The organism is Millisia brevis NBRC 105863 (genome assembly GCF_001552615.1).
Taxonomy (GTDB): Bacteria; Actinomycetota; Actinomycetes; order Mycobacteriales; family Mycobacteriaceae; genus Millisia; species Millisia brevis.
Genome location: NZ_BCRN01000024.1, coordinates 1 through 57,671 on the forward strand (window position 1 = coordinate 1; position 57,671 = coordinate 57,671).

Genomic DNA, 57,671 nt, shown 5'->3' on the forward strand with positions numbered 1-57,671 from the left:
CTGAATCGTCGACTGCTGCCCGCCTTCGACCGGCAGTACGCCCGGGTGATGGCGCGGGCGCTGCCGATCGACCGGTTCAGCGGGCGCGGCGAGGCCTGGCTGACGTAGCCGCGGCCGGCGGGGCGCCGTCGCGGTCCGGGTCGAGCGGGCGCGCCGCCCATCCGAACCGTTCCGGTACCGGCCGCAGTCGATCGAGGGTCGCGGGCGAGCCGACCAGCAGCAGTGCGCCGGCGCCGAGGCCGGGGCGGCTCAGGGCGGCCCGGAAGGCTTCCTCGGGTTGGTCGTGGATCTCGGCCGATCCGGTGGCCGCGGTCGGGTCGAGCGGGTAGCTGTCGTGCACGCGGTAGAGCCGCCCGGCGCGCCCTTCGCGCCATCCGAGGACCGCGACGAAGTGGCCGGCCCGCCAGCCGGCGGTGCGGTAACCGGCGGTCTCGCCCGTCGCGAGATACCGCTCCCCCGCGCCGGATTCGGCGGGCAACAGGTACTGCTCGGTGGCGACATTGGCCAGCACCACCACCGTCCGGTCGACGGCGGACACCGCCTCGAACAGCCCGCGCAGGCCGTCGTCGTCCCAGCGGCGGGCGGGGTCGGTGATCTCGAGGACGGCTGCCGCGCCCCCGGTCAGCCGCACGACCGCGCGGGCGACCCCGGCGCGATCGGTTCCGGCGCGGTTCTCGTCGTCGGTGGCGGGCAGCTCGACGCGGTAGTCGCGTCGACCGGCGATGCCCGGTGGCAGGGAGTCGCCGGTCCACAGCAGGGTGCCGGCCGCCAACGCCGCCTCGTCCTGGTCCCGGACCCGGGCGCCGAAGACGCGGGCGGCCGCGAGGGCCCAGAACGGCCCGCACAGATCGTCCTTCTGCGGCAGTTCCGGCGCCGCGGCGGCGGCGAGCAGCGCGGCGCCGGGGAACTCGGTCGATCGTGGCGTCATCGGATCAGTACAGCCACCGGTGTGCGTCGACCCGTTCGATATCGCTCTTGCCGTCCGCCCACGCCGCATCCGACCGGCGGACGGCGGTGAACGCGCCGAGCGCATCGGTGGTGAAGACCCCGGACACCACAGCGTCGGCGGCGAGCGCGTCGGTCGCCTCCGGAACGCTCTGCGGCAGCAATGCGACCCCGGCGGCGGCCCGCTCCCGCGCGCTCCAGGTCCCCGGGTCCGCGGCGATCGGCGCGGGCGGTACGAGCAATCGGCCGATGCCGTCGAGCCCGGACCCGATCACCGCGGCGGTCAACAGATACGGATTCGCCGACGCGTCGGCCGTTTTCACCTCGACGTTCCAGTACCCGTCGCCGAGCAATCGTCCGCCCCGGGCCACTCGGACCGTCGCCTCGCGGTTCTCGATGCCCCAGAAGGCGTACGCGCCGGCGAAGTATCCGGGGCGCAGCCGCAGCCGCGAGGGGACGCTCGGCGCCCCGACCGCGCTGATCGCCGGGAGGTGGTCGAGTATCCCCGCCAGATAGCCGGCGCCGACCGCGCCGACACCTTCCACATCGGGGGCGCCCCCGGCGTCGAAGGCGGCGTCGCCGACGGGAGCCAGCAGGTTGCGGTCGTCCCGCCAGGGCGAGGTGTGCAGGTGCCACCCGTTGCCCACGCCGGCCGGGTCGACCAGGGGCGCGAAGCTGAGCCGATAGCCGAGCCGGGCCGCGGCGGCATGCAGGGTTTGCCGGGCCAACAATTGGTCGTCGGCGGCGGACAGCGGGTCGGTCGCCGCGAGGCTGAGCTCGATCTGACCGGGCCCGTATTCCGCGTGCAATTGGTTGATCCGCAGACCATTTCCGTCGAAATCCCGGAGTATCGCGGCGACCAGGTCGTCGAGGCCGACGAGGGAGTGCGGACTGTAGGTGGGCCCGGGGTGGGCGATCGCGCCGTCGCGGTACACCACCGCTTCGAGCTCCCAGCCCACCCGGAAGGTGACGCCCTGCTCAGCGGCGAGCGCCACCTGCCGCTCGAGCGCGTATCGCTGGTCGTAGGCCGACCGCTCACCGTCCGCGGTGAACTGAACCGCCGGCGCCCACGCCAGCCCCGGCTGTCCGGTCAGCGGGCGCAACCGCTCGACGATCGGCAGCAACCGCAGGTCACCGGACGCCGTCGCGAGCCCGGGGTAGGTATGGGTGATCGCGTCGTGGCTGTCGAAGACCGCGAACAGCACCGTGACACCGACACCGCGCCGGGCGACGTCCGGCAGCGCCGCGACCGGGACCAGGCGGCCGCGAGGAATGCCGTTGTTGTCGGCCCAGGTCAGCCAGATGCCACGGATGCCGTCGTCGATCAGCTGCGCCGTCACCTCCTCGGTGGCGGTCTCGTCGTTGTCGAACCCGGGCATCCTGTCCTCCTCATCGCGCACCGAACGCGTACAAAAACCGTCGACCGGTCACCAACGGCCGGTCGACACGGTCTCCTCGACGCCAAATACTCCCCATCACAAGTACATAACTGCTGCTCATCACGGGAAGATAACTACGCGGTCGGGTTTTATCTTGATCGTCCGATTTGTTGCTGGCAGTTTCACTGTCGTTCGAACGAATGACAGTTCGCATCGATCGAACCAGCGGATTCGCGGCGCTGACAGGGGGTTGAACGCAGGCGATCGGCGCCGAGTTTCCCGGCGCATCGTCCTTTCGGTATGCCGACCGGCGATCGTCGCCGCCTCGGTACTCACGACCGAATACCGCGTCCTCGTGCCCACCGGCCGATTCGGCATGCCCGACATTCGGCGACCGAAACGTGCGCGACGGGCGACCACCCATCGGGAGTTAGGAATCGTATGGCCAAGCACAGGAAGCCCGCACCGATCTCCGGCGCACTGCGCCGATACGCCGCGGTCGGCGCATTGACCGCCGTCGCCGGCACCGCGGCACCGGCGCTCGCGAACGCCTTTCCGATCGTAACCGGTTCCGCCGCAGCAGGATCGGCCGCGGCCATCACCGGGTCCGCCGCCACCGGATCCGCCGCCACCGGTTCGGCGTCCAGCGGTTCGGCCGCCACCGGGTCGGCCGCCACCGGGTCGGCCGCGCTGATAGGCGCGACCGGGTCCGCGGCCAACGCTCCACTGATCCGGCCGCTCATCGCCCACGCCCACTATGTGATCCACCAGTGGGGCATCGCCGGCAATCCGCTGCAGACCGGTTCGGCGGGAACGGGTTCGAGCTCGCTCGGATCGTCGCAGTTCGGATCCTCCGGATAGTCCGGAGCCGCGGTCGCCCGCTTCCGCATCGCGGCGGAGCGGGCGGCCGGCGGGCGTCAGTACGCCGGGTAACGCTCGAGCGCCCACTGCTCGGCATCGCCGCCGTGTTCGAGATCCCAACCGACACAGCCGGACAGGTCGTCGGCGATCTCGCTGATGACCTCCCGCAGTTCGAGGGGGTCGAGCCAGCGTCGCGGGATGCCGGCGGTGCCCAATGCCGCGCCCAGCAGATTGCCGGTGATCGCGCCGGTCGAATCGGAATCGCCGCTGTGATTGACCGCCGTCGTGACCCCGTGTGCGAAATCCCGGGCGGTCAGCGCGCAGTAGAGCGAGATCGCCAACGCCTCCTCGGCGACCCAACCGGCGCCCAGGCGCGCGATCGCCTCGGGAGCGGCCACCGCGGACTCGGCCAGTCGCACGGCAGCGGTAACCGCCTCGAACGTTTCCCGGTGGCCGTCCTTGGTCCGCAGGATGTCGACCGCGGCGGAGATCGCGTCCGGCAGCGCCGCCCCGGCCACCGTCTCGAAGATGACCACCGCCAGGACGCCGGCCGGGAGCGAACCGCTCGGATGGCCGTGCGTCAGGGCCGCGAGGGCGGCGGCGAGATCGAAGACCTCCACCGCGTCGACGCCCACCCGTCACCCCAGCAGGGCCACCGGTGCGACCCGCATGACGCCGCCGCAGCCCTTGCTGCTGTTGTCGGCGGGGCGACCGAACTCGGTGACCTCGCGCAATGCCGACAGGCAGGTCGTTCCCGGGGCCCGACGGCTGTGCAATTCCCGGTGGTCGATCAGCCAACCGGTCGGCGGGACATCGCCGTGGCGCACGTGCTCCCCCTGCGTGAGCAGCCAGCGACCGTAGGCGTGTCCGACGACGGTCGGGTAGAAGACCGACCCGCGGACCTGGAGGCGAACCCAGCCGCGGATCAGTCCCTCCGCGGTGAAGAGGGTCATCTGCGTGTCGTCGGTGATCGTGCCGAGACCGCCGTAGGCCGCCGCGTAGTCGGCGATACCCTCGGGGCCGAAGCGGCGCAAAATATCCGTGCGGGAATCGAATTCGACCGGCGCACCCAGCGCGTCCCCGATGGCTCCCCCGAGCAGGCAACCCCGGAATCGTTCCGCTGTTCCCGTGAGCGGCGCCGGACCGGGATCAGTTGTGGTCACCCTCCGAAATGTACGCCGGATCACACGCCGCGGTCGAGGATCGTCACGGGGAACGAACCGATTTGTTCGTCCCCACCATCCACCCGCCGCCGCGCCGCCGCTAGGCCCCCGCCGCGATCCGGGGCGGCCGTGCTGCCGCCCGTTCGTCCCCTTCCCACCCGGCACCGCCCTGTTCGATACCGGCGACGAGGGAGCGGGCTATCTCGCCGGCGCGCACGGCCGTATTGGACAGCAGCGAGGCCGAGATCCCGTGGCTGTGTTCGGTGCCACCCTGCAGATAGATCGCGCCGGGCAGGTCCCCGCACAGCTCGAGCCGGTAGTCGCGCCCCACCCGGGGCCCGGACGGGTCGCGCACGATCCGGTCGGCGAGCCCGCCGAGGGCGTCGCCCACCTCCATCTGGGCGAACCCGGTGGCGCAGACCACCGCATCACAGCGCAGGTTCTCGACCCGTCCGCTGGTGTCGTGTCGCACCCGCAGGTCCACCCCGTCGCCGCGCTCGACGATGTCCAGTGCTCGGGAGGCGCCCCGCACGAAGAGCCGTCGCCGGCCGGACACCCGTTCGGCGTATTCGCGCGCGTACAACTCCTCGATCAGGGGCAGATCGACCGCGGAGTAGTTGGTCGCGCGGTGGTAGCTCATCAACCGGGCGCGCACCTCGGGGCCGGCGCCGTGGAAGTCGTCGACCGCCGCCGGGTCGAAGATGCGATTGGCGTACGGGCTGTCATCCGAGGGTGAGTAGCCGTACTTGCCGAAGATCGCGTGCACCTCGGCGTCCGGGTAGGTGGTGTGCAGATATTCGACGACCTCGGCCGCGCTCTGGCCGGCGCCGATCACCGCCCACCTCCCTCGGGTCGGCTCGGGCAGCTCCCGCAGCCGGCTCAGCAGTTGATGGTTGTGGAAGACACGGCGGGACGGCTGCACATCGTTCGGCAGCCGCGCCTGCAACCCGTTGGCCACCACCAGATTTCTCGTCCGCAGTACCCCGGCGTCGCGGCCCTCGACGGTCACGACAAAGTGATCGTCGACGACGTCGACGTCGACCACCGAGGTGCCGTAGCTGACGTCGGCGTCCACCCGCGCGGCCGCCCACTCGAGGTAGTCGTGGAATTCGTGGCGCGTCGGAAAGAACGTCTGGTGGTTGATGAACTCGTTGAGACGCCCCCGTTCGGTCAGGTAGTTGACGAAGGAGTACTCGCTGCGGGCATTGCGCTGCGTGGCCAGATCCTTGAGGAACGAGACCTGCATGGTGGTGCGCGGCAGCAGCATGCCCCGATGCCAGCCGAAGGTCTCCTGACGTTCGACGAAGCGGGCCCGCACCGATCGGCCCGCCTCCGATTCGGACAGGGCGATCGCCAGGGCCAGATTGGAGGGCCCGTAGCCGATGCCGACGATGTCGTGAATCTCGTCCGGTTGCCGGCCTCGACGGCGCGCGGGGTGGGGCGGGATGCGGTCGACGGTCATGGGTTCCCCCTGGTGATGGTTGGTCCGTTCGGCCGGGCCGAGCCGATCGGGGAAGACGGGTCCGCATCGACCGGTTCGCCTGCGCGCTCGTAGCGGTCGAGGTATTCGTCGACGGCGGCGCCCACACGGTCGACCACCTCGGGGCCGCATATGCCCCAGTGGTCGGCGTCGACGGTGCGCACGGTGATCTCGCCGCGGATGTGCCGCTGCCACGCGGTCACCACCGGTTCGGGGCTCGGCCGATCGCGACCGGCGGTCACCAGCAGCAGGTCGCCGTCGAAGACACCGGGAACCCGGGCGCTCGCGAGGTGGTGGGCATGTGTCGAGGCGTCGAACAGGCGCGAGATCGTGGCCCGATCGACCGGATCCGCCACGTCGGCGAGCAGGGCGAGCGGGTCGACGCCGCCCGACCCGGGTGCCTCGGCGTCGGGAATCAGGTGGACGGGCAGGCCGAGCGCCGCGGCGAGATCGGCCGGACGCGATCCGACGGCGACGGGCCGCTCCGGGTCCGGGATCGTGGTGTCCAACACCACCAGGACCACCGGCAGGTCCCGTTCGCGCAGCAGACACGCCACCTCGTGCGCGATCAACCCGCCGAGCGACCAGCCGAGCAGCAGATAGGGACCCTCGGGTTGGACATCACGGATCTCGCGGGCGTACCGCTGCGCCGCGGCGGTCAGGGTCGGATAGTCGGCGATCGGCCGGGGCTCGTCGGGCAGCGCCCCGGGGATCTGCACACCGAAGATCGGGCGATCTCCGCGCAGCCGTTCGGCCAGACCTCGGTATCCCCAGGACAATCCGATCGCCGGGTGGATGCAGAACAGGGGTGCTCGCCCGCCGCCGGTGCGCAGCGGCAGGATCGGCCGCAGGGCCGCGCCGTCGAACCCGTCGGCGGCATGCGCATCCGGATGTCGCGCCGACTCGGCGGCCTCGGCCAGCGCCTGGATCGTGCGCCGCTCGAAGATATCCCGCGTGCCGATACCCAGCCCGGCGGCCCGCAGCCGCGCGCTCGCGTCGATCGCGGCGATGCTGTCGCCGCCGAGGGCGAAAAACGAGTCGTCGATGCCGATCCCGGACTGGTCGAGGACATCCTCGAGGATCGCGATCACCGCGGCCTCCGTCGGCGTGCGAGCGGGCCGGTAGGGCGCGCGGGACACCGGTTGGGGTTCGGGCAGTCGACGGACGTCGAGCTTGCCGTTGGGGGTCCGCGGAAACTCCTCGACGATCACGAATGCCGTCGGCACCAGCGGATGCGGCAGGGTCCGCTCGCAGTGTTCGCGGACCGCTTCGATGCCCGGTCCCTCGCCCTCGACGGTCAGGTAGGCGATCAGCCGGTCCCCCAACGGCGTCGACCGCAGTGTCACCGCGACCTGCCGCACCCCGGGTACCGCGGCGACGGTCGCCTCGATCTCCCCGAGTTCGACCCGTCGGCCCCGGATCTTGACCTGATCGTCCGACCGGCCGTGATAACGCAGCCGCGGCGGCGACTCCGATCCCGGCATCCAGGACACCCGATCACCGGTGCGGTACATGCGCTTTCCCGGCTCCAGGGGGTGGGCGACGAATCGCCCGGCGGTCAGGTCGGGCCGGTGGTGGTATCCGCGGGCGAGGCCCGCGCCACCGAGATAGAGCTCGCCGACCGCGCCCGGTATCACCGGGCGCAACCGCGAGTCGAGGACCATCAGGTCGAAGCCGTGGACCGCAGATCCGATGGTGACCGGCTCCCCCGCCCTCAGCGCCGCGACGGTGGCGATGTCGGTCCCCTCGGTGGGGCCGTAGCCGTTGCGCATCGTTCGTCCGATGCCCCAGCGCCGCACCAGATCCGGTCCGACCGCCTCGCCGCCGACCCCCAGGACCCGCAGATCCGGGACGGCGGCCGGGTCCAGCCGGGCGAGGACCGTCGGGGTCAGCAGGGCGTGGGTGACTCCGCCGTCGACGATCAACCGCGTCAGCTCGGCGGGGTTCGGGTCGGCCGGTGTGATCACCAGGGTGGCCGAGACGCACAGCGCCATCACCTGTTCACCGATCGCCATATCGAAGCTCGGCGAGGTGTTGTGCAGGACGCGGGACTGCCCGTCGAGCAGGTAGTTGATCCGGCGTTCGGCGGCGAGCGCGACCAGCCCGGCGTGGGTGACGACAACCCCCTTGGGCAGGCCGGTGGATCCGGACGTGTAGATGACGTAGGCGGCCCGGTCGGGGGTCACCACCGGCCGGGCCGACGGAGGCGCCGGTGTCGGGGACACCGGCGTCGAGGTGTGGGGGGAATCGGCGGTCGGCAGGTGGTCGACCACGATCCAGTGCACATCGTCCGGCAGTCGATCGCGCAGGGCCGCAACGGTGATGCCGACCGCGGCGCCGCTGTCGCGCAGGATGTGCGCGATCCGCTCGGCGGGGTAGGTCGGGTCGATCGGGACGAAGGCCGCGCCCGCCCGGGTGACCGCCCAATTCGAGATCACCGACGCCGGCGATCGTTCCAGCGCGATCGCCACGAGATCGTCGGGTCCGGCCCCGGCGGCGCGCACCCGGTCGGCCAGTCCTCCGGCGAGCCGGTCCGCCTCCGCATAGGTCGGGCCGACCAGATCGCCTGCGGCGGTGCGGACCACCATCGCGGGCCGGTTCGGCGCGCGCCGAACCGCCTCGGCGATCAATGCGTCGAAACCGATCGGCGCGGGCGGGCGCGGCCCACGGGCGGGAACCAGGCGGTCGTGATCGCGCGGACGGAGCGGATCGATCGCGCGAACGGCGGCCGCGGCGGGAGCCGACGCGATCGCGCGCAGCAGTCGCAGCAGCCGATCGAGGTGATCGGCGAGGTCGGCGCGGTCGTGGATCTCCCGGTTGCCGTGCAGCGTCAGGGTGCGTCGACCCATGCCCTCGGGATGGACGGTGACCGCCAGATCGGCGATCGGCCCCGTCGACAGGACGTCGAAACCGCCGGTCAGGTCGCCGAAGACCAACTCCGACGAGGTGTTGATGATGTTGATCGTCGGCCCATAGAGTCCGCCGAGATCGGCCGGGCCGCCGGATCGCCGATCCGCTCGCAGATCGGCATTCGGATAGCGCTGATGCCGAAGGGCTCCGACCAGCTCCGTGCCCGCGTCCCGAACGAGGTCGGCGACCGTGGTGCCCGCGTCGATCCGGAACCGAATCGGGACAACATTGGACAGCATGCCCGCGCCGCGGCGCAGGGCCGCGGTCGTCCGGGTGGTGACCGGCAGACTCAGCACCACGTCGTCCGCGTCCCCGAGACGCGACACGTACGCGGCGACCGCGGCGACGATGATCGCGGAATCGATCGTCCCGAGTCGCTCGGCCGCCCCGTCGAGGATCCCGCCGACATCCGGCGGAATCACCACGTCCACGCGATGCGGGATCGCGTCCGGCGCAACATATCCCGAGCCGCCGGTACCTATCGGCTCCGGCAGGTCGGCCGCCCGTTCGCGCCAGTGGTCACGATCGGTGCGGTAGCGGGTGGAGTCGCGGTAGTCCCGGTCGGCGGCGACGATCGCCGCGAGCGGGGTCCGGGCCGGCGGGGCCGGGGGCTCGACGCCCGCGCGCAACGCCGAATAGACCGTCGCCACGCGATTGACGATGCCAATGGCGCCGAAACCGTCGATCACGATGTGATGAATGCACAGATACCACCGCCAGCTCCGATCGCCGACCCGCAGCGCAGCACTGCGAATCAAGCGGCCACCCAGGACGTCGAATCCGGCCGAATAATCGGCGATCATCCATTCCCTGGCGGCCGTTTCCGGGTCGGGCTCATCGCGCAGATCGACCACCGGGAAGGGGTCGTCCGCCCGCGGATCGAGGCACTGCATCGGCCGACCCTCGATTTCCTCGACGCGCACCATGAAGTCCGTCTCGATAAGGACCTCTCGGCAGACCTTTTCGAGTAGTGCCACGTCGAGGTCGCCGTCGAGCTCGGCGGCGATCGCTATCACGATCGGGAGATCGGGGAGCAACTCGTGCGCGTCCCAGATCCCCCGTTGCGCGGACGTCAATGGCAACCATTGGCCGACGGTGTCGATCACGATGCCCCCTTTCCTGCGTTCCGGCAGCGGATCGACTCCGCCGACGCGAACCCTTTCGCCTCATATGGTGTGCGCCCATCATGAAGGCGTCATGAAATAGGGATGAGGATAGCCTCACCAACCGATTGTGTAGGGTTTCGAGGAGCTTTGTCGGCTAGATTCCGAAATCGGGAGCAGCCCCCCCGACACGAGGAGTGAATATGCGAGTCACGACGTTCGGCTATCAAACCTGGGGTCATCGCACCCTACAAGCGCTCATCGAGTCGCGTCACGAGGTCGTCCTGGCCGTCACTCACCCGCCGAGCGCTCATGCCTACGAGCAGATTTGGTCGGATTCGGTCGAGGATCTGGCCCGCGAGAACGGCATTCCGGTGCACCTGGCCAAGCGGCCCGACCAGGATCTGATCGATCGGGTCAAGCGGGCGGAACCGGACATCATCGTCGCCAACAACTGGCGGACCTGGTTGCCGCGGGAGTTGTTCGATCTGCCGCCGCACGGGACGCTGAACCTGCACGACTCGCTGCTGCCGAAGTACACCGGGTTCTCCCCGGTGATCTGGTCGTTGATCAGCGGCGATTCGCAGACCGGTCTGACCGCGCATCGGATGGACGACGGTCTGGACACCGGGGACATCGTGCTGCAGCGCTCGGTGCCGATCCGGCCGACCTCGACGGCGACCGAATTGGTGCGCGAGACGATCGATCTGATCCCCGAGGTGGTGATCGAGGCGCTCGATCGGATCGAGGCGGGCACGGCCACCTGGACTCCGCAGCGCCTCGAGGACCGCACCTTCTTCCACAAGCGATCCGAGATCGATTCGCAGATCGACTGGCGATGGCCGGCCGAACAGATCGAACGCCTCGTGCGGGCCCAGTCCGATCCGTATCCGAACGCCTACACCCACTTTCGCGGGCAGCGCCTGCGCATCACCCGCGCCTCGGTGTCACGGTGCGTGTACGGCGGGACGCCCGGTCGGGTCTTCATCCACGAGGGTGACGGGATGGTCATCGTCGCCGGTGCGGACGCCCATCTGGGCCGCAGTCGCGGCCTGGTGATCGAGCGTCTGCGCACCGACGACGGTGTCGAGCACGACGGGCGGGAGTTCTTCCCGCACGGCGGTGGCTACCTGAGCTGAGCGGACTCCCCGAGCACCACTGCCAACTCGGCCAGGGACGCCTCGTACAAGCCGGCGATCGCGGCGACGACCACGGGTTCCGCCTGCAGGGTGGCGTTCCACACCACGATCGAACCCGCACCGTCGGGCCGCGGTCCGACCGTGAGCGTCGAGGTATAGGAGTCCATCGGGATGGGACCGTCGAGGTAGGTATAGGCGTACGAGCGTCCCGGATCGTCGTGGTGGTCGATGCGTTCGGTGGCCCGGCCGCCGTCTGCGAAGGTGGCGGTGCGCACGTCGCCGGCGACCGAGCAGTCGGCGATGGCCGGCACCCACCGGTGGACCGCGCCGACGTCACCGGCCACGGCCCAGGTCCGCTCGACCGGGGCGGGCACGACCGCCGTCCGGGACACCTGCGCCGGGGTGGTCTCGCCCGCCGGGCGCAGGATCATCTCGGCCAGGGCGTCCAGTTCGGACTCCGCGACACCGCAGGCCAGCAGGTACGCGCGCGAACCTCCGTGCAGGTGGTCGAGCCATCCGAGGAATCGCAGCAGGACGGCCGGGTCCGCCCGGTAGGCCTGCTCGGGATAGACGTCGACGGCGTCGCCGTAACTGGCCATCGCCCGCAGCCGTCCCATCATGGCGGCGACGTCCTCGGATTGGCGCGCGTAGTTCGCGCAGATATCGCTGCGCAGCACACCGACGGCGTCGAGCAGCACCGCGTAGGCCACGCCGGTGCGATCCTTGCCGACCGTGCAGTGGATCAGCGCGGGCAGCGCGTCGGGCGCCGAGAGGGCGGCGACCAATCGTGCGAAGCCGTCCCGGTCGGACAGGTAGTTGAGGTAGGTGCCCACCAGCGGGTCCGGACCGGGCATCGGCGCCACCGCCGAGTCCGGCTCGAGGGTGCGCCGAATCGCGAACGGCACGTTGACGATCGCGACATCGCTGTCGGTGAAGCCGCCGCTGCCCTCGTTGCGAACCTCCTGTCCGAGCCGCAGATCGACGATCGTGCGCAGGCCCGACTCGGCGACGAACCGGCCCGCCTCCGCGCGGTCGACGAACTGTGGTGTGGCGCTGCGATACAGCGTCCCGTCGGCGACCACCCGTCCGTCGGTGGTGCGCAGACCGGCGACCGCACGGAATCCGAGCAGCCCCTCCGGTCCCCGGATCGCCCGGCGTGCGTTCATCGTTGTCCCTTTCCCGTCGAGAGCGCCCGGCATCGACGCCGGGCTCGTGCGGATATCTCGTCAGACCGACAGAACCGTGACCACACAGGCGTTCCCGTCCATCCCGGCGGCGCCGCCGCCCATCGTTTCGACCAGTCCCACCCCGTGCCGGCGCACCTGCCGCGGCCCGGCGTCGCCGCGCAGTTGCCAGACGATCTCGGCCAGTTGCGCGGTGCCGGTGGCGCCCAGCGGATGTCCCCGCGACAGCAGGCCGCCGCTGGGGTTGACCGGCTGATCGCCGTCGCGCGCGGTGTGTCCGGAGACCGCGAGGTCGCCGCCCGCTCCGACCTCGGCCATGCCGAGAGCCTCCAGGGTGGTGATCTCGCCAATGGTGAAGGCGTCGTGCACCTCGAGCACGTCGATGTCCTCGATGCGGCGGCCCGCGTCGGCCAGGGCCCGCTCCCCCGCCCGGCGCACGCAGGAGAAGCCCCACACCTCGTCGTGCCGCTGATCCCAGGGGCGCCCGGAGACGGTGGTCGACGACTCCACCAGCACATCGCGATCCGTGCGTCGCCCGGCCCCGATCACCAGGGCCCCGGCCCCGTCGGTGGTGGGGCAGCATTGCAGCAGCGTCAGCGGGTCGGCGATCGGCCGGGACGCGAGGACGTCCTCGATGGTCGGGGGCGCCGCGCGCAGATGCGCGCGCGGGTTGTCCAGGCCGTTGGTCTTGTTCTTGACCGCGACCGCGGCCAGCTGCCGGTCGGTCAGGCCGTGCACGTCGAGGTACCGCGCGGCGGTCAGGGCGTAGAGGCCGGGCAGGGGCAGCCCGGTTGCCCCCTCGGGGTCGGTGGCCTCCGGCACGATCGCGCCGGTGAAGAGGGTCGAGAGTTGATCGACGCCGATGACGAGCACCCGGTCGAAGCGGCCGGAGCGCACCGCGGTCACCGCCTCGTGGTAGGCGCTGGTCCCACTGGCGCAGGCGTTTTCGATCGTCCACATCGGGATGGCGCCGATGCCGAGCCCCCGCTGGATACGGGTGGCGACGCCGGGCGGCCCGAAGACCGAGCCGACGATGATCGCGTCGATCTCGTTGGGTGCGATGTCGGCGTCGCGGATAGCCTCGGCGACCGCCGACCAGGCGAGCGTCTCGACCCGGCGGTCGGCGAAGACGCCGAAGTCGGAGGTACCCACGCCCCATACCGCTGCCTCACGCGTCATTGCCGTCCCCCGTTCCGTCGGCCGACTCGAGGCCGATCTGCACCAGATCTCCGTCGGCGTTCGCGGTGAACGCGACCTTCTCGCCCGGCGCCGGCGGCGGCGCGCAGTGCACGTGCACCAGCACGCGGGGCCCGTCGGTGACGTCGACGTATGCCAGCGCGAACGGCGCCGACCAGCGGCCGACCGGGATGCGCACCGTGGTCACCGCCCACACCGTTCCGACCGGCTCGAAGCCGGCGGTCTCGATCGGGCCGTGGCAGGCCGGGCACCAGGGCACGTCCGCGCGGGCGAGCGCGTGGCCGCAGGCGCTGCAACGCGCCCCGAGCAGGACACCGTCGACGATCGCGGGCCGCGAGTCGGCGACCGCGAGGCCGCCGGCCGCCCGTCCGGCGCGGCGCTTGTTCGGCCGCGTGGCGGTCTCCGAGCGGCCCCCGCTCACCGACAATTCCGAGCGGCCCCCGCTCATCGACGATTCCGAGCGGCCCCCGCTCATCAGTGGTCCCCGTGCAGGGTCAGTTCGAATCCGCCGGATTCGACGTGCAGGTATGCGCCGACCGAGGTGGAGATCAGGGTGCGGATATTGGCCAGTTCCCGGCTGGTCAGCCCGTAGTCGACCGTCCGCTGCGGGGTGGCCCGCATCGCGTCGACGTCGCTCTCGGGGACCAGCAGTCGCAGGATCAGTTCGTCGTCGGATATCCCGGTGCCGAATTTGCGGCGCAGCTCCGACAGTTCCGGCTGCGGCGGCTCCCAATCGGTGTAGGTCTTCGCCTTCGGGCCGGCCATGATGTCGTCGAGCACGTTCTGGTCGAGCGGCGCGACCGGCGCCCCGTAGAAACCGTTGACGTAGAGCAGCACCTCGTCCGGGACGACCGAATAGCGCCGCCCGGTGACCACATTGAGAACCGCCTGGGTGCCGACCAATTGGGAGAAGGGGGTGGCCATCACCGGGTAGCCCAGTTCCATGCGGATCCGGGCCATCTCGTCGAGGACCTCCTCGAAGCGGTCCTCCATCCCCCGGTCGCGCAGCTGCGCCTTGAACGTTCCCGCCATGCCGCCGGGCAGTTGGTGGCGGTATTGGTAGAGCGAGAATTCCGCGGCCTGGCCGATCGGGAGGTCCTCGATACCGGCCACCGTGCGCAGGTGTTGTTCCACGGCGGGCAGTCGTTCGTCGTCGATCTGCACGTCGAAGCCGGCGTAGCGCAGGTTGGCCACGGTGTTCTCGGTGGACGGCAGGGAGACCCCGGCGGCGAGCGGCCGGCTGGCGGTGTGCACCCGGTCGGCCCCGGCGAGGACCGCCTCGAGGTAGTTGACCGGGGAGAGCGCGTTGTTGGAGTGGAAGTGGGCCTCGACCGGCAGATCGCCCGCCTCGGCCTTGATGGCGGTGATCAGGCTGCGGACCCGTTCCGGGGTCAGCAGACCGGCGGCGTCCTCGAGTTCGATGCCGTCGGCGCCGAGGGCGACCAGCTCGCGGGTCTTCTGCGCGTAGTACGCGTCGGTGTGGAAGGGGCTGTCCGCGTAGAGGATGCACGGCAGGGCCTGCGCGCCGAAGGATTGGGCGACCTTGATCAGCCGGCCGATCTTGTCGGTATTGAACAGCCCGTCGTAGATCCAGAAGCTGCCGATCCCGTGGGCACAGAGCCGTTCGACCCACAGGTCCATCACGCTGTCGGCGGTCAGCCCGAAGGTGACGATGCCGTTGCTGCGGGTACCGGCGCGCACGGTGGTGCGGGGCATCGCCTTCGACAGCGAGATCAGCTGGTCCCAGGGGTCCTGCTTGCAGTGCCGGACGAGGACTTCGAAGATCGAGCTGCCGACCAGGTCGATCGTGTGGAAGCCGGTGCGATCGAGTTCGCCGGCGATCGGCAGACCGATCGATTTGGTCATGCGCATGCCCCACCAACTCTGGGGGCCGTCGCGCAAGGTCTGGTCGATGATCTCGATGGTCCGTCGGCCGCCGACGGAGGTGTCGGCGGAATCGAGGTACCTGGTCATATCGTCTCCTCGGATGTGGTGCGGTAGGCCTCGGCACCCACGCGGTCGATCCATCTGGTGGTCATCCGGCCGTCCCGGAATGTCCTCTCCTGCAACAGGAATCGGGTGAAGCCGACCGTGGTGGCCACCCCGGTGACGCCCAGTTCGCGCAGGGCGGCCAGCAGCCGGTCGATCGCGAGTTCGCGGGTGGGGGCGTGCGCGATGACCTTGGCGATCATCGAGTCGTAGAAGGGGCTGATCACCGTGCCGCTGCGGCAGTGCGAATCGACCCGAATCCCGATACCGGACGGCGGTTGCCAGGAGGTCACGGTGCCGGGGGCGGGCGCGAAGTCGCGTTCGGGCGACTCGGCCATCACCCGCGCCTCGATCGCGTGCCCCGTCAGCAGCACGTCCTGTTGGCGGAAGGACAGCGGCAGGCCGGCGGCGACGCGGATCTGTTCGGCGACCAGGTCAATCCCCGAGACCATTTCGCTGACCGGGTGTTCGACCTGGATGCGGGCGTTGAACTCCAGGAAGGCGAAGTCGTCGGTGGCGGCGTCGTGGACGAATTCCACGGTGCCGGCGCTGTCGAGGTCGATCGCGGTCGCGTAGCGCACGGCCGCGTCGTGGATTCGGTTGCGGGTCGCCTCGCTCAGGCCGGGCGCCGGCGACTCCTCGACCACCTTCTGGTGGCGGCGTTGGGCGCTGCAGTCGCGCTCCCCCACGTGCACCACGGAGCCGAAACGGTCGCCGATCACCTGCACCTCGATATGGCGGGCGCGGTCGATGAAGCGCTCCAGGTAGATCCGTCCGTCCCCGAAGGCCGCGGTGGCCTCGGCGATCGCGGTGGGCAGTCGGCGTCGCAACTCGTCGGCATCGCGGACCACCGACATACCGCGCCCGCCGCCACCGGCGACCGCCTTGATCACCACCGGGTAGCCGATCCGGTCGGCGGCGGCGGCCGCCGCGTCGGCGCTGTCGGTGATGTTCGAGCCGGTCAGCACGGGAACCCCGGCCGCTCGGGCGATCTCGCGGGCGCGGGCCTTGTCGCCGGTGCCGCCGACGATCGTCGGGTGCGGCCCGATGAAGGTCAACCCCTCCTCGACGCAGCGGGCGGCGAAGACCGGGTTCTCGGAGAGGAAACCGTAGCCGGGATGGATACCGTCGCAGCCGGTTCCGAGCGCCGCGGCCAGGACGGCGTCCTGGTTGAGGTAGCTGCTCGACGCGGGGGCCGGGCCGATGCAGACCGCTCGATCGGCGGCCTGCACGGCCATCGTGTCGCGGTCGGCTTCGGAGAAGGCGACCACCGATTCGATGCCCAGGGCGCGGCAGGCCCGCACGACGCGTACCGCGATCTCGCCGCGGTTGGCGATCAGGACGCGGCGCAGGATCGCCGCCACCGGCCGGGTATCGGCGACCGCGGGCGCGCTACTCATCGGGTGTTGGGGGTTCGGGCCGGATGAGGAACAGCGGCTGACCGAATTCGACCATCTCCGCGTTGCCGACGCGTACGGCGACCACCTCGCCCGCGATCTCGGTGACGACGGGACTCATCAGCTTCATCACCTCGACGATGCCGAGCTGGTCGCCCTGCGCGACCCGGGAGCCGACCTCCACGAAGGGCGGGGATCCGGGCGACGGCGCGATCCAGAAGGCGCCGACCGTCGGAGCGGTCACCGCCACCAATCCGGTTTCGTCGATCGGGGTTTCGCGCGACGGTGGTGGAGCGATGCGCGGCGCGGACACCGCAGGCGGTGCGGGCGGGATCGAAGCGGGGGTGGTCCCGCTCGTCGCGACCACCGGCGCGGGCGCGGCCGGAGCAGCGGCTGCCGGCGCGGGGGCTGCCGATGCCGGCAGCGGCGGTGCACCGGTCTTGCCGGCGGACACGGTGATGTCGCCGACCTTCAGGTGCAGACCCGTCCAGCCGGAGGCCTCGAAGAGGCGCAGGATCTCGGCGATATCCTCCGACCGCACCCGCGCGGCGGGCGTGGTATCGGCGGGCGAGTTCATGATCGGTCCTTCCCGTACGCGATCGCGGTGAGCAGCAGGGGCAGCGGATGAGCCGAGACGAACTGCCCCACACCGGCGCGCAGCGCGGCCTGCGCCCCGTCGGCGGTGTCGAGCCAGGCGCCCGAGGCGGCGACGGTGCCGGGCGGGATGGTCGGGGTCGCGGTATCGGACTGCGCCAGAGCGGCATCGGTATCGAAGATCGGGCCGTCGATCTCGGCGGCGTCGGCCACCACCCGGATCGGTGCGATCTCCCGCGCCCAGCCCACCAGGGCGGCGAGGTCGGGATCGTCGGCGACCGAGACCGATCGGCTCGCGATCTCGCCGGCGTAGACGCGGCCGGTGGTCGCGTCGACGGTCACCCTGCGCCCGACCAGCGCGGCGACCGTGCCGGATCCGCACCCGACGATGCAGGGGGTGTCGAGGGCGCGGCTGACCACCGCGGCGTGCGAGGTCGACCCGCCGTTCTCGGTGACCACCGCGGCCGCGGCGATCATCCCGTGCACGTCCTCGGGACTGGTCGACTCGCGCACCAGGATCGCTCCGGGGGTGCGCTGCGCCTCGTCCGCGTCCGCGACGGCGATCCCCACCGCGTATCCGGGGCCGGCCGACACCCCGGTCGCGATCGGGGTCGCTCCGGCCGCCGCGTCGGCGTCGATCACCGGGCGCAGCAGGGTGCGGATCTGCTCGGCGGTCACCCGCTCGCAGGCGGTCGCCGGATCGATCGCGTTCTCGGCGACCAGGGTGGTCGCGATGCCGACGGCGGCCCGCGCGGTCCGCTTGGCCGGGCGCGATTGCAGCAGGTAGAGGGCCCCGTGCTGGACGGTGAACTCGATGTCCTGGGCATCGGCCCCCTCCCGATCGAGCAGTTCGGCCGCCGCCATCAGCTCGGCGTGCACCTGCGGGCGCCGTTCGGACAGCCACGTCAACGGCTCCGGGGTGACCCGGCCGGAGACGACGTCCTCGCCCTGGCCGCGCGGCAGATACTCCCCGTACGGTTCGTGCGCGCCGGTCAGCGGATTGCGGGTGAACAGCACCCCGGTGCCGGAGTCGTCGTCGAGGTTGCCGAAGACCATCGCCTGCACGGTGACGGCGGTGCCGATGTCGTCCGGGATGCCGTAGTGCTTGCGGTAGGCGATGGCCCGGCGGGAGCGGCTCGAATCGAAGACGGCGGCCACCGCGGCCCGCAGCGCCTCCATCGGATCGTCCGGCACGACGCCGCCGGTATCCGCGGCGATCGCCGCCAGCACCGCCGCGGTGTCGGGGAGATCCTCGAGGTCGTCGAGGCTGCCGCAGACCAGCTTGCCGTAGAGCGCGCCGAACCGGCGGCGCACGTCGGCGGCGAACCCCGCCGATCCGGATTCCTCGGCCAGCGCCGCTTCGGTCTGCTCGGTGATGCCGAGGTTGAGGATGGTGTCCATCATGCCGGGCATCGAGACCGCCGCCCCCGAACGCACCGACACCAGAAGCGGTTTCGGCCCGCGCCCGAAGGTGCGGTCGGTGCGCTGCTCGAGGTAGGCGATCCCCTCGGCGATCCGATCGAACAGCCCGTCCGGCAGTTCCCTTCCGCGCTCGAAGTATTCGGCGCAGGATCGGGTGGTCACCACGATCGCCGGCGGCACCCGCAGACCCAGCCGGGTCATCCGCCACAGGCTCCACGCCTTGCCGCCCACCAGGTCGCGGGCCGGTTCCGTGTCGAGGTCGGTGATCCGCAGGACGTCCGACTCGACCACGCCGGCGCTCATTCCTGCCGCTCCTGGCCCATCATGCGCAGCAGATGTTCGTGCATCTGGTACCAGACGGTGTGGTAGCTGTCGATGCGCACATTGCTGACGTATTCGTGTTCGCCGCGATCGACGCGGCCGAGCGCCTCGTCGAGCCGGGCAAGGAATCGCTTGGTCAGCGCGTCGGCCCCGGCGAAGGGCTCCAGTACGACGCCGGCCCGTTCGTGCAGGCGGGCGAGCCGGTCGATGACGTCGGCGTCGTATCCGGGATCGGAGTGGTCGTTGGGATGTGCGACACCGTCGACGGTGATCGTCTGCCAGGCGGTCATCAGCGACAGAATCTGCTTGTTGATCCCGCGTTCGAAGTCCGCGAGGGCGGCGACCAGCGCGGCATCGGCACGGTGTTCGGCGAAGGCGTCGGGGTAGATCCCGTCGAGGTACTCCCGCCCCGCCGGCATGATCAGGTACGCGCCGCGGGCGGCGACCGCCCGACCGTCCGCGGTCGCGGCGGCCAGGTGCGCATCGACCACCGCGGCGTCCAGATCGAGGATCTCGACGAGGTGATCGGCGCCGGCGGGCTGGCGGAGCGTCAGGCCGTGCAGCACGGCATCTGCGGTGTCAAGCATGTTCGGCTACCTCCGTGGCAGTGGTATCGATCGATTCGGTGGTATCGATCGATTCGGTGTTCATCGACTCGCGGACCGTGCGCCGCAACGACTTTCCGACCGAGCTCTTGGGAAGTTCGGGCCAGAAGTCGATCCGGCGGGGCCGCTTGAATCCGGCCAATCGGTGGGCGCAGTGGTCGATCAGTTCGTCGCCGTCAACCGGTTCGCGGACCACGACCGCGGCGCAGACCCGCTGTCCCCAGGTCGGATCGTCGACTCCGACCACCGCGGCCTCCCGCACGGCGGGATGGGTCAGCAGCACGTCCTCGACCTCGCGGGGGTAGACGTTGAAGCCGCCGCTGATGATCACGTCGTGCCGACGGTCGAGCAGGTACAGATAGCCGTCGTCGTCGAATTGGCCGATGTCGCCGGTATGCAGCCAACCGTCCGGCTCGACCGTCTCGGCCGTCGCGTCGGGGCGACCCCAATAGCCGCTCATCGTGTGCGGTCCGCGGGTGTGCACCTCGCCGGGCGAGCCGGGCGGCTGCGAAGTGCCGTCCTTGTCGCGGACGTCGACCTCGACGAAGGTGTACGGCTTGCCTGCGGAGGTCAGCCGGCCCGGGGTGTGCTCGGCCGGTTGCAGGCAGGTGATCGCCAGCGGCGCCTCCGCCTGCCCGTAGAGCTGGGCGAACACCGGACCGAAGGTGTCGATCGCGCGCTGCAGGAGAGTCGGGGCGATCGGCGCTCCGCCGTAACACAATCGGGTCAACCGCAGTCGGTCCCGATCGATCACCGCATCCTCGAGGATCAGCGAGATCATCGTCGGCACCATGAAGGTAGCGGTCGCACCGTGGGCGACGGCCGCGTCGACGAAAGCCTGCGGCTCGAACTTCGGCAGGACGACATTGACCGCGCCCTTGACCAGATGCGGCAGGAAGAACGCGCCGCTGCCATGCGTGATCGGCGCCGCGTGCAGCATCACCGAGTCCGGGCCGATGTCGGGGAGCAGGTCGACCAGGAAGTTGGCCACCTCGGCCAATTCGCTGCGGGTGGTCAGGATGACCGCCTTCGGCTTCCCGGTGGTGCCGCCGGTATACGCCAGCCGCAGGGGCGCTTCCGGATCGCGCACCACCCGGCACGGGTGATCCGGCGCGTCGGCGATCATCGTGTCGAGCTCCGCGGTGTCGATCACCATCTCGGTCGGCGCCGGGCGCCGTCCGTCGGTGATCAATGCGCGGGCCCCGCAGTCGGCGACCTTGTAGGCCAGTTCGACATCGGTTTCGCGGGAGTTGAGCGGAACCCGGACCAGCCCGGCCTTCGCCAATGCGTAGTAGGTGACCACGCCGTCGATGCCGTTGGGCACCAGGACCGCCACGCGGTCGCCGGGGGCGAGGCCGCGCGCGATCAGGGCATGCCCGAGTCGGTCGGTCAGCCGGTCGAATTGGGCGAAGCCGACCGTCCGCGGCCCGTCGATCAGCGCGGGCCGGTCGCCGAAGGTGCGGGCCGCCCGGGCGATCAGGTCGCCGATCTGCAGACTCATCGGGCTTCCCCGGCGCCACCGGGCCGGCCGAGCCGGTACAGGTCGGCGGCGCGCGGCGAGGAGTGGTTCCACTTGACCCATTCCTCGTCGAGGTAACGGAAGGCCGGGTCGTGCACCGCCGGGGTGAAACCGCGGACCCGCTCGTTGTAGTCGTCGATGCCGATCCGCCCGGCGCTGGTGGTCCACAGCCCGGTCTTCGCCTCGAGGCTCGACCACCCGGAGAGCCGGTCACCGACGGTCGGGGCGTAGTCGTCGCCGGCCAGGATCGAGTACGGGACCGCACTGATCATGTTCTGGTTCAACCCCGAGTAGCGGGCCATCGAGTACGGATTGGACTTCTGCTGCGGCAGGCCGAGCAGGCCGACCAACTCGGCGAGCTGGTCGCGGGCGTACTCGTCGTTCATCAGGACCTTGAAGCGCTGGGCGCGCGCGTCGAGTTCGAGCCAGTCCGACTGCCGATAGGTGCCGGCGAGATGCGCGAAGTCCTTGGCCACCGACGAATAGACCAGCGCGCCGGCATCGATCATCTGCTCCCGGCTCCACGTCGCCATGCGCTTCCACAGGTCCGCGGTCGCCTCGGCGAGGATGTCGCGGTAGTGCTCCATCGTCTCGGCGAGCACCTCGGCGTTGTCCATTCCCACCGGGATATAGCCCTCGGTCAACGGATCCGAGGTGTACATGCCGACCGCCGCGATCGCCGCCGCGTCGTAGCCGGGCTCCGCCTCGAACGAGGCCCAGTCGTCGACCAACCGGAAGTTGGTGTCCGCGAACACGATCGGGATCGTCAGATTGTTGTGCGGGAGGGAGACCGCGATACCGTCCAACCAGGGGTAGTCCCCCTCGGACAGATCGAAGAAGTCCCGGACCAGCAGTTGACGGTTGTCGCCCCAGTTGTACGGGCCGCTGTTGTGAATGCCGATGCGGCACTCGCAGTGCGCCAGGAAGGCGTACTGCGACAGCTGCGCCAACAGCTTGACGGTGGCGGTGTGCAGCCGGTCGCCCGCCGAGACGCCGTGCAGCTGATCGGAGAAGCCGTCCAGGGTGCGTTCCGGAAGGAACTGGGAGCGGTCCCCGAATTCCTTGTTGGTCAGGTGGCCGTCGTTGCGGTGATAGGACAGGTTGAACCGGCGGGTGAAGTCGAGCACGTCGTGGACGTCCTCGGCGGCGTCCTCGGGCCGAATCAGCCCCCAGCCCAGCAGCATCTCGCGGCCCAGCAGGTAGAACGTCGGCATCCCCCAGGCGGCGTTGACCGTGTTGACCTTGAAGCGCGCCTCGCGCACCCGGTCGCCCAATTCCTCGGCGGGAACGGCGGCGTCGATCTCGCGCAGCAGCGTCGGCAGCCGGTAGAAGCTGTTCAGGTACGACAGCAGCATGTACGGATTCATCGGGAAGAGCTTGGATTCCTGGACGGTGCGGGTGATGCACAGCCAGTAGGTGGTGTCGCTGAGATTGCGCAGGAAGCTGTTCGACTCGAGCAGGTCTCGGTAGCTCAGTTCACGGGTCATGACGAATCCTCTAGTTCTGCAGTTTCCAGATGCGGGCATGGCCGGTATCGCCGGTCTCGTAGGCGTCGGCGGCCGGTGGGGCGGCGGTGGTCTCCAACTCGACGCGATCGCCGTCCTCGAGGCCCTCGATGCGGCAATTCATCAGCGTCGGTACGCCGTACTCGCGGGCGAGGATGCCCAGGTGGGAGCGGACGGTGCCGCCCAGGCAGATCACCCCGTGGAAGCCTTCGAGGATCGGTGCGGTCAGGGTGCCGCCCGAATCGTCGATCACCGCGATCGTGTCCTCCGGGACACCGCCGATCAGCAGTTCGAGGACCTGCTCGGTTCGGGAGATCCGCAGGACGGACCCGACGGTGTTGGCATCGGTCGGCAGCACGTTGTCGCCTCGCCCGGCCACCGACTCGTCGGTGTCGCCCGGTACGAACTTGCGGACGTCGACATCGGGGCGGCGGTACTTGTCGGGTTCGGAGTCGAGCGAGGCGGTCGCGGAGAACTCGAAGCGGTACCCGCTGTCGAGCACCTCCCGTTCGAGCGCCTCCGCGTCGGCGGTGTCGAACAGCTCGGTCGACCGCTCGAAGACATCGCTCGACCACGTGAACCCGGGCTCCGCCGCCCGCCGCCCGACCAGTTCGCGAATGGCGGCGTTGTATCGGCTCGGCAGAGGAAGAACCTCCGGTACCCCCCATTTCGGGGCGATGCTCGACGGGTCTGCCATGACTGCACTCCTTTGTGTCCGTTTGCCCGGGCTCCCGCCCGGCGACTCCGGCCAGACGCCATCGCCCCAGTTCAGAGGGGAGCTCTGGCGCATGTTCCAGCTGGCATGTAAAGCTAGAAGGACCAGAACGTGTGATGTAGTCCACATTGGTGGACACTTTGTGATTGCAGGCTCGAGGAGCGTGACCATGGCCGAGTCCGGCAACCGTGTCCATTCGATCGACGTTCCCGCCGACGATTACCGCCGAGCGTTCGACATCATTTCCGACTGCCACGACGCCCCGACCGTCGACGCATTTCGCGAAGCGCTGGCCGAGGCGCTCGTCCGCCGACTCGGGGTCGAGAACCTCTCCGTCTTCAGCGGCTCGACGTTCAATCTCGTCTTCGAGGACTCCGCACCGCTGACCCGCGGCGCCACCGCCCGGATGCTGCCCGAGTACCAGGACCGGTGGGCAGCGCACGACATCTTCGGCACCCCGGTCGCCGTGCGCCATCTGATGCACAGTTCGGTCGCCACGCTCGACGAACTCACCGCCGGCGGTCGACTACCCGCGGCGGCAAACGCCTATGTGCGCCACTTCCTCGACAGTCGTTGGCGGATGGCCTCGGCCGCCGCGCTGCGCCTGCCGCTGGTGGGTGGCCGCACCGCCCTGGTGGGGATGTTCGGCCGAACACCGGAGGAATTGAGTCCGCGCACCATCACCGTCCTGCGACTCGTCGGTCAGCAGTTGGCGCCGCTGACCAAACGCCTGCCGCTCGATCCGCAGGTCCGCACCGTCGCCCGATTGACCGACCGCCAACGCGACGTCCTGCGGCTGGTCGCCGACGGCCGCAGCAATGCGCAGATCGCCGAGGTGCTCTGTATCGCCGAGGATTCGGTGAAGAAGTACGTCACGCGGATCCTGCATCAGACCGGTTGTCATTCGCGCCTGGAGTTGGCGTTGATCGCTCGCGACGCCGCGCTGTAGTCCATCCCCTGTCCCCCTAGGGGGACTGCCGAACGTTGTGATCCAGTTCATATTCTGCGTGCCATCTGCTGTCGCGGAAAGGATCACGCAATCATGACGAGCTCTCCTACCGGCGCCGGATCCGGCGTCAATCTATTTGTTACCGAAGATATTTCGGGAATCGCCCGATGGTTCGAGGACACCTCCGATGTCCTGTCGATCGACGACGACGATCTCGCCGAGACGATCGCCTTCGTCCACAAGGGCGGTATGACCTTCCTGTCCCCCATCCTCCCGGATCTCAAGGCGATCGTCTGTACCGCCGGGAGCCGCGAGTCGCACCTGGCGATCCTCTCGCGCGAGTCGGCCGTTCCGTGCGTCCTGGCCGCCACCATCACCACCGAGATCGCCTCGGGAACACCGGTTGTGCTGCGGCTGACCGATCCGCAGACCGCGACGATCGACCTCGCGGAGACCCCGGCGGTGACCTCGTGACCGCCGTCGCCGGCGCCCGCCCGCAACTGCTGACCGACCCCGACTACGAACCGACCCTCGACGAGTGGAACGGCCTGATCGACGCGGCGGGGCGCGCCTACAAATCCGAGCTGTCCCGACGCACGGTCTTCGAGTCGGAACTGTTCGGCATGAACACCTACATCGTCATGTCGATGATGGAGGACTACCTGCGGGTTCCGGAGCGGCTGCGCACGATCGCCCGGCACGCGACGCCGGAGGACCTCGTTCGCACCGGCCTGCCGATCGGCTCGAAGCGCAGCTTCATCAACCTCGCCGCGATGCCGCTGCACTACCTGACCGGACGGGAACTGTACGTCGACCTCGGGCGCGACACCCTCGCCGACGGGTTGGACGACCAGCTCGAGGTGTTGCGGTTCTGGCGGCGGGCGACGATCGCCATGCGCACCGACTCGGTGCTGTTCAACATGGACGCGACGCCCACCAACAGCTCGCACGTCATCGACGACGAGCTGCGCGATCGGATCCTCGGGCACCTCGAGCCCAACGACGCCGCCACGACCGCGACCGTCCGCAAGTTCGCGGCCCGGCTGACCGCGTACGCCTTCCTGGAGAATTGCGACGCGCGCACCGCGGTCTGCGATACCGGCCCCTACGACCTCGGCGACGGCACCTTCCTGGCCCTGCGGGAGCTCTGCTGCGACGGCGACGGCGACTTCCCGTGGCTCGATGGGATTCGGGAGACGCTGCCGGAGCACCGCTTCGTCCTGGCGTACCGGTTGCCGAACGACGTCGCGATGGACAACAACGTCTGGGGGACGGCGTGGTTCACCCCCAGCGACTACCTCGACCGGATCCTGCAACTGCGGGTCTTCGCGGTGCGCGACGGCCAGCTGCGCCCGCTCGACCTGCCGGAGGTGGTCGCGCTGACCACCCACATCCGCACCGCCCACCGGGCCCTCTATGCACGGTTGGCGGAGACCGACCCGCAGGAGCGCAACCTCTACGCCACCCAGATGTACAGCTGGAAGCTCAAGGCCTGGGCCCGAATCGCCGGATGCTACGACGAGATCGATTGGGCGATCAGCCCCGAGGTCGTCGAGTCGTACGGGCGATTGCGCGATCCGGCCGTCGCGCTCGAACTGATCGGCGGCGTCTTCGTCCCCGCCGACCGCGACAGCTGCTTCCGCCCGATCGGCGGACGGCCCTGACGGGTCGAACCCTCGCCACCTCCTCGACCACGGGCGGTCGCCGACCGGTCGCCCGGGAAGGACCATCATGCGTCAACCCATGCAGTTGATCACCCCCGCCGACGAATACCCGATCCACCAGACCCCCGATACCTTCGCCACCGTCTCGCATGCCGACATCGCCTGGACCGAGAAGATCTGGCTGTCGCTGTTCGCTCTCGACGGCTCCCTGCAGATCGACGTCGGACTCGGGAAGTACCACAACCGCAACGTGATCGACGGTTTCGCGGGTATCTCGCGCGGCGTGGAGCAGATCACGGTGCGGGCCAGCACCGAACTCGACGTCGACCCGGAACGCATCGGGGTCGGGCCGATCGATTACGAGATCATCGAACCGATGCGCACCGTGCGGGCGGTCCTGCGGGAGAACGACGTCCAACCGATCAGCTTCGACGTGACCTTCACCGCGATCCTGCCGCCCTATCTGGAACGCAAGGATGCCCAGCGCGGCGCGGACGGTTTCCGGATCGCCTCGGATCTGCGACGGTTCCACCAGGCCGGCACGGTGTCGGGCTGGGTGGTGATCGACGGTGAACGGATCGAGATCACCGACGACACCTGGATGGGCTACCGCGACCGGTCCTGGGGAGTGCGCATGGATGTCGGCGCGCCCGCACCCGATGTCAAGGCACCGAATCGGATGGAGCAGGATTTCATCCTCACCTGGAGCCCGATGTTCTTCCGGCCGGCGGACGGCAGCGCACCCTACGAGATTCACCACTATCTGCAGTGGGTCGACGGAGAGGTGCACTATTTCTCGGGGTTCGTCAATTACGCCGACGGCCGCCAGGAACCGCTGCACGGCGCGGTCGACGACCTGAAGTACGACCCGGCGACGCGGCGCCTGCTCGGCGGCACGATGAACTTCGATGCCGGGTGGGGTAAGGAGCGAGTGGTCGAGATCGCGCCGGTGTCGGATGTCGGTTTCCATCTGGGTACGGCGAATTACTTCGGCTTCAAGGGTGACCGGCACGGCAGTTGGCACGGCGTGGACCACCTCGACGGCGAGCGGTACGCCGATATGACCGACCGGGCGACGATCCTGGAGGCTCATCAGTTGCGCGACTGTGTCATTCGTACCCAGGAGGGCGATGCGACCGGCTACGGGATCTTCGAGTCGATCGTGATCGGGGAGCATCCGCGCTACGGCCTGAGCCGAGCGGACTCCTTCCTCTAGGAGACATCACCTCCACGAGTCTCCGAACGAGACCACCGCCGATCCCCGGACGACACGACGTCGCCGGGGATCGTGCGGGGGCTCAGCCGAGTGTGGTGTTGATATCGCGGGAGATGGTGAAGCCGTTGTCGCCGGTCCCCCAGCAACTGATCCCGGTGGTCGTCGACGCGCAGGGCGTGCCCATCACCATCAGGACCTGGCCGTACTCGAGGGTGCGGACATCGGAACCGCCGACGTAGATGCCCTGGTTGGTGCAGAACTGGGTGACATCGCCACCGTCGATCCGCACCGCATAGCTATTGGTGGCCGAGTTGTCACAGACGGTGCCGTTGGCGGCGGGTACCGAGGTGACGGCCTGACATCCGACCGCGCCGGCCGGGTCGTCGGGAAGGGTGCTGACGGCGCAGTACACATTCTGCGACGGTGAGACGAAGGCGTACCGGTCCGGTGCGACCTGGAAGTCGCGGGCATCGACATTGGCGTCGTCGCGGCTCGGGGAACCGGTGAAACCGGTGTTCTCGGCCGGCGTCACCCCTGTCGATGCCGATCCGGAACCGGACTCCGACGCATCGGTGCTCCCCGGCTCGGCCGTCCCCGGCTCGGCCCTGCCCGAGTCGGACGTTCCCGATGCCGAGGTGTCCGGTTCGCCCCCGGTGACGGCCCCGGTCGTGGTCGATCCGGTCGCCGGCGATCCCGATACGGACGTCACCACGGTCGGGCTGTCGCCGGCGGACGAGCACGCGCTACCACCCAGCGCGACAACCACGCCCAGCAGAACGATCACAGCTTTTCGTCTCACGATTCCTCCGCACGATCGATAGCAGGAATCCTTCGGCGCCTGAAGGTATGTTCGCTAAGCCTTTCGTGGGGATCCTGCGGGCCGTTACGGCCGCCGGGTCACAAACCGGAGTCGAACCTCGCGCATGAGGTCGGCGGGGTTCCGCTCAGCGGCGCAGGATGCGGTTGGCGAGCGTATTGCCGATCAACTGCACGACCTGCACGATCACCACGAGGAAGAGCACGGTCGTCCAGGTGACGACGGTGTCGAATTGTCGATAGCCGTATTGCTGGGCGAAGGTGCCCAGGCCGCCGCCCGCGATCACCCCGGCGACCGCCGACATGTCGACCACCGCCACGAAGGCGAAGGTATAGCCCAGGATCAGGGGGGCGAGCGCCTCCGGAATGACGACGGTGGTCGCGATGCGCAGCCGACTCGCGCCCATCGCCCGCGCCGCTTCGATCACGCCGGGCTGGACGGTCACCAGATTCTGTTCGACGATTCGGCTGATGCCGAACATCGCGGCGAGGGTCAGCGCGAAGATCGCGGCGCGTTGACCGATGCCGATGCCGACCACCAGCCGCGCCAGCGGCTGCACCGCGGCGATGAAGATGACAAAGGGGATCGGCCGGAAGAAGTTCACCAGCACGTTGAGGATGCCGTAGACCCACCGGTTGGCGTAGAGCCCGCCGGCGCGGGTGGCGTAGAGGGCCACGCCCAGCAGCAGGCCGAGGGCGCCGCCGATCAGCATGGTGATCGCCACCATGATCAGGGTCTCGGCGGTGGCCTGCCAGAGCAGCGGCCACAGTTCGGGAAGGCGGGTGTCGCTCATGTCAGTTCCTTCACCGGCACGAGGGTCCGAATCTCGGCCAGTGCGTCATCGATGTCCCCGGTCGCGCCGTCGAGGGAGAGGGTGAGATTGCCGAAGGTGTCGCCGCGGATCTCTTCGATTCCGCCGTAGACCAATTCGAAGATGATGCCCCGGCGGGTGAGCGCGGAGAAGATGTCGCTCTGCCGCACCGAAGGGTCACGCAGAACCACGGTGACCAACACGCCGGAGGTACGTTCCCGCAGCGCCGTGAGCGCTTCGGCGTCCGGCTCGTCGTCGACGACGGTGTGCACGAATCGTCGGGTCACCGGTTGTTGCGGGTTCGAGAACAGCTCGAACACCGGCTGCGACTCGACCACCCGGCCACGCTCCATCACCGCGACGTGGTCGGCCAGTTCGCGCACCACGTCCATCTCGTGGGTGATCACGATGATCGTGGTGCCGAATTCCCGGTTGACCCTGCGCAACAGCGCGAGGACCTCGCCGGTGGTCTCGGGGTCGAGGGCGCTGGTTGCCTCGTCCGCCAGCAGCAGCCGCGGGTTGGTGGCCAGGGCCCGGGCGATGCCGACGCGCTGCTTCTGCCCACCGGACAGGTGCCGCGGGTGGGCGTGTGCCTTGTCCGGCAGGCCGACGAAGTGCAGCAGTTCCGAGATGCGCTTCTGCTGTTCGGCTTTCCCCACGCCGGCGATCGACAGCGGGTAGGCGAGATTGCCCCATACCGTGCGGGACTCGAAGAGGTTGAACTGCTGGAAGATCATCCCGATATCGCGACGGACGGTCCGCAGTTCCCGTTCGGACAGTCCGACGATCTCCTTGCCCGCCACCGTGATCGAGCCGGCGGTGGCGGGTTCGAGAGCGTTGATCAGGCGCACGAGGGTCGACTTTCCGGCACCGGAGTAACCGATGATCGCCTGCACCGCACCGGCATCGATATCCAGGGTGACGTCGTCGACCGCCGCCACGGCTTGTGCCCCCCGCCCACGACCGGGGTACAGCTTGCTGACGCCCGCGAGGCGGACGAGGGGCTCGGTCATCTACTCGCCGGACCGGATCTGGTTCTCGGTGTCGGTCAGCGACTGCTGCAGGTCCGCGACGGGAACCTGGACGAACTCCGCGACGCCACCGGAGACCGCGTCGACGCCGTCGAGGATCGCCGGGGTGCTCTGGTAGATCTCGACCAGCTTGCGGTAGGTCTCGTTGTCGACGTCGTCGGCCCGCACCGCGAAGATGTTCACGTACGGGAAGGCCTTCGGGTCCGACGGGTCGTCCTGGGCGATAGCCTGATCGAAGGACAGTCCGGCGTTCTCCACGAAGTCGTTGTTGATGATCGCGGCCGCGACGTCGGCCAGCGAGGTCGGGGTCAGGTCGGCCTTGAGCGCCTGGACCTGAACGCGCGAATTGGCGGTGTCGATATCGGCCAGCGTCGAGAACGGGGTGCCCCCGTCGGAGAGGGTGACCAGCCCGGCGGACTGCAGGATCAGCAGACCGCGCGCCTGATTGGTGTCGTCGTCCGGCACGACGACCGTGGAGCCGTCCGGGATCGCCTCGACCGAGTCGAACTGGGTCGAGTACAGGCCCAGCGGGTAGATCGCTGTCGAGCCGATCGGCACCAACGTGTCGTTGTTCTTCACGTTGTAGTCGGCCAGGTAGATGATGTGCTGGAACTGGTTGATGTCGATCTCGCCCTCACTGAGCGCGGGGTTCGGCTGCGCGTAATCGGAGAAGTCGACAACCTGTAGGTCGATCCCCTGATTGCGCGCCTCCTCGCGGAAGGTCTCCCAGTAGGGATCGCTCGCGCCGACGGTGCCCAGACGCACGGTGGTCAGACTCTCCCCGCCGGCGCTGGTCTGATCGCTTCCACCGCGGTTGACGAATAAGACGACGGCGCCGATCACCGCGAGCACCGCAACGATCGCGCCGATGATCAGCGGTAGCCGCGACTTGGGTGCTTCGATGAGCGGCTGCTCCGGGCTGGGCGTAGACATGGGTGGTCCTTCCTGTCGACTTCTTCCTCGAATCGACCCGCCCACTCTGGAGTCCGGTCACCCGGGTTCCAAGGGTTGCGATCCGTGAGAGTCGACACTGGGAACCCGGACACCGGCTGTGGTACGAGCGGGGACGGCCCGTCGGGCGCATGACCCACCATTCGAGCCGTCGTGCCGGACCGGCCACGAAACCCCGCTTTTCAAACACACCGGTCGGAATCAATACGGGCTTTCGGCCCCGGAGCAGGCAAGATCCGGATCGATCGGACAGATACTTTCATCGCCCCAACCTGCGCGAATCCAACGTCCTCGACGGAACGACAGAGTCGTCACAACCCACCACGGGAGTAATTCCTGTGTAAACGTCGGACCATCGATGCCCATTCGAAGGGCAAACCCCTGGCGATCGCCCTAGTCTCGCTTGCAGCGATCGAGAGCTGCACGTCATCGGTCCACAACCGAATACCCACGGACGGTGCCGGATCGACTTGGTCACCGTGGGTTGGTACGCAGAAAGAGCAAGGAGAAGCGGTGAGTGTCATCGTAGTAGGTGTCGACCGAAGCGAAACCAGCAGCAGAGCTGTTGAATTCGCTCGCGAAGGCGCCAAATCATCGGGCGCGTCACTCTTCGTGGTGCACGTGATCCCGTGGTCACCATACTCGTTCAGTAGCGCAGCCGAGAATGAACATCGACATGCATCCAAGGAGGCTGAACTACTGGCCGCTCGCGAGCAGATTCTCGATCCGATGGTGGAACTGGCAGGCGAGACCGGCGTGGTTGTCACCTCCGAAGCCCACCATGGTGATCCGGTCGACACGATCATCGAAATCGCCGAACGGCTCGGTGCCTCATCGATCGTGATCGGGCGAACCGGTGACAGCCGGGTCAAACGAGCGTTGTTCGGAAGTCTTCCCAGCCATTTGGTGCAGGTCGCACCGGTTCCCGTGACGGTGGTGCCCTGATGGATATTTTCAATTCGATTCTCGACGGCATCACCAACGCGGTCTTCTACTCGGTCACCTTCGGCGACATCCGCATCCCCCTGATTGTGGCGTGGCTGATCATCGCCGCGATCTTCTTCACCGTCTACCTCGGTTTCCAGAACATCCGTGGCTTCAAGCACGCCCTCGACCTGGTGCGCGGCAAGTATTCCAAGCCCGAGGACGCGGGCGAGGTATCCCATTTCCAGGCGCTGGCCACCGCCGTCTCCGGCACGGTGGGTCTGGGCAATATCGCCGGCGTTGCCGTGGCGGTCTCGCTCGGCGGCCCCGGTGCGACCTTCTGGATGATCGTCGCCGGATTCCTGGGGATGAGCGCCAAGATGGCCGAGTGCACGCTGGGGGTGAAATACCGCAAGGAACATCCGGACGGCACGGTATCCGGTGGTCCGATGTACTACCTGCGCGACGGCATTGCACAGATCGGAAAGCCCGGCCTCGGGAAGGTACTGGCGGCGGCGTTCGCGGTCTTTTGTGTGCTCGGCTCGCTCGGTGGCGGCAATATGTTCCAGTCGAATCAGGCGACCCAGCAGGTCATGGACGTGATGGGCGCCAGCCCGGACAATGCGGCCCTGGCCTTCGGTATCGGCGCGGTTTTCGCCGTGGCGGTCGGTCTGGTGATCATCGGTGGTATCAAGTCGATCGCGAAGGTCACCGAAAAGGTGGTTCCCTTCATGGCGGTCCTCTACATCACCGCCTGTCTGGTGATCATCGCGGTCAACATCGGCTACGTCCCGACCGCCTTCGGTCAGATCATCTCGGGCGCGTTCAGCCCGGAGGGTGCCGTCGGCGGTGTGATCGGCGTCCTGATCGTCGGCTTCCAGCGGGCCGCCTTCTCCAATGAGGCGGGCATCGGTTCGGCGTCGATCGCGCATTCGGCGGTCAAGACCAAAGAGCCGGCAACCGAGGGATTCGTCTCGCTGCTCGAGCCGTTCATCGACACGATTTGCATCTGCACGATGACCGCTCTGGTCATCGTCATCACCGGCGTGTGGACCGACGAGGCCACGATCGCTGCCGGCGGCGTCGCTCTGACCTCCTCGGCCTTCGCGTCGGTGGTCTCCTGGTTCCCGTACGTTCTGGCGCTCGCGGTGGTCCTGTTCGCGCTGTCGACGATGCTGTCCTGGTCGTACTACGGCATGAAGGCCACCGGCTATCTCTTCGGTGACAACAAGACCGCGGAGAACATCTATAAGGTCATCTTCTGCTTGTTCACCGTGCTGGGCGCGGGCTTGGCCCTCGACTCGGTGCTCGGCTTCTCCGACGCCGCGATCTTCCTGATGTCGATCCCGAACCTGATCGGCCTGTACCTGCTCGCCCGGGTGCTGAAGAAGGAGATCAACCAGTACCGCAACAAGATCGCCACCGGCGAGATCGCCCCCGTCAAGTAACGATCCGACAGCGCACAGCGGCCGGGAGAACATCCTCCCGGCCGCTGTGCTGTGTTGAGGGTGACGTCGTCGACCGCCCCGACGGGCGACGCTCCCCCGCCCGGAACGGGATCCACCTTGCGACGCTCGCGAGACTCTGGAGTCGGTCACCCGGCTCCCAAAATTGCGATCCGTGGGAGTCGGCATTGGGAACCCGGCGTCCACCCGATGATAGGCGGCGACATATTCGCGACCGCCGTCACGACAGCTACAGTGAAATGACGCTCGTCACAACGCGTGAGGTAGTGGAGATCAACGAAGGCGACCCGGGTTCCGACCTGCGCCCCGAGATAGCGCTCGGCTGGCGCCGGTCGGTCATGAGCGGACTCGATCCGGGTATGGAGGTTCGCGAGTCGCGGTTGTTCGATGTCGACCGGCACAGCAGGCTGCTGCGCGCCTGCAGCCCGATTCTGACCCGATTGGTCGATGAGCTCAACGACACCCGCTTCTCGATTCTGCTTGCGGATCATTCGGCGCGGATCGTCGATCGTCGGGTGGCCAATCGAATGATCGACCGGCACCTCGATCGGGTGAAGGCGGTGCCGGGCGCCCGATACCTCGAGGAGGTGAGCGGCACGAACTCGCTGGCCACGGCCTTCGAGACGCGTAAACCGATCGCGGTGGCCGGCGACGAGCACTTTCTCGAGGCGCTGCGGGTGTTCTGCTGTTATGGCGCACCGATCATCCATCCGATCACCCGGCGCCTCGAGGGCGTCATCGACGTCACCGGTCCGCTCGAGGATCGCAACAGCCTCCTGGGCCCCTTCGTGATGCGAGCGGTCCGCGATATCGAACTTCGCCTGCAGGAGGGGTCGAGGCAGAGCGAGCGGCTCCTTTTCGCCGAGTTCCAGGCGCAGACCGCTCGCTCGAAGTCCGCGGTCATGGTCTTCGGCGAGAATCTGGCCCTGAGCAATGCCGCCGCCTCCGACCTGATCGGCAGCGACGACCACCCGATCCTGCGCGCGTTGGCAGGCGAGATCGGGTCCGGCGGGCGAATCACCCGAACGGTTGCCCTGTCGTCCGGGCGGCAGGTCGACGTCCACGCTCGGCTGATCGCCGACAGTCGGGAGGGTGTGCTGATCGAACTGCTCCCCCGCACCGTCGGTCCTACCCCGACGCTACCGAAAAGACCTGCGACGCAACGTTCGCCGGCTCCACAGATCGTACTGGTGACCGGCGAACCCGGGTCGGGCCGGTCTACTCGTGCGCGCGAGATCGCCGGTCCCGCTGCGAGATTGATCGACCTGGCGGACACCGCCGATCCCCGGCAGTGGCGCAATGCCCTGGCCGATCCGGACGGCGTCGTGCTCGACAATCTGCATCTCGCGGACTCGAGAACCGCAGCGCTGCTTCGCGCCGCTCTGCCTGCGGCCGGCGGCACCGTGGTCCTGATCGGCGCGACCCCCGACGAGTTATCCGTCGAACATCGCGCACTGCTGGCCGCCGCGTCGGTCCACGAGGAACGCCCGAACCTGCGCGAGGCCGGCCCGGAGTTTCCCGGAATCGTCCGCACCCTTCTCGCCGACACGCAGATGCGGGTCGCCCCCTCGACGATGGATCTGCTGTCCGAGCAGGACTGGCCCGGCAACCTGACCGAACTACGCCATGTCCTGACGTCGGCACGGCGCGGACGGACACGCGGTGACATCACCGTCGACGATCTGCCGGCTACCCACCGGCACCGTTCCACCCGCGGTCTGACCCCGCTCGAGCGGGCCGAGCGCGCGACGATCGTGGCCGCCCTGAATGCCACGAACGGCAACAAGCTTGCCGCTGCCACCGACCTCGGGATCGGGAGAAATACGCTCTACCAGCGCATCAAGTACTACGGCCTCTCCCGCTGATCCGGCGGGGCGATGATCGCCCACCCCGTCGATGGAGTGTTCCAGATCGGAACACTCCAGCACCCCGTCCAACCGACAGAGTGATGGTGGTCATAGTCCACCGGTGATGTGTCGCAGCCGACTGCGCCCGTCACCCCGGCAAGGAGGCAGCATGAGCGCGCCCGCCGACACCTCGTACTCCCACATCATCAACGGTGAACGCACCGGTTCCGAGACCACCGCGCCGGTGTACAACCCGGCGACCGGACAGGTCTTCGCCGAGGTTCCCGTCGCCACCCGCAACGATCTCGACCGCGCGGTCGCCGCCGCGAAGGCGGCCTTTCCCGGCTGGGCGGCCACCCCGCTCGCCGAGCGGCAGGCGATCGTCTCGGCGATCGGCGACCGTTTGGAGGAGCACGCCGAGGAGTTCCTCGCCCTGCTGACCGCCGAGCAGGGCAAGCCGCGATCGATGGCCGAGTGGGAGGTCTACGGCTCGATCGCCTGGTTCCGCGAGATCGCCAAGCAGAGCCTGCCCGAGGAGGTCCTCGAGGACACCCCCGATCGCAAGGTGATCAGCCGAACCACCCCGCTGGGCGTCGTCGGCGCGATCGTGCCGTGGAACTTCCCGATCCTGTTGGCGGTGTGGAAGATCGCGCCGGCGCTGGTCACCGGCAACACGATGATCGTCAAGCCGTCCCCGTTCACCCCGCTGTGCGACCTGAAGCTCGTCGAGTTGGTGCAGGACCTGCTGCCGCCGGGCGTGCTGAGCGCGCTGTCCGGCGACGACGAACTCGGCAAGTGGATCACCGCCCACCCGGACATCGCCAAGATCGCCTTCACCGGCAGCACCGAGACCGGCCGCCACGTGATGGCCTCCGCCGCAGCGACGCTCAAGCGGGTCACCCTCGAGCTCGGCGGCAACGATCCGGCGATCGTGCTGCCGGACGTCGACCCGAAGACGGTGGCACCGCAGATCTTCTGGGCCGCGTTCCAGAACAACGCGCAATTCTGCAATGCCGCCAAGCGCATCTACATCCACGACGACGTCTACGACGCGGTGCGCGACGAATTGGTGGCCTACGCCCGCACCGTGGTCGTCGGCGACGGCGCGCTGGCCGATACCCAGCTCGGACCGATTCAGAACCTCCAGCAGCTCGCCAAGGTCACCGAGTACTTCGACGACTGCACGGCCAACGGCTACACCTTCGCCCTCGGCGGCACGATCGACACCGAGGCCGAGGGCTGGTTCGTCCCGGTCACGCTGGTCGACAACCCGCCGGAGGATTCCCGTCTGGTCGCCGAGGAGCCGTTCGGACCGATTCTGCCGCTGCTGAAGTGGTCGGACGAGGCCGACGTGATCCGTCGCGCGAACGACACGATCTGGGGTCTGGGCGCCACCGTCTGGGGCGTCGATCTCGAGGCGGTCGAACGCATCGGTCGGCAGCTCGAGGCGGGCACGGTCTGGCTCAACGAGGTGCACGAGTACTCCCCGCATCAGGTCTTCGGCGGCCACAAGCAGTCGGGCATCGGCGCGGAGAACTCCCTGCACGGGCTGGCCGAATACACCAACCACCAGACGGTGGCCCTCAATCGGACGCCCGGAGCGGTGGGCTGACGATGGCGCTGTCACGTCCCACCGTCGGTGTCGCGGAGATCCTTCCGTACGCCGCGCAGCGTGCGCCGGACGACGTCGCGCTGATCACCGGCACCCGCACGCTGACGTACGCGCAGCTCGACGCGCTGTCCGATCGGGTGGCGGCCGGCCTCATCGATCGGGGTTTCACTGCGGGGCAGGTCGTCTCGCTGTTCGGACCGAACAGCTGGCAGTGGATCACCGCGTACCACGGAATCCTCAAGGCGGGCTGCGTGGTCAATCCGATCAACGTGATGCTCACCGGCCCGGAACTGCGCTACGTCCTCGACGACTGCTCCGCCGCCGGCCTGTTCCTCGGGCCGGCGGAGGCGGCGCGGGTCGCCGAGCACATCGCCGACGCCCGCCCGACGCTGCGGGTCACACTCGACGCCGCCTTCGACGAGTTGCTCGCCGACGCTCCCGACACCCACGAGACCCCCGCTCCGCGCGGGCCGCGGGAGGCGGGCAGCATCGGCTACACCTCGGGCACCACCGGGCACCCCAAGGGCGCGGTGCAATCCCTGGAGTCGGTGCTGCTCAACTGCGCCCACACCGCGACGATGCACGGCAAGAACGAGCGGGACGTCATCCTCTCGGCGCTGCCCGCCGCACACGTCTACGGCAACGTCGCGATCAACGGCACCTTCCTCGCCGGCGGCACCGTCGTGTTGATGGAACGCTTCGATCCGGCCGAGGCGCTGCGGCTGATCGAGCGGCACCGGGTGACCGTCTTCGAGGGTGTCCCGGCGATGTACTCGATGCTGCTCGCCCTGCCCGATATCGGTGGGGCCGATCTGAGCAGCATCCGCGTCTCGACGGTCGGCGGCCAAACCTTCTCGACCGTGGTGATCGAGAAGTGGGAGAAGCTCACCGGCGCACCCCTCCTCGAACTGTGGGGAATGACCGAGCTGTCCGGCCTCGGAACCACCCACTCGGTGCACGCGCCGCCCTCGCCCGGGTCGATCGGGGTATCGCTGCCCGGCCTGGACATCGCGATCGCCCCGATCGACGGCTCGGAGGGGCCGGTGCCGCCGGGGGTACCCGGCGAACTGATCGTGCGGGGACCGTTGGTGATGTTGGAGTATCTGGGTCGCCCGGACGCGACCGCAGACGCCCTGGACGCGCAGGGCTGGTTGCATACCGGCGACGTGGCCTATCTGGACGAGAGCGGGCACGCCTTCGTCATCGATCGGCTCAAGGACATGATCATCACCGCCGGTTACAACGTGTACCCGGCGGAGATCGAGCGGGTGATCGCCGAGCATCCCGACGTCGCGATGGTGGCGGTCGGGCGGCGAGCCGACGAGATCAAGGGCGAGTTGGCGGTGGCGTACGTCGTGCCGCGCTCGGACGCACAGCCGGACGCCGCGGCGATTCTGGACTTCTGTTCGGGGCGCCTGGCGGCCTACAAGCGGCCCCGCGATGTGGTCTTCGTCGAGTCGCTTCCCACGACGTCATCGGGCAAATTGCTGCGCCGGAAGCTTCGTGATCTCGACCCGGTCGCGCTCGGTTCGACGCCGGTCTGACAACTATCCGCCACGGATAGACCTCTCGCCCGGGCCTGTCCCGAGCGGCAGTGCGGTAGCACACATTCGTGGCGCATTGTGATTCGGAGAACACATCAGTCGGCTGGGCCGGCGCGGCATAGGGAGATTCCATGCAGGTAGTGGCAGAGGGCTACAACGCCTTCGAAACGTCGAAGTCGCCTGTGGGCGAAGTCAAGTACCTCGATTCACCGCAGGATGTCATCGAGGTGGTCCAGTCGGGCCAGCTCGGCGACTACATCCTGTTGGTGCGGGGCGGAACGACCACATTCCTCACCCCGGCCCTGAGCATGGGCGCCATCGGTGTCATCACCATGTCCGGCGCCCCGGAATCGCACCTGGGCATCCTGTCCCGGGAATTCCAGATTCCGTGCGTGATGACCGCCCATCTGACCGACAGCGATTCGCGGTACGAGGTCGGCAATACCGATGACGCCCATTTCGTGGAGATCACCAACGCACTGGTCGGCAAGAAGGTGCAGCTGATCTGTGAGGACCCCGATACCGGCCGCGTGAGCCTGGTCTGAATCCGAAACCGAGGAATAGCCATGAGCATCAACGCCGACGCCGGCACCAAGGCCACCTACAAGCAGCGCTACGAAGCCGACGATGACGGCTTGCGTTTCCAGGATCTGACCTTCGAGGGCAACTTCGTGGGAATGGAGCCGGTCACCGACGGCATCCTGGGTGACAAGATGATGCGCTCCCGCGCGAAAAGCGGTGTGCTCGAGAAGGTCACCCGCGAGGACGTGCTGAAGGATCAGTTCTCCCTGGACGAGATCAACGACCTGAACAACTATCTGGCGTGGAACATCTGGGACACGCTCGTCATGCGGGCCACCGAGGGCGTCTCGGGCATGATCCCCCGGCAAGAGTACGAAATCCTGGCGTTCATGCACGAGTTCTACCGCTGGCCCGAGTTTCTGCGGGTGGCCACCGATGCGGTGGGCGCCGAGGGTCTGCTCGAGATCGGTGCGTCGGCGCGGCGCGAGGTCGGCACCAAGGTCAACTCGGTGCACGACTGGTCGATCGGCGCAGTCGGCTTCGGCATGGGCCGGTGCGGACTGTTGGCGCTCGAGGCGATCGGCCCGAACGACTACCTCGAAGAATCCAACACGATGCTCAAGTTCATGCAGCGCATTCTGTGGGGCAAGCGGCAGGACGGGTACATCCTCAACTCGCAGGACCGCTACCGCTGCACGATTCACGACGACGATTTCCTGACGACGTTGAGCGACCAACTCGTCCCGCTCGAGGAGGGCAGCGACGACCACTCCGCGTTGACCCGGTTCAACGCGGCCGCCGAACTGCTGGCCTTCCTGCAGCACTTCGACAATCGCCTCGGACTCGGCGATACCGGCCCGTACGAGCTGCCCAACGGGAATCTACTGATCCTGCGGGACCTGTTCGTCAACGAGCCGATCTTCCACTGGGCGGACGCCTGCGAGGACGCCGGGTTGCCCTACTCCTACACCGTGGCGCTCGAGATCGACCCGCACGCGATGGGGCTGCAGGAGATTCGGGTCAACGACATCTCGACGACGTTCACCCGACCCAAGAACTACCTGCCGAGCATCGTCGGCGGCGCGGTCTTCGCCCGCGAGAAGCACGACAGCCCCATGGAACAGCTGCGGTCGCTGTCGATTGCGGAGCTGGCCGGCGAGCTGCCGAAGATCCAGGACGCCACGCTCAAGCTCTACCGCAAGATCTCCCGGATGTGCCGCCGCGACCTGATCTGGTCCGGGCACTACGTCTACTACGTCGACATGATCCTGCCGTACCTGCGGCGAGCCGGCGTCTACGAGAAGGTCTGCCGGGACCTGCACATGTGGGAGGTCGACCAGCGGGTCGCCAACTACTACTACGACATCACCAAGCGCGGCTTCGCGCAGGAGGTCGTTCCGCACAAGATCTTCTCCGGCCGCGGCTATCTGCCGTTCGGCGAGAACGCCGACCTGCGCGCCTCCAAGTACACCTGGCTCTAGTCACGTCGGCTGCCGACGTCATCCGCTCGCGAACCCCGCGCGGTGGTGATCACACCGCCGCGCGGGAGTTCGCGCCAACGCGAGGAACCTCCATGCCCTCCACCCTGCTCGACAAGGACCTTTACGACGCCCTCAACGCCGTCGCGCTCAAGAAGATGTCGACCGCCGCCGGGGTCGCCGATGTGACCACACTGGACATCGCCGCCGCCGAGGCCGCGCTGAGCGTCCTGGCCGAGCGCGGTCTACTGGTCCTGCTCGGTGACAACGCCCTGCCGACCGACGACTGCGCGGCCGCCCTCACGCAGTCCGCCGCCGAGATCTACGCCGAGGTGCGCACCGATCCAGCCGTGCTGACCGTCGCCGACAAGTTCGAGGACGTCAACTCCCGCTTCCTCGAGACGATGTCCGCCTGGCAGCAAATCGAGGTCGGCGGACGGAAGATCACCAACGACCACTCCGATCCCGATTACGACCTGAAGGTCGTCTCGCAGATCGACAAGCTGGTCTCGCGCCTCGCGACGCTGCTGGACACCCTCGCCGAGCGGGATCCGCGTTTCGCCCTCTACATCAACCGCTTTCGGCAGGCGGTCGACACCGTGGACGGCGGCGACATCGCCTACGTCTCCGACCCGACCCGCGATTCGATTCACAACATCTGGTTCGAGTTCCACGAGGACCTGCTGCGCACCCTCGGTCGCGCGCGAAAGGAGTGACCACGATGGGCGCGATACAGGCGACCGGGGCGCGCACCACCCGCGCGTTCACCGACCCCGGCGACGTCGACCTCAATGACGTCGGCGGCAAGGGCTTCGGCCTGATCGAGATGACCCGCGAGGGCCTGCGGGTACCGCCGGGCTTCGTCATCTCCACCTCGGCATGTCACCGCTACCTCGACGCCGGCCGGCTGCCCGACGATCTGATCGCCGATGTGCACACCCGGCTGGCGGATATCGAGGCCGCGACGGGCAAGACCTTCGGCGGCGGGCCGGTCCCGCTGCTGCTGTCGGTGCGGTCCGGCGCGCCGATCTCGATGCCCGGCATGATGGATACCGTCCTGAACCTCGGCGTCAGCAGGCAGTCCGCGGTCGCGTTGGCGGAGGCGACCGGCAGCACCCGCTTCATGGCCGACGTCGTCTTCCGCTTCCACGGCATGTACGCCGAAACGGTGCTGGGCGCCTTCGAAGTTCCCGAACGCGCGGACCTCGACATCCTGCTCGCCGACCTGCCCGAGGGCGCCTCCGCGGCGGATGTCTACGACGCGGTATGGGCGCTGTGCGCCGACCGGTTGGCGGACGACGGAGACGATCCGGTGCCCACCGACCCCCGCGATCAGCTGATCGGCGCGATCGAGGCGGTATTCCGCTCCTGGAATACCCGCCGCGCGATCACCTATCGGGACCTGCACACGATCCCCCACGACCTGGGCACCGCCGTGGTCGTGCAGTCGATGGCATTCGGAAACCTCGACGCCCGCAGCGGATCCGGCGTGGTGTTCACCCGCAACCCGGTCTCCGGCGAACCCGGCGTCTTCGGCGAATACCTCGAGGCCAGCCAGGGCGAGGACGTCGTGGCCGGTACCCGCACCCCGGACCCGGTCGCGACGATGGACGCGAGCGTGCCGGAGGCCTACCGCGAGCTGCTGAGCACCTGCGCCGAGATGGAACGGCGCCGTCAGGACATGCTCGACATCGAGTTCACCGTCGAACGCGGCGTGCTCTATCTGCTGCAGGTGCGCAGCGCGAAACGCACCGCCCGCGCGGCGATCCGCATCGCCGCCGACATGGTCGACGAGGGCGCGATCGACGCGGCTACCGCGCTCGGCTCGGTGTCCCTCGAGCAGGTGCGCACCGTCCAGCGGCCCGGCTTCGATCCGAAGCGCCTCGCGTCGGCCCGGGCCGACGGCCGGGTGATCACCACCGGCGTGGGCGCCTCGCCCGGCCAGGTGGTCGGCGAGTTGCGGTTCGACTCCGAGGCGGCCGAGGAACGGGCCAAGGCGGGGCACGCGGTCATCCTCGCGCGCCCGGTGACCAGTCCCACCGATCTGCACGGCATGATCGCGGCCAACGGGATCGTCACCGCCACCGGCGGTTCCACCTCGCACGCCGCGGTGGTCGCCCGCGCCCTCGGCACCAGCTGCATCGTCGGCTGCGCGGAGCTGGTCATCGATCCGGCCGCCGGCACGATGACCATCGGGGAACGCGTCTGGCACGCGGGTGATGTCGTCAGCCTCGACGGGACGACCGGCGAGGTGATCGACGGCGAACTGGCGTTGGTCGACGGGGCCACCGGTGACGGCGACGGGCTCGCCAGGCTGCTGGCGATCGCCGCCGGCCGCAACGACGGTGTGCGGCTGATGGGTCGCGCGCATACCGTGCCCCAGGTCGCCGATGTCGCCGAACGCGGCGCCGCCGGTGTGATCACCGCCGTCGACGACGTGCTGGTCACCGCCGGAACGCTCGACCGTATCCTGGCCAATCTCGAGCAGGGCCAGGAGTTGACCGCCGCGGCGGGCGACCTCGAGCGGGCGATCACCGAGGCCTTCGCACCGCTGATCCGCGCCGCCGGGGCGACCGAGATCGACGTGCGCGGGCTCGACTTTCACGCCGACGACGTCGCCGAGCTGTTCTCGGTGGCCAACCTGTTCGCCCTGCACCCGCAGGTCGCCATGCCGATGGGTGCGCCGGAATTGATCGCCGCGCAGGTGCGCGGGCTCGCGGCGGCCGCGGACGGCAGCGGGGCGACGGTGCGCTTCGTGATGCCGCGTACCAGCGGGGTCGCCGAGGCCGCGGCGTTGCGGTCGCTGCGGGATTCGTTGGGAGTGCCCATCGAGGTGGGCTGCTACGTCAGCCACTCGCACGGGGTGCGCGATATCCCGGCGATCGCCGCCGAGGTCGACCGGGTGTGGTTGGAGCTGCGGCGCTTCCAGGCCGAGATCTACGGGATTCCGCCGCGGCATCTGCTGGCCGCCGAACCGCTGGACAGCTACGTGCGCAGCAAGCTGATCGACATCGACCCACGCATCCGGCTGGGCGACCTGGCGGAGAAGCTGATCGACGACGCGATCGACCGACTCGACAGCCTGGACCGCTTCGGTATCCGCCTGTCCGGAGATGTCTCCGACACGGTGGTGGAACTGCTGCGCCGCAAAGGTGTTTCGCGGTTCGGGGTCAACTCCGACGAGCTGCGGCCCGCGGCCCTGGCCACCTCCCGATAGGTCAGTCGGCAGTCTTCGGATCGATGATGTCCCGCAGGACGGCGGTGGCGCCCATACCGTTCGGCCAACCGGCATAGAACGCCAGCTGCAAGAGGGCCTCCTCGAGCTCCTGGTCGGTGACCCCATTGCGGCGGGCGAAGTCGAGGTGGAATCGGAGCTGATCCATCTTGCCCATCGCCGTCAGCGCGGAGATCGTGATCAGACTGCGGTCTCGCTTGGACAGGCCCTCGCGCTCCCAAACCTCGTCGAAAAGTACCTTGTCGGTGTAGTGGACCATGCCCGGCGCGAAGTCGCCGAACGTGTCCCGGCCGCCCGTCCAACCGGCCTGCTTCTCGGTCACAGAATCGTCCCCTGTCCCGCGGGGGTGCTGAGGCGGACCCCGTCTCCGTCGTGCAGCCCACGCTAGAACGGCGCTCGGGAGGGTGCCAGGTTCTGGCGCTACCCCCTCACGGCAGTCCCTCCCACTCGTGGGCTCCCCGCGCATAGTGTCGACGGCATGGGGTGGCTCCCACCCGGGGAGGGCCCCACCTCGCGAGGAGGAGCGATATGACCACCACCGATTTCGACCAGATCTTCCCGCTCGGCGGCCCCAATGATGCCTACGCGCAGTACTTCCTCGGGCGGAGCTACAACGCGCCGTTGACCGACGGGAGCGTCCCGGTCAACAACATCTCGTTCGAGCCGGGCTGCCGGAACAACTGGCATATCCACCACGGCACCCATGGCGGCGGCGATCAGATCCTGCTGTGCACCGCCGGCAGCGGCTGGTACCAGGCGGAGGGCGAAGAACCGGTCAGTTTGGAGCCCGGCACGGCGATCCGCGTGCCCGCCGGGACGAAGCACTGGCACGGCGCGAAGGCCGACTCCTGGTTCAGCCACGTCGCGTTCATCACCCCCGGCGAGGGCGTCAGCAACAAATGGCTCGAGCCGGTCTCCGATGAGCGGTACAACGAGCTGCCCGGCAGCGGACGGTAGTCGCGGAACCCGCGAGAACCGATCCTCAATCATCTTGCGGACGGGCAATTTTCCACAGTCCTCGGGTTATCCACAGATCGGAGCTTCCTCTACTTTGTGTCAGCGGACTCCGATACACTCGAACGCATGTTCGAAGTCATGGAGATGGATGAACCGGTAACCGCCGGCCGGCTGGACTGGTGGGCAGACGCGTTGATGACCACCGCCCTGCCGGGGGACAACACAACACGCGTGGACATGTTGCGGTCTCTCGAACGGTTCACTCGTATCGCCGACGGAGTGAAAACGGCCATCGCGGCGGACTTCGCCCGGTCCGAGCGCGCCGGTGTGCGCGGCGAGGTGAAACGCGAACGGGTCGATGCGAGTATCGCCACACAAATCGGATTGGCACGCCGGGAATCCCCACACCGCGGGCGACGCCGCGTGGGGGTCGCGGTGGTGCTGGCCACCGAGATGCCGAACACCTTCACCGCGCTGCGGACCGGGCGGATCACCGAATGGCGCGCCGAGATCATCGTCAGGGAAACAACGTGTGTCACCCGTGCGGACCGCGGCACGATCGATGCGGCCATCGGCGCCGATCTCGACCGGATCGAATCGTTGTCGGAAGGACAGCTGCGCAACGAGATCCGCACCAAGGCATACGAAGCCGACCGCGAAGTCTTCGTCCGGGCGCGCGCGCAGGCGGCAAAGGACCGGCGGGTGACGGTGCGTCCGCTGCCCGACGGGATGGCGCAGCTATCGGCGACAGTTCCGCTGGTCGATGGGGTCGCCGCCTACGCCACCTTGCTCAGGGCCGCCGACAGCGCGAAGGCCGCCGGCGACGACCGGTCGCGTGGAGCGATCATGGCCGACACCCTCCTCGAGCGCATCCGCTCCGGCCCGGTTCCCGCGCCCGGGTCGGCATGCCCGGCACCGGTCGCACCGCCCGTCCCGGTGGCGGTCAACCTGGTCGTATCGGACGCCACGCTGTTCGGTGGTGGGAACGAGCCCGCCCAGTGTGAGCACTACGGCCCCATCCCCGCCGAACTTGCGCGCGAATTGATCCCGTCCGCCGACCGGGAGGGCCTCGCCACCCTGCGACGGGTGTACACGAAGGCGGGCGCGGTGGTGGCGATGGAATCGACGGCTCGGCGCTTCCCCGCCGGATTGGCTCGCATGATCCGGGTGCGGGATCGCACCTGTCGAATGCCCTACTGCGATGCGCCCATCCGGCATATCGACCACATCGATCCCGCCGTACGAGGCGGTCCCACTACGCACGCGAACGGTCAAGGTCTGTGCGAGGGATGCAACCACGCGAAACAGCCCGACGGCTGGACGTCCCGTGTGGTCGAGGATCCGAGCGGTCGGCACTCGGTCGAAACGATGACCCCGACAGGGCACCGCTACCGCAGCACCGCGCCGGCGCCGCCACGACCGATGGCCGGGTGAGACGCCATGCGCTCAGGACGGAAACGACTCGTCGATGACGATCTCGACATCGGTATGCGGCCGCGGGATCACGTGGGAGGTATACAACTCCCCCACCCGCTGGGCGGCCGCGGCGCCGGCGGCCACCGCCGCGGTGACGGCGCCGACGTCCCCGTGCACCAGGACGGTCACCTGGCCGTTGCGCAGGGCGCGGCATCCGTCGAGGGTGACGTTGGCGGCTTTGACCATTGCGTCACCGGCTTCGATGGCGCCGACCAATCCGCGGCATTCGATCATTCCTACTGCGCCGGCCATGATGTCTCCTTGATTGTCGAGGTGAGTGATGGGTCGGGCAGGCGGTCCAGCCAGGCCGGGGTCTCGCGTGCCCCGCCGCCGATCGGCAGGGTCGAGACGGTCGGATAGCCGGCGGGGACCAGGTCCAGGTCGGAGCCCGGTGGTCGGCGCAGGTCGGGAGCGACCATCTCGGTGGCGTTGGCGTCGTGGAAGGCGGCGAGGAACGGCAGCAGCGAGGGCACACATCCGTCGGGCTGCCACCGTGCCCGCACCAGCGGCTTCGACAGCTCCTCGACGTTCGGGACGTTGATGTTGACCGCCGTGCCCCGGCTGCCGACGATGTCGTCGAGGATGCCCGCGACCACCGCACCGGCGGTCGCCCAGCGGCGCGGGTCGGAGTCGGGGATCTCGTCGCAGTACAGCGAGACCGCCGCCGCGGCGGCTCCGTGGGCGGCCCCGACGATCGCGGCCCCGGCGGTACCCGAATGCAGCACTCCGGAGCCGAGATTGGAGGCGTCGTTGATACCGGAGAGCACCAGGTCGGGGATCGGGCCGAGCTGTCCGGTCATCGCCAGCAGCGCGATCATGCCCGGGTGGGCGGCGACGGCGAAGACCGGCGCGTCCAGGTCGGGCACCTCGCGGGAGGTCACCGGCGGCTGCGCGGAGCGGTCGAACCAGAGTCCGGCGGCGCTGCCGCTCGACTGGTGCAGCGGGGCGGCGACCAGGACGTCGTAGCCGGCAGCCCGGGCCACGCGGGCCAGTTCGATCACACCGGGGCTGTCGACGCCGTCGTCGTTGGTGACCAGGACGCGGGTCATCGCATGGTCCCGGCGATCGCGGTGGCCAGCAGGTGATCCTCGCGAGCCGGCCGGCCGCGCCTCGGCTCAGGATGCTCGGATGAGGTCGGGCCGGTGCGGGTTGTGGCCGTGATCGCCCGTAGGAGCAGGGGATCCACCGCCGACGATACATCCGCCACCGCACCGACGGCCGGAACCGCTACCGCGCGGGCGTTCGTCCGCAGGCGCCGCTCGCGTCGCCGACCGGCGGCCTCCGCCTGCCGCTCGGCGACGGTGGGCTGCGACGGCGGGGCCGCGGTGGGCACCGGGCAGGAGCAGTCGGGTTCGGCGCGGCCGTAGAGATGCGCCAACAGCTCCTGCGGCCAGATCGCCACGAATTCCGCTCCCGCGGCGAGCAATTGCTCCTCGGTGTGCATCCCCCACGCCACCCCGACCGCACGAATCCCGGCCGCCACCGCCGCGTCGACATCGCCGACGGTGTCGGTGATCAGCACCACCGTGCGGGGATCGGCGACGGCGACCGGCTCATCGTCCGCGCCGGCGGCGGGTTCGTCGTAGTAGGCCTGGCACATGCGGCCCGACCCCACCGCGGCGTCCGCGAGGAAGCGCCGGATGCCGGCGGTCTTGTCGGGTTCGACGTCGCCGCCGAAGACGTGGGCGAAGCAGTACTCCAACCGGTTGCGCCGCAGCACCCGCCGCAGCACCGTCGTGGTGTTCGAGGAGAGCACCGCCAGTCGGCTGAACGGCACCATCGCCTTGACCACATCGATCAGCCCGGGCACCATCGTCGGCTCGTAGTGCGCGTCGAGGGCCGCGAGGAAGTCCGCGGTGACCGCATCGGCCTGCTCGGGACCCGTGCAGGCCTCGCGCAGCGATCGGAAGAAGTTGCCCGCGAAGAGCTGGTAGAAGTCCTCGGCGGCATCGATTCCCAGCCGGTGACGGCGGCCGATCGGTTCGAAGACCTTCCACGACGCCTCGCGGGTCTGGACCAGGGTGCCGTCCAGATCGAAGATGACGGCGGTGGGCGGTGGGCACATCGTTCAGCTCCCGGGCCGTCAGCGACCGATGTCGCCGCTGTAGATCTTGCACAGATGCTGGGGGCCGATGAAGTCCTGGATCTCGCCCCAGCCCTCGGCGCGCTCGCCGCCGTACTGCCACTGCGCGAGCACGTTGTAGCCGACGGTGCCGGGACCGGCCTGCCACGGAAACGCGGTGCGGCCCAGCCCGGTCAGGCGGTGCGACTTGCCGCGGCTGTCGGTCAGATCCAGTTCGACCGCACGGGCGAAGAAGCCGCTGCGGATCGTGCGCCCCTCGGCGTGGGAGAGGCCGTGCAGCTCGCCGTGGTCCATGACGTAGCCGTGCGCCAGGGTCAGGTCGGTGGCCGCGTCCGGCCCGTTGTCCGGGTCGAAGTCGAGGATCGCGTGGATCGCGAAGTCGTCGGAGAAGTGCGCGTGCAACCAGCTCATCGTGTGCCCCTGGTGCTCCGAGCGCAGACCCCAACTGTGGTCCATCGTCGAGACGCAATCGATCGGGTAGCGCCGACCGCGCAGGCTCAGCTCGCCCTCGAATTTCCCGGTCTGGTCGAAGTGCCCGGCGTAGGCCTCACCCCAGGCGAAGGTGTCGTCGCCGTCCGCGGTCGCGATCGCCGCGGCCACCATCGGGTCCTGCTTCGGGTCGTGGATGTCGAAGGCGTCGGCCAACGCGGTGTAGCGGAAGTTGACCGCCACGCCGTCGCCGTTGTCGAAGGCGACGTCCCACACCCGATTCGGCTCCGGCGAGGACACCGACAGCCCGTTGGCCAGGGTGTAGTCGCGCAGGTTGTGGGGCTGCGGAATCGCCAGGTGGTGCTGCGCATCCCAGTACTGGGCCTGCCACGGGGCCTCGACGAACTTCGAATTGATCGCGACCGTGGAGATCACCACCCCGACGTTCGGCCGGAACAGCGCGTAGACCCCGATATTGAGGTGCTCCTCGGGGACATAGCACCCGAAATAGTTCGTCTCGGCCCAGGTGGGGTCGGCGCTGGTCGGGGCATGGAAGTCGGCGTCGTGGTCCTCGATCACGGTCACTCCTCGTCGTCATCACATCGGCGTCATCAGATCGGCGTGGCTACGGTCTCCACCCTGCCCGCCCAACGCGACGGGCGTCACCTCCCCTGTGGACAATCCGACCGGCAGACGTTGTCCATCATCGATAACGGCCGAGTCAGGTCGCCCTGCCTACCGTGATGTCACAGCCGCACCGGATTCCCGGAAGGCGTGTCGTTCCCCAGCTTTCGAACAGGAGGGCCCATGCGTATCGCCCGGGTGGTCGGACAGGTCGTCTCGACCGCCAAAGCCGACGCGATCGCCGGTCGCACGCTCCTGCTCCTGCGGAACCTCGACGCCTCCCGGCCCGACGGATCGGTCGAGTTGCCCTACGCGGCGGTCGATCTCATCGGCGCCGGCCGCGACGAGGTCGTGCTGGTGGCCACCGGTGGCGGCGCCCGCGTCGACGCCGGCTTCCGCGACGCGCCGGTCGACGCCGCGGTGATCGGCATCGTCGACAGCCTGGTCGTCGAAGGAGAGGTCACGTACGAGAAATGACCACAACACCCACCGCCGCGGACCCCGCGGCCACCCCGCCCCACGGCCGGCAGGACACCCGGCCGGAATCACAGCAGAAAGGCACCACAATGGCACCTCAAACCGGGTCGACCCGCGGGTCCGGCGCACTGGGATTGATCGAGACCAAGGGACTCGTCGGCGCTATCGAAGCCGCCGACGCCATGGTGAAAGCCGCCAACGTCCAGGTGGTGGGCCACCGCGAGATCGGCGGCGGCCTGGTCACGGTGATGGTGCGCGGTGATGTCGGCGCGGTCAAGGCCGCCACCGACGCCGGAGCGGTCGCGGCGGGCAAGGCCGGCGAGGTCGTCTCGGTACACGTGATCCCGCGTCCGCACGAGGAGACCGAATCCGTGCTGGCGGTCCTGACCCGCCCCAAGGGCGCGTAACCCCTTCCCGCCGTTTCCCACCGATGAATCGGTGACGGTTTCCGATACGAAAGGCACCGGGCAATGACAGCAACGCTCGATCCCGACCTGGCGGCGTTGGCGGATGTGCGCGCGCAGGTGGCGGCGGCCACCGCCGCCTTCGACGCCATCGAGGGCGCGGACCAGGAGTTCCTGGACACCCTCGTCCGGGCGATGGCGTCGGCCGGATACGCCGCCGCCGAGGAGCTCGCGCGGATGGCCGCCGACGAAACCGGCTACGGCGTCTACGAGGACAAGATCATCAAAAACCGCTTCAACACCGGTTTTGTCGCCGACTGGATGCTCGCCCGCCGCGCGGTCGGGGTCCTGTGGGCGGACGAGGCCAACAAGGTGACCGCGATCGGTTCCCCGATGGGGGTGATCGCCGCGATCATCCCGGTCACCAATCCGACCGCGACCGTGCTGTTCAAGAGTCTGGCGGCGGTCAAGGCGGGCAATGCGGTGGTCCACGCCCCGCATCCGCGGGCGGCGAAGGCGTCGCTGCGGGCGGCGGAGATCATGGCCGAGGCCGCCCGCGGCGCCGGGGCTCCGGAGGGCCTGGTGTCCTGCCTGAGCCAACCGACGCTGCCGGCGACCCGGGAGTTGATGTCGCATCCCGATGTTCGGCTCGTCCTGGCGACCGGTGGACCGGCGATGGTCGCCGCCGCCTACTCGAGCGGGAAGCCGACGATCGCGGTCGGCGCCGGCAACGTGCCGGCCTACGTCGACCGATCCGCCGACGACCTGACCGAGGTGGCGACCATGCTGGTCACCTCCAAGGCCTTCGACAACGGCACCGCCTGCGTCGCCGAGCAGTCGGTGGTGATCGACGAACCGATCGCCGATCGGCTGATCGCCGAACTCGGCCGCGCCGGCATCGCCTGGCTGTCTCCCGATCAGCAGGCCGCACTGGAACGCACCCTGTTCGACGAACGCGGGGGGCTACGGCCGAACGCCGTCGGTCAATCGGCGGTCCGGCTGGCGCAGCTGTCCGGGTTCTCGGTCCCGGCGCAGACGAAGGTCCTCGGCGCGGAGCTCGATCGGGTGGGCCCGGAGATCCTGCTGTCGCGGGAGATCCTGGGTCCGGTGCTGACGATCTACCGCGAATCCGGTGCCCGCGAGGGACACCGGCGGTGCCGGGAGATTCTCGCACTGGGCGGCGAGGGGCATACCGTCGCCGTGCACGCCGGCGATCCCGCGGTGATCGCCCGCTTCAGCGACCTGCCGGCCGGGCGGATCATCGTCAACAGTCCGGCGCTGTTCGGTGGGATGGGCTACTCCTGCAATGTCGATCCGTCGTTCCAGCTCGGCACCGGCACCTGGAGCGGTTCGATCTGCTCCGACAATGTCACCCCCCTGCACCTGGTGAACATCAAGCGGGTGGCCCATCTGGCCCGGCCGTGGCGCGGCGTCTACGCCTAGCATCCTCCCCCGTTCTCGAAGGAACCCCATGAGCCACAAGGCAACCCTGCGCACGTACGCGTTCATCGATCGCATGCAGCCCCAATGCGCCGCGCACGTCGCGGCGACCAGCCCCGGCGACCCGCCGCTGGCCGGGATGGCGGAACTGTTCGTCGAGATGGCGCCGGGCAATGAGGTCTTCAAGGCGGCCGATATCGCCCTCAAGGCCGCGAGCGTGCGCCCCGCGATGCAGATCATCGAACGCGAATTCGGCCTGCTGGAACTGCATTCGGAGCATCAGGCCGATGTGCGCGCCGCCGGCGATGCCCTGCTCGGCGAACTGGGCATGTCGGAGTTCGACCGGATCAAGCCGACGATCGCGTCCACCCAGTTCATCACCAATGTGCACGGCTATCAGGCGCAGCTGCTCAACAAGTGGCGCAAGGGCTCACTGTTGATGCCGGGCGACAGCCTCTTCGTCCTCGAGGTCGCGCCCGCCGCCTACATCGCGCTGGCGGCCAACGAGGCGGAAAAGGCCGCGGACATCAGCATCATCGAGATCCGGGCAGTCGGACGCTTCGGTCGGCTCTTCCTCTCCGGAGGCGAGAGCGAGGTCGCCACCGCCCGCGACGCCGCGGTCGCCGCGTTGGAGGGCCTCGACGGCGTGGAGGAGGCCCGACGATGACCGTGCACGGCGCCGATTCCGTCGACGAAGCGCATGCCGCGGGCGGCCGACTGGTCGTCGGGCGGTCGGACATCGTCACCCCACTGGCCCGCGAACGCGCCCGCGATCTCGGGGTCGAGATCGTGGTCGACGCGGGCGGCACGTCCCCGGCCGCTCCCCCGACGCCCCCTCCCCCCGCCTCCCGACTCGCCGATCCCCTGCCCGCGGCCGGTTCCACTCCCGCGATCCCCCGCACGGCAACACTCTTCGACAGTCCCCCGCCGGCGACCAGCCCGTCGCCCGCGCTCCATCGCCGCGGCGCTCCGCTGCCTCCGCAGGTGCGCATCGATCGGTTGATCGACGACCGCGCCCCTGGCCCCGCCGCCGAGCCGGTCGGGCGGGTGACCGTGGTCGGCGCCGGCAATGTCGGCATGATCACCGCGATGCGGCTGGCCGAGTCCGACCGGATCGACGAGGTCGTTCTGGTCGACATCGCCGGCGACCGGGCGGCCGGCATCGCGCTCGACATCACCCACGCGTCACCGCTGTTGGGCTTCTCCACCCGGGTGCGCGGGGTGCGCACCCTCGCCGAGGCGGGCGTATCGGAGTATGTGGTGATCACCGCGGGCAAGGCGCGCACCCCGGGGATGAGCCGCACCGACCTGGTCGACACCAACGCCGCCATCGTCGGCGCCCTGACCGCCGATGCGGTCGCGACCTCCCCGGACGCGGTGCTGCTGATCGTCACCAATCCGCTCGACGAGATGACCCAGCACGCCTGGCAGGTCTCCGGGCTGCCCACCGACCGGGTGATCGGCATGGCCGGGGTGCTGGATTCGTCGCGCTTCGAGGCGTTGAGCGCCCTGGCCGCAGGGGTTCATCCGGATCGGGTGGACGCGGTGGCGCTCGGCAGCCATGGCGCCGAGATGGTGCTGCCGGTCTCGCGGGCCACCGTCGCGGGCCGCCCGATCACCGATGTGCTTCCGGGGCCGATGATCGACGAATTGGTCGACCGGGCCCGCAATTCCGGCGCCGAGGTTGTCGGACTGTTGAAGTCCGGCAGCGCCTTCTTCGCCCCCGGGCTGTCGGCGGCCCGCATGGTGCTGGCGATGATCGATCAATCCGACGACGTCCTGGCGGCGACGGTGGCCCCCGCCGGGCAGTACGGGATCACCGCCGGCTACGTCGGACTTCCGGTGCGATTGAACCGGTCCGGGCTGGCGCAGATCGTCGAGGTGCCGCTGTCCGACGCCGAACTGGCCGAATTGCGGGGGGCCGCGGCCTCGATCGCCGAGCGGGTGCAGGCACTCGATACCGTCGGCGCCCGACCACTCGATACCGTCGGTGCTCGACCACTCGATACCGTCGGTGCTCGATGAAGGCCGTGGTCTATGAGGGTCCGGGGCGCGTCGCGGTGCGCACCGTCCCGGATCCGATCCTCGTCGACGCGGCGGACGCTCTGGTCCGGGTCACCCGTGCGGCGATCTGCGGGACCGATCTGCATCTGATCGCCCACGGCGACGACCTCGCCCCCGGCACGGTGCTCGGCCACGAGTTCGTGGGCGAGGTGGTCGAGATCGGCGCCGGGGTGCGCGATATCCGGGTCGGCGATGCGGTCGCGAGCGCCGACTTCACCGCCTGCGGGTCCTGCTGGTGGTGCCGGGCCGGCGATCACTGGGAGTGCGAGCGGCGCGCCTTCTTCGGCACCGGCAAAGCCTTCGGACCGCACCTGGACGGCGCACAGGCGCAGTACGTGCGGGTGCCGTTCGCGGATATCGCCCTGCACCGGCCGGCGGCCGGCACCGATCCCGAGGCCGCTCTCTTCCTGGGGGATATCCTCGCCACCGGCTACGGCGCGGTGCGCCGCGCGGGCGTGCGGCCGGGGGCGACGATCGCGGTCGTCGGCGGCGGCCCCGTCGGCCAGCTGACCAGCCAGGCGGCGCAGGCCTGCGCCGCGGGACCGGTCGTGGTGATCGAACCGATCGCCGCGCGACGTGCGCTCGCCGCGGCGTCCGGTGCGGTCGCGGTGACACCGGACGACGCGCGCGGGGTGATCGATCGGCTGACCGAGGGGCGCGGGGCCGATGCGGTGATCGACGCGGTCGGCGGCAGCCGGGGGCTCGACACCGCGCTCGGCGTCGTCCGCAAGCGCGGCACCCTGGTGTCGGTGGGGGTGCACGCCGATGCGACCTGGCCACTGCCGGTCGCGCGGGCCTTCGCCGACGAGCTGACCCTGACCTTCGCGATCGGCAACGCGATCCGCGACCGCGACGAGATCTCCGCCCTGCTCGCCGCCGGGGTCATCGATCCGACCGTGGTGATCGACCACCGCCTCGGCCTCGACGACGCCGCCGACGGCTACGCCGCGATGATCGAACGGCGCTGTGTGAAGGCGGTTCTCACCGTCTCCTGACCGCGGCCACTCAGACGTCGAGGCCGGATCGGTCCGCCTGCTCGGAGACCTCCAGCAGCCGCAGCGCCAGATCCGCGCGCATGCGGTCGCTATGCCGCGACAGGTCGAGGCCGGTGAGCTTGCGGATGCGGTCGAGGCGGTAGGCGAGCGTCTTGTGGTGGATATACAGCAGTTCGGCGGCGTCCTTCTGCGAACAGTTCGAGTCGAAGTAGGCGCGCAGCGTCTTCATCAGGGCGCCGTCGTTGGTGTCGTCGTATTCCTGCAGGGGTCCGGTGATCTCACGGACGAAGGACCGGAAGTCGGCGTCCTCGTGGCCGAGCAGCAGCCGCACGATGCCCAGGTCGTCGTAGAGCGACACCGAACCGAGCCGCCGGGCGGCGGCCAGGGCGGTCCGCGCCTCGGCGAACGCCTCCGGATACTGGCCGGGATGTTCGCGTTCGGTGCTCAGCCCCCAGGCGACGGTGATCTCCGGGACATCCGCGGCCAGGGCGGTATTGATCTCCCGCAGGTACTCGCGCGAACGATCGCGGTCGCGCAGCGGCACCAGCGCCACCACCCAGTTGCCGCGACCGCTGACCAGGGTGGCCTGCGCCGGTGAGATGACCGCGCGGACGGCGTCGAGGACCGATCGGCGGACCCGGTCGGCGGCGGTCACCCCCCACTCCTCCTGGTGGGCAACGGCATCGAGGTTCTCGATCGACCCGTAGAGCACCCGATGCCAGCCGCGCAGCCAGACGCCCATCTGTTGGGCGCGGCCACGAGCGGCCGACCGGTGCTCGGGCGATCCGTCGAGCAGGTCCCACAGGATCTGATCGAGCGCCTCGGCGCGTGCGACGCTCGCCGCCCGCTGCTGCAGGTGGAACAGCGCGCAGGCCAGGGCCGCCTGCGCGCAGGCCACCCGGGTGCGGCGGGTATCGACGTCGACACCCTGGGCGCAGACCGCGCCGAACTGGTCGTTGCCCAATTCGATCGGGTGCACCCACACCGCGTCGCCGGTGCCGGGCCGCATGACGCCGTGGTGTTTGCCGAGGCCGTCGCGGCGGCTGACGAAGACTTCGGCGATCCCGGCGGTATGGGCATCGCGGGGGAAGACCGCGTCGACGGAGCCGTCGGCGGTGACCACCGCGACGGTGCAGCCGAGGTGTTCGGCGAGCGTGCGGGTGACGCGGGCGAGCACCGGCCCGTTGTCGAGGACGATGTCGATCAACGATTTCTGCAACTGCGCGGTCGTGTCGAGCAGGGCGACCTGGTCCTCGAGCCGCCGGTGGGTCGCCTCGAGGTCGGCGAGCGCCGAGCGTTGCGAATCGTACAGTCGCGCATTGTCGATCGCGATGGTGGCGAGATCCGCGAGGGCTTCGAGGCGCCGCACGTCGCGGTCGGTGAAGTTCGAGACCCGCCGTCGCCAGACCTCGAGGACGCCGACGAGGTCGTCGCCCAGCAGCAGCGGCACCGCCAGGGCGGAGCGGGTTTCCTCGCTCTCCGCCAGCGCCATGAAATCCCGACTGATCCGCGAGTCCTGTAGGTAGCTGTCGACCTTCTCGGTGCGGCCGGTATCGAAGACCTTTCCGGCGACGCCCTGTCCGCGGCTCATCCGCAGCCGCGAGGTTTCCACGAGGCGGTGTCCCACACAGGACTTCATCCGCAGTTCGTCGCCCTCGCGCAGGAAGACCCCGCAGATATCGGACTCGCTCATCCGCAGGGTTTCGGTGGTGATCGTCAGCAGCACCTGATCGAGGTCGCTGACGCTGAGCACCTGTTTGGCGAGCGAGCCGACCACCGCCGTCTCGTCCTGGTAGTCGCGCACATCGGCGCGGGCGGCGGCCAACGAGCGGGTGAGCGTCAACCACACGCAGACGCGGGCGGCCACGGCGCGGTCGGCGGCGGGATCGTCGGTCAGCAGCGCGTACCGTCCCGCGACCGCTCCCCCATCCGGCCACGGCTCGGCGCCGTCGAGGACCGTCGGGTCGATCGGCAGATCGCCGGAGACCACCTCCCAGCCGGATCCGGCGGCGCGGGCGAGCAGATGGGCGCCGGCATCGGCAAGAATCCGGGCGACGGCGGATTCGGCGGCCGCGATGTCGGTCATCACCGCGGCGAGCAGCTCGTCGAGGCGGCCGATCACGGCGCGGACCTGGCGATCCCCAACGGGGTGATCAGATGGGCGTTCGGATACGTCCGGACCGGCCGCCGCAGATAGCGGCCGATCACCTCGCTCGCCCCCGGGTACATCAGGGCGCCGCCGGCCAGGTGGATCTCCAGATCCTCGGCGCCGCGGGTCAGTTCACCGACGTTGTGCGCGATCCGCTCGAACCCCGGCCGCAGGATGGTCAGATACTCCCCCGCCGGCTCCTCGCGTTTGCGGCGTTCGGCCTCCGCCGGGTGGATGCCGAGCGCTCCGGACAGGATCAGGTCCAGTTGGTGACCGCCGCCGGGGCGGTCGTCGAGGGCGACCAGTTCACCGTCCCGGAAGACCCCCACACCGGTCGACCCGCCGCCCACGTCGACCACGACGCCGTCGGTGACCGCGAGCGCCGCGTTGGCGGCGCTGACCTCGTCCACCAGGACCACCTCGTCGAACCCGGCGCCCTCCAGAACGAATCGGCAGGCCCGACTCTCCGCCTCACCGACGCACGGCGGATAGGCGGTGGCGGCGCGTTCCAGGACGACTCCGAGCGCCTCCTGCGCGCCGACCCGCAGATCCTCGGTGGCCCGGGTGGCGGCGGCGAAGTCGACCACCACCCCGTCGCGGACCGCCGCGGTGTGGGTGACGTCGATCCAGACCGGCAGACCGTCGGGGTCGACCACGGTGATCACGCAGGTGGCGGTACCGAGATCGATGCCGGTACGCAGCACCTCGGCTCGGGTCGGGGCCGCCGACCGGACCACCGCGTCGGCCGACTCGAGCACATCGGTCACCGGGTTGGGGCGGGAAGCGGCCACGTCTCACGTCCTTGGGACTCGCGGATAACTCATCCCGAAGGTACGTCAGCGCGAAGCGCCCCAAGCTATCTTCGGCGGATAACTCGACCCGGCCGCGCTGTCCTCGCCGATATGTCGTGCGGCACCACGCCGCGCCGGATTACTCGGCGGGCGCGTCGTTCGCGATCTGCAGGGTGGGCTTCACCGCGTCGAGGACGTAGGAGATGCTGCCCGGCGACGGGGTGTTGAGCGCGGACGCCTCGAGCATCGTCATCCGCATGACCGCACCGGTCTGTACCGATCGCAGA

At 69.1% G+C, this 57,671-nt stretch carries 50 protein-coding genes and 1 pseudogene (1 of these 51 running past the window's edge); 23 read left to right on the forward strand and 28 right to left on the reverse strand.

Annotated elements, in window-relative coordinates:
- Positions 1-76: 76 nt before the first annotated feature.
- Entirely contained in the window at positions 77-928 is an 852-nt protein-coding gene (locus MB1_RS22870; RefSeq protein ID WP_066913080.1) for a DUF6885 family protein, read from the reverse strand.
- 4 nt (positions 929-932) lie between these two features.
- Complete coding sequence (locus tag MB1_RS22875) at positions 933-2,324, reverse strand: type I glutamate--ammonia ligase (protein ID WP_066913082.1); 1,392 nt, start codon at positions 2,322-2,324, stop codon at positions 933-935.
- Positions 2,325-2,765: 441 nt separating this feature from the next.
- Between MB1_RS22875 and MB1_RS22880 the strand changes: the two genes are divergently transcribed.
- Entirely contained in the window at positions 2,766-3,185 is a 420-nt protein-coding gene (locus tag MB1_RS22880; protein ID WP_066913084.1) for a hypothetical protein, read from the forward strand.
- 56 nt (positions 3,186-3,241) lie between these two features.
- Here MB1_RS22880 and MB1_RS22885 read toward each other — a convergent pair.
- From MB1_RS22885 to MB1_RS22895, 3 genes and pseudogenes are all read right to left on the reverse strand, one after another.
- Positions 3,242-4,348, reverse strand: a pseudogene (locus MB1_RS22885) (ADP-ribosylglycohydrolase family protein).
- Between the two features lie 100 nt (positions 4,349-4,448).
- Positions 4,449-5,810: a lysine N(6)-hydroxylase/L-ornithine N(5)-oxygenase family protein gene (locus tag MB1_RS22890; protein ID WP_084352513.1), complete on the reverse strand. Its 1,362-nt coding sequence runs from the start codon at positions 5,808-5,810 to the stop codon at positions 4,449-4,451.
- Positions 5,807-9,844, reverse strand: coding sequence for a non-ribosomal peptide synthetase (locus MB1_RS22895; protein WP_066913086.1), 4,038 nt, complete (start codon positions 9,842-9,844; stop codon positions 5,807-5,809). Before MB1_RS22895 ends, MB1_RS22890 begins: the two co-directional genes overlap by 4 nt.
- A gap of 200 nt (positions 9,845-10,044) precedes the next feature.
- Here MB1_RS22895 and MB1_RS22900 point away from each other — a divergent pair, with 200 nt between their 5' ends.
- A complete protein-coding gene (locus MB1_RS22900) occupies positions 10,045-10,980 on the forward strand; it encodes a methionyl-tRNA formyltransferase (protein ID WP_066913170.1) in 936 nt (311 codons plus the stop codon).
- On the opposite strand, the gene MB1_RS22905 is transcribed toward MB1_RS22900, so the two are convergent.
- Genes MB1_RS22905 through MB1_RS22955 form a run of 11 tightly spaced genes read right to left on the reverse strand, consistent with a single transcriptional unit; the run spans position 10,968 to position 23,410 of the window.
- Positions 10,968-12,146, reverse strand: a complete 1,179-nt coding sequence (locus MB1_RS22905; RefSeq protein WP_066913088.1) for a tyrosine-protein phosphatase — start codon at positions 12,144-12,146, stop codon at positions 10,968-10,970. The two genes, MB1_RS22900 and MB1_RS22905, sit on opposite strands and share 13 nt — an antisense overlap.
- Positions 12,147-12,206: 60 nt before the next feature.
- Positions 12,207-13,343 (reverse strand): thiolase family protein, encoded by a 1,137-nt coding sequence (locus tag MB1_RS22910; RefSeq protein ID WP_066913089.1) that lies wholly within the window; start codon positions 13,341-13,343, stop codon positions 12,207-12,209.
- Entirely contained in the window at positions 13,333-13,782 is a 450-nt protein-coding gene (locus MB1_RS22915; RefSeq protein ID WP_245650324.1) for a Zn-ribbon domain-containing OB-fold protein, read from the reverse strand. The genes MB1_RS22910 and MB1_RS22915 overlap by 11 nt, the downstream gene beginning before the upstream one ends.
- 53 nt (positions 13,783-13,835) lie before the next feature.
- Positions 13,836-15,335 (reverse strand): hydroxymethylglutaryl-CoA lyase-like TIM-barrel protein, encoded by a 1,500-nt coding sequence (locus tag MB1_RS22920; RefSeq protein ID WP_066913092.1) that lies wholly within the window; start codon positions 15,333-15,335, stop codon positions 13,836-13,838.
- The gene (locus tag MB1_RS22925) at positions 15,332-16,750 is read right to left on the reverse strand and encodes an acetyl-CoA carboxylase biotin carboxylase subunit (RefSeq protein ID WP_066913094.1); all 1,419 of its coding nucleotides are present in this window, start codon (positions 16,748-16,750) and stop codon (positions 15,332-15,334) included. The genes MB1_RS22920 and MB1_RS22925 overlap by 4 nt, the downstream gene beginning before the upstream one ends.
- Complete coding sequence (locus MB1_RS22930; protein WP_066913096.1) at positions 16,743-17,324, reverse strand: acetyl-CoA carboxylase biotin carboxyl carrier protein; 582 nt, start codon at positions 17,322-17,324, stop codon at positions 16,743-16,745. The genes MB1_RS22925 and MB1_RS22930 overlap by 8 nt, the downstream gene beginning before the upstream one ends.
- Positions 17,321-19,066, reverse strand: a complete 1,746-nt coding sequence (locus MB1_RS22935) for a pyruvate, phosphate dikinase (protein ID WP_066913098.1) — start codon at positions 19,064-19,066, stop codon at positions 17,321-17,323. The genes MB1_RS22930 and MB1_RS22935 overlap by 4 nt, the downstream gene beginning before the upstream one ends.
- Complete coding sequence (locus MB1_RS22940; protein ID WP_066913100.1) at positions 19,063-19,671, reverse strand: hypothetical protein; 609 nt, start codon at positions 19,669-19,671, stop codon at positions 19,063-19,065. Before MB1_RS22940 ends, MB1_RS22935 begins: the two co-directional genes overlap by 4 nt.
- Positions 19,664-21,190: an AMP-binding protein gene (locus MB1_RS22945; protein ID WP_066913103.1), complete on the reverse strand. Its 1,527-nt coding sequence runs from the start codon at positions 21,188-21,190 to the stop codon at positions 19,664-19,666. Before MB1_RS22945 ends, MB1_RS22940 begins: the two co-directional genes overlap by 8 nt.
- Entirely contained in the window at positions 21,187-22,695 is a 1,509-nt protein-coding gene (locus tag MB1_RS22950; protein WP_066913105.1) for a hypothetical protein, read from the reverse strand. Before MB1_RS22950 ends, MB1_RS22945 begins: the two co-directional genes overlap by 4 nt.
- A 10-nt stretch (positions 22,696-22,705) precedes the next feature.
- The gene (locus tag MB1_RS22955; protein WP_066913107.1) at positions 22,706-23,410 is read right to left on the reverse strand and encodes a PEP-utilizing enzyme; all 705 of its coding nucleotides are present in this window, start codon (positions 23,408-23,410) and stop codon (positions 22,706-22,708) included.
- A gap of 187 nt (positions 23,411-23,597) precedes the next feature.
- On the opposite strand from MB1_RS22955, the gene MB1_RS22960 reads away from it, so the two are divergent.
- The 4 genes from MB1_RS22960 to MB1_RS22975 all read left to right on the forward strand — a co-directional run bounded on the left by MB1_RS22960 (position 23,598) and on the right by MB1_RS22975 (position 27,257).
- Positions 23,598-24,377 (forward strand): helix-turn-helix transcriptional regulator, encoded by a 780-nt coding sequence (locus tag MB1_RS22960; protein ID WP_066913109.1) that lies wholly within the window; start codon positions 23,598-23,600, stop codon positions 24,375-24,377.
- A gap of 93 nt (positions 24,378-24,470) precedes the next feature.
- Positions 24,471-24,851, forward strand: a complete 381-nt coding sequence (locus MB1_RS22965; RefSeq protein ID WP_066913111.1) for a PEP-utilizing enzyme — start codon at positions 24,471-24,473, stop codon at positions 24,849-24,851.
- Positions 24,848-26,041: a hypothetical protein gene (locus tag MB1_RS22970; RefSeq protein WP_066913113.1), complete on the forward strand. Its 1,194-nt coding sequence runs from the start codon at positions 24,848-24,850 to the stop codon at positions 26,039-26,041. Before MB1_RS22965 ends, MB1_RS22970 begins: the two co-directional genes overlap by 4 nt.
- Before the next feature lie 67 nt (positions 26,042-26,108).
- Positions 26,109-27,257 carry an Rv3169 family protein gene (locus MB1_RS22975; RefSeq protein ID WP_084352517.1) on the forward strand — a complete coding sequence of 383 codons (1,149 nt, stop codon included), beginning with the start codon at positions 26,109-26,111 and terminating at the stop codon, positions 27,255-27,257.
- An 82-nt stretch (positions 27,258-27,339) separates the two neighbouring features.
- Here MB1_RS22975 and MB1_RS22980 read toward each other — a convergent pair whose 3' ends face one another.
- The 4 genes from MB1_RS22980 to MB1_RS23000 form a co-directional block, all read right to left on the reverse strand.
- Complete coding sequence (locus MB1_RS22980) at positions 27,340-28,056, reverse strand: hypothetical protein (RefSeq protein ID WP_157084306.1); 717 nt, start codon at positions 28,054-28,056, stop codon at positions 27,340-27,342.
- A 145-nt stretch (positions 28,057-28,201) separates the two neighbouring features.
- Positions 28,202-28,867, reverse strand: a complete 666-nt coding sequence (locus MB1_RS22990) for a methionine ABC transporter permease (RefSeq protein WP_066913121.1) — start codon at positions 28,865-28,867, stop codon at positions 28,202-28,204.
- Positions 28,864-29,898, reverse strand: a complete 1,035-nt coding sequence (locus MB1_RS22995; RefSeq protein WP_066913123.1) for a methionine ABC transporter ATP-binding protein — start codon at positions 29,896-29,898, stop codon at positions 28,864-28,866. Before MB1_RS22995 ends, MB1_RS22990 begins: the two co-directional genes overlap by 4 nt.
- Positions 29,899-30,849, reverse strand: coding sequence for a MetQ/NlpA family ABC transporter substrate-binding protein (locus MB1_RS23000; RefSeq protein ID WP_066913125.1), 951 nt, complete (start codon positions 30,847-30,849; stop codon positions 29,899-29,901).
- Positions 30,850-31,380: 531 nt separating this feature from the next.
- On the opposite strand from MB1_RS23000, the gene MB1_RS25375 reads away from it, so the two are divergent.
- The 9 genes from MB1_RS25375 (at position 31,381) to MB1_RS23045 (ending at position 43,477) form a co-directional block, all read left to right on the forward strand.
- Positions 31,381-31,812 (forward strand): universal stress protein, encoded by a 432-nt coding sequence (locus MB1_RS25375; protein WP_169801724.1) that lies wholly within the window; start codon positions 31,381-31,383, stop codon positions 31,810-31,812.
- A complete protein-coding gene (locus MB1_RS23010; protein ID WP_066913129.1) occupies positions 31,812-33,239 on the forward strand; it encodes an alanine/glycine:cation symporter family protein in 1,428 nt (475 codons plus the stop codon). The genes MB1_RS25375 and MB1_RS23010 overlap by 1 nt, the downstream gene beginning before the upstream one ends.
- 284 nt (positions 33,240-33,523) lie before the next feature.
- Positions 33,524-35,122 (forward strand): sigma-54-dependent Fis family transcriptional regulator, encoded by a 1,599-nt coding sequence (locus MB1_RS23015; RefSeq protein ID WP_066913130.1) that lies wholly within the window; start codon positions 33,524-33,526, stop codon positions 35,120-35,122.
- Positions 35,123-35,273: 151 nt separating this feature from the next.
- Positions 35,274-36,716 carry an aldehyde dehydrogenase family protein gene (locus MB1_RS23020; protein WP_066913133.1) on the forward strand — a complete coding sequence of 481 codons (1,443 nt, stop codon included), beginning with the start codon at positions 35,274-35,276 and terminating at the stop codon, positions 36,714-36,716.
- A gap of 2 nt (positions 36,717-36,718) precedes the next feature.
- A complete protein-coding gene (locus MB1_RS23025; protein ID WP_066913135.1) occupies positions 36,719-38,260 on the forward strand; it encodes a class I adenylate-forming enzyme family protein in 1,542 nt (513 codons plus the stop codon).
- 131 nt (positions 38,261-38,391) lie between these two features.
- Positions 38,392-38,805 (forward strand): PEP-utilizing enzyme, encoded by a 414-nt coding sequence (locus MB1_RS23030; RefSeq protein WP_066913137.1) that lies wholly within the window; start codon positions 38,392-38,394, stop codon positions 38,803-38,805.
- Positions 38,806-38,826: 21 nt separating this feature from the next.
- The gene (locus MB1_RS23035; RefSeq protein WP_066913139.1) at positions 38,827-40,263 is read left to right on the forward strand and encodes a hypothetical protein; all 1,437 of its coding nucleotides are present in this window, start codon (positions 38,827-38,829) and stop codon (positions 40,261-40,263) included.
- 92 nt (positions 40,264-40,355) lie between these two features.
- Entirely contained in the window at positions 40,356-40,976 is a 621-nt protein-coding gene (locus MB1_RS23040; RefSeq protein ID WP_066913141.1) for a hypothetical protein, read from the forward strand.
- A 5-nt stretch (positions 40,977-40,981) separates the two neighbouring features.
- On the forward strand, positions 40,982-43,477 hold the full coding sequence (locus MB1_RS23045; protein WP_066913175.1) for a pyruvate, phosphate dikinase: 2,496 nt from the start codon (positions 40,982-40,984) through the stop codon (positions 43,475-43,477).
- 1 nt (position 43,478) lies between these two features.
- Here the strand turns inward: MB1_RS23045 and MB1_RS23050 are convergent, their stop codons facing one another.
- Positions 43,479-43,817 (reverse strand): carboxymuconolactone decarboxylase family protein, encoded by a 339-nt coding sequence (locus MB1_RS23050; RefSeq protein WP_066913143.1) that lies wholly within the window; start codon positions 43,815-43,817, stop codon positions 43,479-43,481.
- Between the two features lie 206 nt (positions 43,818-44,023).
- Here MB1_RS23050 and MB1_RS23055 point away from each other — a divergent pair, with 206 nt between their 5' ends.
- Positions 44,024-44,452, forward strand: a complete 429-nt coding sequence (locus tag MB1_RS23055) for a cupin domain-containing protein (RefSeq protein ID WP_066913145.1) — start codon at positions 44,024-44,026, stop codon at positions 44,450-44,452.
- Positions 44,453-44,578: 126 nt separating this feature from the next.
- On the forward strand, positions 44,579-45,886 hold the full coding sequence (locus tag MB1_RS23060; protein ID WP_084352522.1) for an HNH endonuclease: 1,308 nt from the start codon (positions 44,579-44,581) through the stop codon (positions 45,884-45,886).
- Positions 45,887-45,898: 12 nt separating this feature from the next.
- Here MB1_RS23060 and MB1_RS23065 read toward each other — a convergent pair whose 3' ends face one another.
- From MB1_RS23065 to MB1_RS23080, 4 genes are read right to left on the reverse strand one after another with little or no spacing between them, the layout of a single operon-like run.
- Positions 45,899-46,180: a BMC domain-containing protein gene (locus MB1_RS23065; protein WP_066913147.1), complete on the reverse strand. Its 282-nt coding sequence runs from the start codon at positions 46,178-46,180 to the stop codon at positions 45,899-45,901.
- Positions 46,165-46,977 carry a 5'/3'-nucleotidase SurE gene (locus MB1_RS23070; RefSeq protein ID WP_066913149.1) on the reverse strand — a complete coding sequence of 271 codons (813 nt, stop codon included), beginning with the start codon at positions 46,975-46,977 and terminating at the stop codon, positions 46,165-46,167. Before MB1_RS23070 ends, MB1_RS23065 begins: the two co-directional genes overlap by 16 nt.
- Positions 46,974-47,993 carry an HAD family hydrolase gene (locus tag MB1_RS23075; RefSeq protein ID WP_066913151.1) on the reverse strand — a complete coding sequence of 340 codons (1,020 nt, stop codon included), beginning with the start codon at positions 47,991-47,993 and terminating at the stop codon, positions 46,974-46,976. The genes MB1_RS23070 and MB1_RS23075 overlap by 4 nt, the downstream gene beginning before the upstream one ends.
- A gap of 18 nt (positions 47,994-48,011) precedes the next feature.
- Positions 48,012-49,019, reverse strand: a complete 1,008-nt coding sequence (locus MB1_RS23080; RefSeq protein WP_066913179.1) for a DUF7064 domain-containing protein — start codon at positions 49,017-49,019, stop codon at positions 48,012-48,014.
- A 228-nt stretch (positions 49,020-49,247) separates the two neighbouring features.
- Between MB1_RS23080 and MB1_RS23085 the strand changes: the two genes are divergently transcribed.
- The 6 genes from MB1_RS23085 (at position 49,248) to MB1_RS23110 (ending at position 54,444) form a co-directional block, all read left to right on the forward strand.
- Positions 49,248-49,541 carry a EutN/CcmL family microcompartment protein gene (locus MB1_RS23085; RefSeq protein ID WP_066913153.1) on the forward strand — a complete coding sequence of 98 codons (294 nt, stop codon included), beginning with the start codon at positions 49,248-49,250 and terminating at the stop codon, positions 49,539-49,541.
- An 89-nt stretch (positions 49,542-49,630) separates the two neighbouring features.
- On the forward strand, positions 49,631-49,948 hold the full coding sequence (locus tag MB1_RS23090) for a BMC domain-containing protein (RefSeq protein ID WP_066913155.1): 318 nt from the start codon (positions 49,631-49,633) through the stop codon (positions 49,946-49,948).
- 63 nt (positions 49,949-50,011) lie between these two features.
- A complete protein-coding gene (locus MB1_RS23095) occupies positions 50,012-51,388 on the forward strand; it encodes an aldehyde dehydrogenase family protein (RefSeq protein ID WP_066913156.1) in 1,377 nt (458 codons plus the stop codon).
- Between the two features lie 28 nt (positions 51,389-51,416).
- Positions 51,417-52,052 carry a hypothetical protein gene (locus MB1_RS23100; RefSeq protein ID WP_066913157.1) on the forward strand — a complete coding sequence of 212 codons (636 nt, stop codon included), beginning with the start codon at positions 51,417-51,419 and terminating at the stop codon, positions 52,050-52,052.
- Positions 52,049-53,410, forward strand: coding sequence for a malate dehydrogenase (locus MB1_RS25380; RefSeq protein ID WP_084352524.1), 1,362 nt, complete (start codon positions 52,049-52,051; stop codon positions 53,408-53,410). The genes MB1_RS23100 and MB1_RS25380 overlap by 4 nt, the downstream gene beginning before the upstream one ends.
- Positions 53,407-54,444 (forward strand): alcohol dehydrogenase catalytic domain-containing protein, encoded by a 1,038-nt coding sequence (locus tag MB1_RS23110; RefSeq protein ID WP_066913159.1) that lies wholly within the window; start codon positions 53,407-53,409, stop codon positions 54,442-54,444. The genes MB1_RS25380 and MB1_RS23110 overlap by 4 nt, the downstream gene beginning before the upstream one ends.
- A gap of 10 nt (positions 54,445-54,454) precedes the next feature.
- Here MB1_RS23110 and MB1_RS23115 read toward each other — a convergent pair whose 3' ends face one another.
- From MB1_RS23115 to MB1_RS23125, 3 genes are all read right to left on the reverse strand, one after another.
- Positions 54,455-56,566, reverse strand: coding sequence for a helix-turn-helix domain-containing protein (locus tag MB1_RS23115; RefSeq protein ID WP_066913162.1), 2,112 nt, complete (start codon positions 56,564-56,566; stop codon positions 54,455-54,457).
- Entirely contained in the window at positions 56,563-57,384 is an 822-nt protein-coding gene (gene eutJ, locus MB1_RS23120; protein WP_066913164.1) for an ethanolamine utilization protein EutJ, read from the reverse strand. Before eutJ ends, MB1_RS23115 begins: the two co-directional genes overlap by 4 nt.
- 139 nt (positions 57,385-57,523) lie before the next feature.
- Positions 57,524-57,671: the end of an ABC transporter substrate-binding protein gene (locus MB1_RS23125; RefSeq protein WP_066913165.1), read on the reverse strand. The gene runs 800 nt beyond the window's last position; the window shows 148 of its 948 coding nt (coding positions 801-948); its start codon lies beyond the right edge, outside the window; it ends in the stop codon at positions 57,524-57,526.

Bases quoted from the DNA above. Each gene is read 5' to 3' on its own strand.
- MB1_RS22870 (WP_066913080.1), bottom strand. From the start codon at position 928: ATGACGCCACGATCGACCGAGTTCCCCGGCGCCGCGCTGCTCGCCGCC.
- MB1_RS22875 (WP_066913082.1), bottom strand. From the start codon at position 2,324: ATGCCCGGGTTCGACAACGACGAGACCGCCACCGAGGAGGTGACGGCG.
- MB1_RS22880 (WP_066913084.1), top strand. From the start codon at position 2,766: ATGGCCAAGCACAGGAAGCCCGCACCGATCTCCGGCGCACTGCGCCGA.
- MB1_RS22890 (WP_084352513.1), bottom strand. From the start codon at position 5,810: ATGACCGTCGACCGCATCCCGCCCCACCCCGCGCGCCGTCGAGGCCGG.
- MB1_RS22900 (WP_066913170.1), top strand. From the start codon at position 10,045: ATGCGAGTCACGACGTTCGGCTATCAAACCTGGGGTCATCGCACCCTA.
- MB1_RS22905 (WP_066913088.1), bottom strand. From the start codon at position 12,146: ATGAACGCACGCCGGGCGATCCGGGGACCGGAGGGGCTGCTCGGATTC.
- MB1_RS22910 (WP_066913089.1), bottom strand. From the start codon at position 13,343: ATGACGCGTGAGGCAGCGGTATGGGGCGTGGGTACCTCCGACTTCGGC.
- MB1_RS22920 (WP_066913092.1), bottom strand. From the start codon at position 15,335: ATGACCAGGTACCTCGATTCCGCCGACACCTCCGTCGGCGGCCGACGG.
- MB1_RS22925 (WP_066913094.1), bottom strand. From the start codon at position 16,750: ATGAGTAGCGCGCCCGCGGTCGCCGATACCCGGCCGGTGGCGGCGATC.
- MB1_RS22930 (WP_066913096.1), bottom strand. From the start codon at position 17,324: ATGAACTCGCCCGCCGATACCACGCCCGCCGCGCGGGTGCGGTCGGAG.
- MB1_RS22935 (WP_066913098.1), bottom strand. From the start codon at position 19,066: ATGAGCGCCGGCGTGGTCGAGTCGGACGTCCTGCGGATCACCGACCTC.
- MB1_RS22940 (WP_066913100.1), bottom strand. From the start codon at position 19,671: ATGCTTGACACCGCAGATGCCGTGCTGCACGGCCTGACGCTCCGCCAG.
- MB1_RS22945 (WP_066913103.1), bottom strand. From the start codon at position 21,190: ATGAGTCTGCAGATCGGCGACCTGATCGCCCGGGCGGCCCGCACCTTC.
- MB1_RS22950 (WP_066913105.1), bottom strand. From the start codon at position 22,695: ATGACCCGTGAACTGAGCTACCGAGACCTGCTCGAGTCGAACAGCTTC.
- MB1_RS22955 (WP_066913107.1), bottom strand. From the start codon at position 23,410: ATGGCAGACCCGTCGAGCATCGCCCCGAAATGGGGGGTACCGGAGGTT.
- MB1_RS22960 (WP_066913109.1), top strand. From the start codon at position 23,598: ATGGCCGAGTCCGGCAACCGTGTCCATTCGATCGACGTTCCCGCCGAC.
- MB1_RS22965 (WP_066913111.1), top strand. From the start codon at position 24,471: ATGACGAGCTCTCCTACCGGCGCCGGATCCGGCGTCAATCTATTTGTT.
- MB1_RS22975 (WP_084352517.1), top strand. From the start codon at position 26,109: ATGCGTCAACCCATGCAGTTGATCACCCCCGCCGACGAATACCCGATC.
- MB1_RS22990 (WP_066913121.1), bottom strand. From the start codon at position 28,867: ATGAGCGACACCCGCCTTCCCGAACTGTGGCCGCTGCTCTGGCAGGCC.
- MB1_RS22995 (WP_066913123.1), bottom strand. From the start codon at position 29,898: ATGACCGAGCCCCTCGTCCGCCTCGCGGGCGTCAGCAAGCTGTACCCC.
- MB1_RS23000 (WP_066913125.1), bottom strand. From the start codon at position 30,849: ATGTCTACGCCCAGCCCGGAGCAGCCGCTCATCGAAGCACCCAAGTCG.
- MB1_RS23010 (WP_066913129.1), top strand. From the start codon at position 31,812: ATGGATATTTTCAATTCGATTCTCGACGGCATCACCAACGCGGTCTTC.
- MB1_RS23020 (WP_066913133.1), top strand. From the start codon at position 35,274: ATGAGCGCGCCCGCCGACACCTCGTACTCCCACATCATCAACGGTGAA.
- MB1_RS23025 (WP_066913135.1), top strand. From the start codon at position 36,719: ATGGCGCTGTCACGTCCCACCGTCGGTGTCGCGGAGATCCTTCCGTAC.
- MB1_RS23030 (WP_066913137.1), top strand. From the start codon at position 38,392: ATGCAGGTAGTGGCAGAGGGCTACAACGCCTTCGAAACGTCGAAGTCG.
- MB1_RS23035 (WP_066913139.1), top strand. From the start codon at position 38,827: ATGAGCATCAACGCCGACGCCGGCACCAAGGCCACCTACAAGCAGCGC.
- MB1_RS23040 (WP_066913141.1), top strand. From the start codon at position 40,356: ATGCCCTCCACCCTGCTCGACAAGGACCTTTACGACGCCCTCAACGCC.
- MB1_RS23045 (WP_066913175.1), top strand. From the start codon at position 40,982: ATGGGCGCGATACAGGCGACCGGGGCGCGCACCACCCGCGCGTTCACC.
- MB1_RS23055 (WP_066913145.1), top strand. From the start codon at position 44,024: ATGACCACCACCGATTTCGACCAGATCTTCCCGCTCGGCGGCCCCAAT.
- MB1_RS23060 (WP_084352522.1), top strand. From the start codon at position 44,579: ATGTTCGAAGTCATGGAGATGGATGAACCGGTAACCGCCGGCCGGCTG.
- MB1_RS23065 (WP_066913147.1), bottom strand. From the start codon at position 46,180: ATGGCCGGCGCAGTAGGAATGATCGAATGCCGCGGATTGGTCGGCGCC.
- MB1_RS23070 (WP_066913149.1), bottom strand. From the start codon at position 46,977: ATGACCCGCGTCCTGGTCACCAACGACGACGGCGTCGACAGCCCCGGT.
- MB1_RS23075 (WP_066913151.1), bottom strand. From the start codon at position 47,993: ATGTGCCCACCGCCCACCGCCGTCATCTTCGATCTGGACGGCACCCTG.
- MB1_RS23085 (WP_066913153.1), top strand. From the start codon at position 49,248: ATGCGTATCGCCCGGGTGGTCGGACAGGTCGTCTCGACCGCCAAAGCC.
- MB1_RS23090 (WP_066913155.1), top strand. From the start codon at position 49,631: ATGGCACCTCAAACCGGGTCGACCCGCGGGTCCGGCGCACTGGGATTG.
- MB1_RS23095 (WP_066913156.1), top strand. From the start codon at position 50,012: ATGACAGCAACGCTCGATCCCGACCTGGCGGCGTTGGCGGATGTGCGC.
- MB1_RS23100 (WP_066913157.1), top strand. From the start codon at position 51,417: ATGAGCCACAAGGCAACCCTGCGCACGTACGCGTTCATCGATCGCATG.
- MB1_RS25380 (WP_084352524.1), top strand. From the start codon at position 52,049: ATGACCGTGCACGGCGCCGATTCCGTCGACGAAGCGCATGCCGCGGGC.
- MB1_RS23110 (WP_066913159.1), top strand. From the start codon at position 53,407: ATGAAGGCCGTGGTCTATGAGGGTCCGGGGCGCGTCGCGGTGCGCACC.